The sequence below is a fragment of the Novosphingobium hassiacum genome (genome assembly GCF_014196055.1).
GTDB lineage: Bacteria > Pseudomonadota > Alphaproteobacteria > Sphingomonadales > Sphingomonadaceae > Novosphingobium > Novosphingobium hassiacum.
The window spans coordinates 225,349-282,769 of record NZ_JACICY010000006.1; the positions used below are offsets into that span (position 1 = coordinate 225,349).

Annotated in this window: 50 protein-coding genes and 1 tRNA gene (2 of these 51 running past the window's edge); 23 read left to right on the forward strand and 28 right to left on the reverse strand. The window is 63.7% G+C overall.

Features of this window, described 5'->3' with window-relative positions:
• Nucleotides 1–794 carry the 3' portion of a LysR substrate-binding domain-containing protein gene (locus GGQ88_RS13705; RefSeq protein ID WP_183613990.1) on the forward strand. Its footprint begins 88 nt before the window's first position, so the window shows 794 of its 882 coding nt (coding positions 89–882); its start codon lies off the left edge, out of view; it ends in the stop codon at nt 792–794.
• Here the strand turns inward: GGQ88_RS13705 and GGQ88_RS13710 are convergent.
• Together GGQ88_RS13710 and GGQ88_RS13715 are read right to left on the reverse strand one after the other, a co-directional pair.
• Entirely contained in the window at nt 791–1,222 is a 432-nt protein-coding gene (locus GGQ88_RS13710; protein ID WP_183613991.1) for a gamma-glutamylcyclotransferase family protein, read from the reverse strand. The two genes, GGQ88_RS13705 and GGQ88_RS13710, sit on opposite strands and share 4 nt — an antisense overlap.
• Nucleotides 1,222–2,001: an inositol monophosphatase family protein gene (locus GGQ88_RS13715; RefSeq protein WP_183613992.1), complete on the reverse strand. Its 780-nt coding sequence runs from the start codon at nt 1,999–2,001 to the stop codon at nt 1,222–1,224. Before GGQ88_RS13715 ends, GGQ88_RS13710 begins: the two co-directional genes overlap by 1 nt.
• Nucleotides 2,002–2,164: 163 nt before the next feature.
• Here GGQ88_RS13715 and GGQ88_RS13720 point away from each other — a divergent pair, with 163 nt between their 5' ends.
• Entirely contained in the window at nt 2,165–3,109 is a 945-nt protein-coding gene (locus GGQ88_RS13720; RefSeq protein WP_183613993.1) for a helix-turn-helix domain-containing protein, read from the forward strand.
• A gap of 40 nt (nt 3,110–3,149) precedes the next feature.
• Nucleotides 3,150–3,512, forward strand: coding sequence for a hypothetical protein (locus GGQ88_RS13725; protein ID WP_183613994.1), 363 nt, complete (start codon nt 3,150–3,152; stop codon nt 3,510–3,512).
• 145 nt (nt 3,513–3,657) lie between these two features.
• On the opposite strand, the gene GGQ88_RS13730 is transcribed toward GGQ88_RS13725, so the two are convergent.
• Nucleotides 3,658–4,593, reverse strand: coding sequence for a ribose-phosphate pyrophosphokinase (locus tag GGQ88_RS13730; RefSeq protein ID WP_183613995.1), 936 nt, complete (start codon nt 4,591–4,593; stop codon nt 3,658–3,660).
• 101 nt (nt 4,594–4,694) lie between these two features.
• Between GGQ88_RS13730 and GGQ88_RS13735 the strand changes: the two genes are divergently transcribed.
• The 3 genes from GGQ88_RS13735 (at nt 4,695) to gltX (ending at nt 8,245) form a co-directional block, all read left to right on the forward strand.
• A complete protein-coding gene (locus tag GGQ88_RS13735) occupies nt 4,695–6,365 on the forward strand; it encodes an NAD+ synthase (RefSeq protein WP_183613996.1) in 1,671 nt (556 codons plus the stop codon).
• Nucleotides 6,366–6,441: 76 nt separating this feature from the next.
• Nucleotides 6,442–6,876, forward strand: a complete 435-nt coding sequence (locus tag GGQ88_RS13740; protein WP_183613997.1) for a hypothetical protein — start codon at nt 6,442–6,444, stop codon at nt 6,874–6,876.
• 40 nt (nt 6,877–6,916) lie between these two features.
• The gene (gene gltX, locus GGQ88_RS13745) at nt 6,917–8,245 is read left to right on the forward strand and encodes a glutamate--tRNA ligase (protein WP_183613998.1); all 1,329 of its coding nucleotides are present in this window, start codon (nt 6,917–6,919) and stop codon (nt 8,243–8,245) included.
• Between the two features lie 105 nt (nt 8,246–8,350).
• Here gltX and glmS read toward each other — a convergent pair whose 3' ends face one another.
• The 5 genes from glmS to glmU form a co-directional block, all read right to left on the reverse strand.
• Entirely contained in the window at nt 8,351–10,174 is a 1,824-nt protein-coding gene (gene glmS / locus GGQ88_RS13750; protein WP_183613999.1) for a glutamine--fructose-6-phosphate transaminase (isomerizing), read from the reverse strand.
• Nucleotides 10,175–10,550: 376 nt separating this feature from the next.
• Nucleotides 10,551–10,841, reverse strand: coding sequence for a helix-turn-helix domain-containing protein (locus GGQ88_RS13755; protein WP_183614000.1), 291 nt, complete (start codon nt 10,839–10,841; stop codon nt 10,551–10,553).
• Nucleotides 10,838–11,179 (reverse strand): type II toxin-antitoxin system RelE/ParE family toxin, encoded by a 342-nt coding sequence (locus tag GGQ88_RS13760; protein WP_183614001.1) that lies wholly within the window; start codon nt 11,177–11,179, stop codon nt 10,838–10,840. Before GGQ88_RS13760 ends, GGQ88_RS13755 begins: the two co-directional genes overlap by 4 nt.
• A gap of 136 nt (nt 11,180–11,315) precedes the next feature.
• Entirely contained in the window at nt 11,316–12,095 is a 780-nt protein-coding gene (locus tag GGQ88_RS13765; RefSeq protein WP_183614002.1) for a type I restriction enzyme HsdR N-terminal domain-containing protein, read from the reverse strand.
• 119 nt (nt 12,096–12,214) lie between these two features.
• Nucleotides 12,215–13,564, reverse strand: a complete 1,350-nt coding sequence (gene glmU, locus GGQ88_RS13770) for a bifunctional UDP-N-acetylglucosamine diphosphorylase/glucosamine-1-phosphate N-acetyltransferase GlmU (RefSeq protein ID WP_183614003.1) — start codon at nt 13,562–13,564, stop codon at nt 12,215–12,217.
• Between the two features lie 61 nt (nt 13,565–13,625).
• Between glmU and GGQ88_RS13775 the strand changes: the two genes are divergently transcribed.
• Nucleotides 13,626–14,297 (forward strand): HAD-IA family hydrolase, encoded by a 672-nt coding sequence (locus tag GGQ88_RS13775; protein WP_183614004.1) that lies wholly within the window; start codon nt 13,626–13,628, stop codon nt 14,295–14,297.
• Nucleotides 14,298–14,440: 143 nt separating this feature from the next.
• On the opposite strand, the gene GGQ88_RS13780 is transcribed toward GGQ88_RS13775, so the two are convergent.
• The gene (locus GGQ88_RS13780; protein WP_183614005.1) at nt 14,441–15,469 is read right to left on the reverse strand and encodes a DNA topoisomerase IB; all 1,029 of its coding nucleotides are present in this window, start codon (nt 15,467–15,469) and stop codon (nt 14,441–14,443) included.
• Nucleotides 15,470–15,561: 92 nt separating this feature from the next.
• Here GGQ88_RS13780 and yghU point away from each other — a divergent pair, with 92 nt between their 5' ends.
• Nucleotides 15,562–16,431 carry a glutathione-dependent disulfide-bond oxidoreductase gene (gene yghU / locus GGQ88_RS13785; RefSeq protein ID WP_183614006.1) on the forward strand — a complete coding sequence of 290 codons (870 nt, stop codon included), beginning with the start codon at nt 15,562–15,564 and terminating at the stop codon, nt 16,429–16,431.
• 76 nt (nt 16,432–16,507) lie between these two features.
• Nucleotides 16,508–16,582 (forward strand) — tRNA-Gln (locus GGQ88_RS13790).
• 16 nt (nt 16,583–16,598) lie between these two features.
• On the opposite strand, the gene GGQ88_RS13795 is transcribed toward GGQ88_RS13790, so the two are convergent.
• Nucleotides 16,599–17,477, reverse strand: a complete 879-nt coding sequence (locus GGQ88_RS13795; protein ID WP_425490450.1) for an MBL fold metallo-hydrolase — start codon at nt 17,475–17,477, stop codon at nt 16,599–16,601.
• 110 nt (nt 17,478–17,587) lie between these two features.
• Entirely contained in the window at nt 17,588–19,999 is a 2,412-nt protein-coding gene (locus tag GGQ88_RS13800) for a TonB-dependent receptor (protein ID WP_183614008.1), read from the reverse strand.
• Nucleotides 20,000–20,627: 628 nt separating this feature from the next.
• On the opposite strand from GGQ88_RS13800, the gene GGQ88_RS13805 reads away from it, so the two are divergent.
• The 9 genes from GGQ88_RS13805 to GGQ88_RS13845 are packed head-to-tail and all read left to right on the forward strand — an operon-like array spanning nt 20,628 to nt 31,609.
• Nucleotides 20,628–21,710, forward strand: coding sequence for a putative urea ABC transporter substrate-binding protein (locus GGQ88_RS13805; RefSeq protein ID WP_183614009.1), 1,083 nt, complete (start codon nt 20,628–20,630; stop codon nt 21,708–21,710).
• Nucleotides 21,711–21,746: 36 nt separating this feature from the next.
• Nucleotides 21,747–22,562, forward strand: a complete 816-nt coding sequence (locus GGQ88_RS13810; RefSeq protein WP_183614010.1) for an ABC transporter permease — start codon at nt 21,747–21,749, stop codon at nt 22,560–22,562.
• Nucleotides 22,559–23,362 carry an ABC transporter ATP-binding protein gene (locus tag GGQ88_RS13815; RefSeq protein ID WP_183614011.1) on the forward strand — a complete coding sequence of 268 codons (804 nt, stop codon included), beginning with the start codon at nt 22,559–22,561 and terminating at the stop codon, nt 23,360–23,362. The genes GGQ88_RS13810 and GGQ88_RS13815 overlap by 4 nt, the downstream gene beginning before the upstream one ends.
• The gene (locus GGQ88_RS13820; protein WP_183614012.1) at nt 23,355–23,825 is read left to right on the forward strand and encodes a CopG family ribbon-helix-helix protein; all 471 of its coding nucleotides are present in this window, start codon (nt 23,355–23,357) and stop codon (nt 23,823–23,825) included. Before GGQ88_RS13815 ends, GGQ88_RS13820 begins: the two co-directional genes overlap by 8 nt.
• The gene (locus GGQ88_RS13825; RefSeq protein ID WP_183614013.1) at nt 23,822–24,646 is read left to right on the forward strand and encodes an urea amidolyase associated protein UAAP1; all 825 of its coding nucleotides are present in this window, start codon (nt 23,822–23,824) and stop codon (nt 24,644–24,646) included. Before GGQ88_RS13820 ends, GGQ88_RS13825 begins: the two co-directional genes overlap by 4 nt.
• A 14-nt stretch (nt 24,647–24,660) precedes the next feature.
• Nucleotides 24,661–25,296 (forward strand): urea amidolyase associated protein UAAP2, encoded by a 636-nt coding sequence (locus GGQ88_RS13830; protein WP_183614014.1) that lies wholly within the window; start codon nt 24,661–24,663, stop codon nt 25,294–25,296.
• Nucleotides 25,293–28,889 carry an urea carboxylase gene (gene uca / locus GGQ88_RS13835; RefSeq protein ID WP_183614015.1) on the forward strand — a complete coding sequence of 1,199 codons (3,597 nt, stop codon included), beginning with the start codon at nt 25,293–25,295 and terminating at the stop codon, nt 28,887–28,889. Before GGQ88_RS13830 ends, uca begins: the two co-directional genes overlap by 4 nt.
• Entirely contained in the window at nt 28,886–30,652 is a 1,767-nt protein-coding gene (gene atzF / locus GGQ88_RS13840; RefSeq protein WP_183614016.1) for an allophanate hydrolase, read from the forward strand. Before uca ends, atzF begins: the two co-directional genes overlap by 4 nt.
• Nucleotides 30,653–30,676: 24 nt before the next feature.
• The gene (locus GGQ88_RS13845; RefSeq protein ID WP_183614017.1) at nt 30,677–31,609 is read left to right on the forward strand and encodes a Vgb family protein; all 933 of its coding nucleotides are present in this window, start codon (nt 30,677–30,679) and stop codon (nt 31,607–31,609) included.
• A gap of 43 nt (nt 31,610–31,652) precedes the next feature.
• Here the strand turns inward: GGQ88_RS13845 and GGQ88_RS13850 are convergent, their stop codons facing one another.
• The 4 genes from GGQ88_RS13850 to GGQ88_RS13865 form a co-directional block, all read right to left on the reverse strand.
• On the reverse strand, nt 31,653–32,027 hold the full coding sequence (locus GGQ88_RS13850) for a UrcA family protein (protein ID WP_246385981.1): 375 nt from the start codon (nt 32,025–32,027) through the stop codon (nt 31,653–31,655).
• 71 nt (nt 32,028–32,098) lie between these two features.
• Nucleotides 32,099–32,461: a hypothetical protein gene (locus tag GGQ88_RS13855; protein WP_183614018.1), complete on the reverse strand. Its 363-nt coding sequence runs from the start codon at nt 32,459–32,461 to the stop codon at nt 32,099–32,101.
• On the reverse strand, nt 32,458–33,387 hold the full coding sequence (locus GGQ88_RS13860) for a sterol desaturase family protein (RefSeq protein ID WP_183614019.1): 930 nt from the start codon (nt 33,385–33,387) through the stop codon (nt 32,458–32,460). Before GGQ88_RS13860 ends, GGQ88_RS13855 begins: the two co-directional genes overlap by 4 nt.
• A gap of 99 nt (nt 33,388–33,486) precedes the next feature.
• Nucleotides 33,487–34,425 (reverse strand): LysR family transcriptional regulator, encoded by a 939-nt coding sequence (locus tag GGQ88_RS13865; protein ID WP_183614020.1) that lies wholly within the window; start codon nt 34,423–34,425, stop codon nt 33,487–33,489.
• Between the two features lie 73 nt (nt 34,426–34,498).
• Between GGQ88_RS13865 and GGQ88_RS13870 the strand changes: the two genes are divergently transcribed.
• The 3 genes from GGQ88_RS13870 (at nt 34,499) to GGQ88_RS13880 (ending at nt 37,434) form a co-directional block, all read left to right on the forward strand.
• The gene (locus GGQ88_RS13870; RefSeq protein WP_246385984.1) at nt 34,499–35,527 is read left to right on the forward strand and encodes an isopenicillin N synthase family dioxygenase; all 1,029 of its coding nucleotides are present in this window, start codon (nt 34,499–34,501) and stop codon (nt 35,525–35,527) included.
• A 191-nt stretch (nt 35,528–35,718) separates the two neighbouring features.
• On the forward strand, nt 35,719–36,744 hold the full coding sequence (locus tag GGQ88_RS13875) for a sterol desaturase family protein (RefSeq protein WP_183614021.1): 1,026 nt from the start codon (nt 35,719–35,721) through the stop codon (nt 36,742–36,744).
• Between the two features lie 54 nt (nt 36,745–36,798).
• Nucleotides 36,799–37,434 carry a hypothetical protein gene (locus GGQ88_RS13880; RefSeq protein WP_183614022.1) on the forward strand — a complete coding sequence of 212 codons (636 nt, stop codon included), beginning with the start codon at nt 36,799–36,801 and terminating at the stop codon, nt 37,432–37,434.
• Here GGQ88_RS13880 and GGQ88_RS13885 read toward each other — a convergent pair.
• From GGQ88_RS13885 to GGQ88_RS13940, 12 genes are all read right to left on the reverse strand, one after another.
• Nucleotides 37,424–37,738 (reverse strand): hypothetical protein, encoded by a 315-nt coding sequence (locus GGQ88_RS13885; protein ID WP_183614023.1) that lies wholly within the window; start codon nt 37,736–37,738, stop codon nt 37,424–37,426. The genes GGQ88_RS13880 and GGQ88_RS13885 overlap by 11 nt on opposite strands.
• Before the next feature lie 45 nt (nt 37,739–37,783).
• A complete protein-coding gene (locus GGQ88_RS13890; RefSeq protein WP_183614024.1) occupies nt 37,784–39,757 on the reverse strand; it encodes a putative bifunctional diguanylate cyclase/phosphodiesterase in 1,974 nt (657 codons plus the stop codon).
• 204 nt (nt 39,758–39,961) lie between these two features.
• Nucleotides 39,962–40,807, reverse strand: a complete 846-nt coding sequence (locus tag GGQ88_RS13895) for a TorF family putative porin (RefSeq protein WP_183614025.1) — start codon at nt 40,805–40,807, stop codon at nt 39,962–39,964.
• Between the two features lie 232 nt (nt 40,808–41,039).
• Nucleotides 41,040–42,584 (reverse strand): SulP family inorganic anion transporter, encoded by a 1,545-nt coding sequence (locus GGQ88_RS13900; protein WP_183614026.1) that lies wholly within the window; start codon nt 42,582–42,584, stop codon nt 41,040–41,042.
• Complete coding sequence (locus GGQ88_RS13905) at nt 42,581–43,276, reverse strand: carbonic anhydrase (protein ID WP_183614027.1); 696 nt, start codon at nt 43,274–43,276, stop codon at nt 42,581–42,583. Before GGQ88_RS13905 ends, GGQ88_RS13900 begins: the two co-directional genes overlap by 4 nt.
• 121 nt (nt 43,277–43,397) lie before the next feature.
• Complete coding sequence (locus GGQ88_RS13910) at nt 43,398–44,708, reverse strand: ATP-binding protein (RefSeq protein WP_183614028.1); 1,311 nt, start codon at nt 44,706–44,708, stop codon at nt 43,398–43,400.
• Nucleotides 44,705–45,427, reverse strand: coding sequence for a response regulator transcription factor (locus tag GGQ88_RS13915; RefSeq protein WP_183614029.1), 723 nt, complete (start codon nt 45,425–45,427; stop codon nt 44,705–44,707). Before GGQ88_RS13915 ends, GGQ88_RS13910 begins: the two co-directional genes overlap by 4 nt.
• 138 nt (nt 45,428–45,565) lie before the next feature.
• The gene (locus GGQ88_RS13920) at nt 45,566–45,847 is read right to left on the reverse strand and encodes a hypothetical protein (protein WP_183614030.1); all 282 of its coding nucleotides are present in this window, start codon (nt 45,845–45,847) and stop codon (nt 45,566–45,568) included.
• Between the two features lie 106 nt (nt 45,848–45,953).
• Nucleotides 45,954–46,289, reverse strand: coding sequence for a DOPA 4,5-dioxygenase family protein (locus GGQ88_RS13925; protein ID WP_183614031.1), 336 nt, complete (start codon nt 46,287–46,289; stop codon nt 45,954–45,956).
• Between the two features lie 30 nt (nt 46,290–46,319).
• A complete protein-coding gene (locus tag GGQ88_RS13930; protein ID WP_183614032.1) occupies nt 46,320–48,200 on the reverse strand; it encodes an AMP-binding protein in 1,881 nt (626 codons plus the stop codon).
• Nucleotides 48,201–48,260: 60 nt separating this feature from the next.
• Nucleotides 48,261–50,024, reverse strand: coding sequence for an MFS transporter (locus GGQ88_RS13935; RefSeq protein WP_183614033.1), 1,764 nt, complete (start codon nt 50,022–50,024; stop codon nt 48,261–48,263).
• A gap of 28 nt (nt 50,025–50,052) precedes the next feature.
• Nucleotides 50,053–51,468, reverse strand: coding sequence for a DcaP family trimeric outer membrane transporter (locus GGQ88_RS13940; protein WP_183614034.1), 1,416 nt, complete (start codon nt 51,466–51,468; stop codon nt 50,053–50,055).
• 169 nt (nt 51,469–51,637) lie between these two features.
• On the opposite strand from GGQ88_RS13940, the gene acs reads away from it, so the two are divergent.
• Together acs and GGQ88_RS13950 are read left to right on the forward strand one after the other, a co-directional pair.
• Nucleotides 51,638–53,587, forward strand: coding sequence for an acetate--CoA ligase (gene acs, locus GGQ88_RS13945; RefSeq protein ID WP_183614035.1), 1,950 nt, complete (start codon nt 51,638–51,640; stop codon nt 53,585–53,587).
• A 32-nt stretch (nt 53,588–53,619) separates the two neighbouring features.
• Nucleotides 53,620–54,243: a response regulator transcription factor gene (locus GGQ88_RS13950; protein WP_183614036.1), complete on the forward strand. Its 624-nt coding sequence runs from the start codon at nt 53,620–53,622 to the stop codon at nt 54,241–54,243.
• Here the strand turns inward: GGQ88_RS13950 and GGQ88_RS13955 are convergent.
• A protein-coding gene (locus tag GGQ88_RS13955; RefSeq protein WP_183614037.1) for a hybrid sensor histidine kinase/response regulator crosses the window boundary here: on the reverse strand, nt 54,220–57,421 show its 3' portion. 146 nt of this gene lie beyond the right edge of the window; the window shows 3,202 of its 3,348 coding nt (coding positions 147–3,348); the start codon falls outside the window, past its right edge — the gene reads right to left on this strand; its stop codon occupies nt 54,220–54,222. The two genes, GGQ88_RS13950 and GGQ88_RS13955, sit on opposite strands and share 24 nt — an antisense overlap.

Here is a 57,421-nt window from a genome sequence, read left to right on the forward strand (position 1 = left end):
TGGCACTGAGCCCGTCGGCGCTGTCGCGTCGGCTGGGCGCGCTCGAAGAGTTCGTGGGCAAGGCACTATTCGAGCGCAAGCACCAGGCGCTCAAGCTGACCGAGGAAGGCCAGCAGTTGTACGACGCAGTGGCACCGCTGATCGACGAGATGGCTGATCGCGTGGACCGGTTGATCGACACCGGCAAGGTCATGCGCCTGCGGCTGGGCGTGCTGCCGCTGTTCGGCAGCCAGCGCCTGTTCCCGCGGCTGGGCGAGTTGCGCAAGCTGCATCCGCAACTGCACATCGACATCGATTCAGGCCATGCCGCCGAGACCAAGCTTGGCGATACGATCGACGCGGCTATCGTGTTGTCGGAAGGGCCGGACGCGGCGTTGCATTCGGTGCGGCTCGACCACAATCGCGTCCATGCGATCACATCCACGGCCCTTGCGAGTGAGTTGGGCGAGCGGCCGGACATGGCCAAGCTGTCGAAGCAGACGTTTCTGATCCACAACGACCTGCCGATGAGCTTCGAGGCGTGGAAGAAGGCGCTGCATCTGGAAAAGCTGGAGCCTGCCGCGATCGATCACTTCGATTCAGGCCAGTTGATCCTCGAGGCCGCTGCGCAAGGGCTGGGCATCGCGATCATGCATGACGATCACTATCATCGCAGCCACGATCCGCGCTTGGCACGGCTGTTCGATATCGACGTCGACAGCCCCTATTCGTACTGGTTCGTGTGCCGCCCGCGCGCGCTGCAATCGCGCCCGGTGCGCCTGTTCCACGACTGGATGCTGAAGGCAGGGCTCTAGGAGCCGAACGCCTTCAGCCGGTGGCGGGTGACATAGGCGGCAAAGTCACCGCTTGGAATAATCCGCAGGCCAGTGTGAAGCGGCCGGTTGTAGCGATAGGCGTGGGCTCTCACCTGCCCCTTGCCGGCTATCCGCACGCGGAGGGAACGCCTGACGTACTCGGATCGCGACCTGCGGCGCGGATCGAATTCTTCGTAAGCATCGAGCAGCCGGGCAACGCGCTGTGGCAGGCGATAGACACGGCCCGCGACTTGCCCCCTTCCCGCACACAATACCGGATACCAGCCTTGTGGGGCGCGGACCGCGCGCAACTGTCCGCACACGAACGCGCGCCGTCCGCCTTCAAGCAGCGGCAGCAGCACGCGAGTCATCGCGTTATCGTGGTCCTGCGTGAGCGTGCCGTAGAAGAAGAACCAGCGGCCGCGCATCAGTGTCCGCAGGCAAGCGCCTCGACGACGTCATCGAGCCGCGCGGAATCACCTACCGCGATCACGTGGCCATCCGAGCCCGCGTGCAGCGGCTCGCCGTTCCAGTCGGCCATCGTGCCGCCCGCGCCTTCGACGATGGGCACGAGCGCGGCCCAATCGTGGATCTTGAGGCCGGCTTCGCACACGACGTCGAGCTGCCCGGTGGCGAGCATCGCGTAGTTGTAGCAATCGCCGCCCATGACCATGCGCTTGTGGTCGGTCTGCGCGGCAAGCCCCATGAAGTGCCCGCCATCGTGATCGTCGAAGTAATGTGGGCCGGTCGTCGCGAGCGTGGCTTCGGACAGTTCGCGGCAGGGGCGCGTGCGCACCGGTTTGCCGTTGAGCGTGGTCGCCATGCCAGCCGCGCCGATCCAGCGTTCGCCGGTAATCGGCTGATCGATCACGCCAAGGACGGGAAAGCCTTCGACCATGAGCGCGATCAGCGTGCCGAAAATCGGGCGCCCGGCAAGGAACCCGGCGGTCCCGTCGATCGGATCGAGTACCCAGCTACGACCGGACGAGCCCGAGACCGCGCCGAACTCCTCACCGATCACGGTATCGCGCGGAACTTCGGCGGTAAGGATCCGGCGCATGGCTTCTTCGGCGGCGCGGTCGGCCAGTGTAACCGGAGTGGCATCGCCCTTGCGCTCCGCTGCTACGGCGCGAAAATATGGCCGGATGACCGCGCCCGCAACGTCGGCGAGGCGGCGGGCGAGAGCGATGTCGTTATCGAGTTTCATGGGTCCGGCTGTGCCCTCAAGCGACCGAAGAGGTCAACCCGTTGCACCTGATATTGCGCTGCAGCGAATGTTTCTTGCAACATTTGCTATCGCGTGACGCTTGGCACAGTAGCTAAATATCCAACGCGCTAGGGTGGCTGCAAGAATACAGGGGCGCAAGGGCATGAGTCGGAACAACAAACCGGGGGTCGACCACACCATCGTCTCGCCCAACGGGGTGACTAAGGATGGTCAGCCGATTTCATACAGTCGCGCTCCGGCCTCCGATCTGGAGCCGTGGGTCGGACGTTTCTACGTCACGGTGGTCGATACGCCACCCGATCATCGGCTCGACTGCGGTTTGCTGAGCGATTTTGCCAGTATCCGCGTGCAGTTGCGTGGAAAGTGGGAGGCGACGACGGCGGACGGTGTTCGGATGTCGGATCGCGCGGCTATGCTGTTTGGCCCACATTCACGCCGCATGCCGATCAGCGTCACGGGCAGTTTCACGAGCGTCGGTGTGTTTCTCCGGCCCGGCGCATGCCACGCGCTGAAGCTTCCGGTCACGACCTCCTTGATCGACAGGTTGTCGACATTTACCGAACTCGGCCTGCCCGAAGTCCGGTGGCTGGGCCTGTTCGATCCCGAAGCTACGCCCGAAGAGTGGATCGCAGCCATGGAGGCCGAGATGCGCAAGCTAGCCTTCGACCGCTCCGTGCGCGAGCCTGAGGCGATTTCGGCACGGTTCGAGGCGGAGGCGTTTGCCGATCCCACAGTCAACATCGCGCAGCTGGCGCACGATCTGGGGGTCGAGCAGCGGCGGCTCGAGCGTATCGTCAGGCGTGATTTCGGGATGACGCCCAAGCAGGTCCTGCGGCGGGCGCGGGCGCTTGACATGGCGAGCCATCTGCGAGGGGTGGCCGATCAGGAGGAGGCCGAGGCGCTGGCCTTGCGCTATTACGACCAGAGCCACCTGATCCGCGAGTTCACCGCCATGTTCGGGATGAGCCCGCGCCAGTTCACGGAACGACCGCAACCGCTGATGACTCTGGGGCTGGAAACGCGGCAGAGCCGTCGCCTCGAGGTGATCCAGCGAATCGCGCCGGGTGGGATCAAGCCCTGGGAATGATCGCGGTTGCGCGTGGCCGAGCGGCTGCGTAACGCGGGGAATGGCAAGAGCTGACCGACTGGAACGTCTCGACAAACGCCGCTCCGAACTGGAGGCGGACTATCTGGAGGCCTTGATCGAGGCACTGCAGGTGACCGCGAGCGGCAAGTGGGGGCTGTTCGATCACACCGCCGACAAGATCATGCGCGCCGCGACCCAGCCGGTGCTGGACAACCTGACCGAGCTTGCCGACCTCATCGCCGAGGCGCGCGAGACGCTGTTCATGGAGCCGTTCAGGCTGCACGACGAATTTCTGGCCGCGCGCGGCAAGCCGCCTGCGCAGGCAGTGGGCGAACCCAAGCAGGCGCGGGCGTGGCTTGAGCGGTTGAGGCTTGAGGCGAAAGCGCCGCCTGCCGAGAATTAGAATTTGATCACTTGCCCCTCCCCCTTGAGGGGGAGGCTGGGTGGGGGTGTACCACACAGGCGTAAACGCTCGGCTTTGCCTCGCTTCCCCTCCCCTAGCCCCTCCCCGTCGGGGAGGGGGATTTTTGGTGAGTTGCGAGCTTCAGTTAATCGAACAGGCTGGAGACCGAGCTTTCGTCAGCGATGCGGCGGACGGCCTCGCCGATCAACGGCGCGATGGTCAGGACGCGGATGCGATCGCAGGTGGCGGTCGCTTCGGTCGGCATGATCGTGTCGGTGATCACCAGTTCCTTGAGCGCGGAATTGGCAACACGCGCAACGGCTCCGCCCGAGAGCACACCGTGGGTAATATAGGCAGATACGCCAGCCGCGCCCGCATCGAGCAGCGCCTGGGCCGCGTTGCACAGGGTGCCGCCCGAATCGATGATATCGTCGATCAGGATGCACATGCGACCCTTGACCTCGCCGATGATGTTCATGACTTCGGACTGGCCGGGGCGATCGCGGCGCTTGTCGACGATGGCCAGCGGAGCGTTATTGAGACGCTTGGCCAGTGCACGGGCGCGCACCACGCCGCCGACGTCGGGCGAAACCACCATCAGTTCCTGCGAACCGTAGCGCGTCTGGATGTCTGCCGCCATCACCGGGGCTGCGAACAGGTTGTCGGTCGGGATATCGAAGAAGCCCTGGATCTGGCCCGCGTGAAGATCGACAGCAAGCACGCGATCCGCGCCTGCCGTAGTGATCAGGTTAGACACCAGCTTGGCCGAAATCGGCGTGCGCGGACCGGGTTTGCGATCCTGGCGGGCATAGCCGAAGTACGGAACGACCGCGGTGATACGTTTGGCCGAAGCGCGGCGCAGCGCGTCGATGCAGATCAGCAGTTCGAGCAGGTTATCGTTAGCCGGGTAGCTGGTCGACTGGACGACGAACACGTCTTCGCCGCGCACGTTCTCATGGATTTCCACGAAAACTTCCTCATCGGCAAAGCGGCGCACGCTCGCATCGGTCAGCGGCACTTCGAGATAAGCCGAAATGGCGCGCGCGAGCGGCAGGTTTGAGTTGCCGGCCATGATCTTCATGCGTGCGATTCCCTCGGTAACGATCCCCGCGTGCGCATTAGCCCAAGATGACAGGTTTGCAACTCTTGCAGGCCGCATGGGTTGCGCCCTAGTGAGGAGGAATGACGGATACCATCAGGATCACCCTCGCCCAGCTCAACCAGTCGGTGGGCGACCTTGCAGCCAACGCGAGTGCGATGCTCGCCGTACGGGAACAAGCGCGCGATACCGACCTGATCGTCTATCCCGAACTGCAACTGATCGGCTATCCGCCCGAAGACCTGATCATGAAACCGGCGTTGATCGAGCGGGCGGCGGCGGAACTGCAGAAACTGGCCGAAGCAACGGCGGACGGGGGTCCGGCGATGCTGGTAGGATCGGTGTTCGTTCGCGATGGCGCGCTGCATAACGGGGTGGCACTGCTCGAAGGCGGGCGGATAGCGGCGACGCGGTTCAAGGTCGAACTGCCCAATTACGGCACCTTCGACGAAAAACGCTATTTCATGCCCGGCCCGCTGCCCGAGCCCGTGCTGTTCAGGGGGGTCATGCTCGGCCTGCCGATCTGCGAGGACATCTGGCAGCCAGACGTGTGCCGCCACCTGGCCGAACTGGGCGCGGAGATATTCATCTGTGTCAACGGCAGCCCTTACGAGATCGACAAGGACGTGCTGCGGATCGATGGCGTGGCCAAGCGCCGCGCGATCGATACCGGGATTCCGCTGGTCTATCTCAATCGCGTCGGCGGACAGGACGAGATCGTGTTCGACGGGGCGAGCTTCGTCGTCGGGCCAGAAGGCGCGCTGTGGGTGCAGATGCCCGACTGGGAAGAATCGATCGTCACGACGGTATGGACGCGCGCGCAGTTCGGGTCGGGCCATCGCTGGCGGTGCGAGCCGGGCGAGGTCAACGAACTGGCCGATCACCCGGAGGACATCTACTGCGCAATGGTTCTCGCCCTGCGCGATTACGTGAACAAGAACCGGTTTCCGGGCGTGGTGCTCGGCCTTTCGGGCGGCATCGATTCGGCGATCTGCGCAGCGATCGCGGTCGATGCGCTGGGGGCAGAGCGGGTGTGGTGCGTGATGTTGCCGAGCATCTACACCAGTCAGGAAAGCCTCGACGATGCGGCGGGATGCGCCGGGATGCTCGGCGTGCGGCTCGATACCTTGCCGATCAATCCGGCAGTGCTGGGCTTTGCGGAGATGCTCGCGCCCGCTTTCGTGGGCAAGCAGCCGGATCTGACCGAAGAGAACATCCAATCGCGCATTCGCGGGGTTACGCTGATGGCGCTGTCGAACAAGTTCGGCCCGATGCTGGTGACGACCGGCAACAAAAGCGAGATGAGCGTCGGCTACGCTACGATCTATGGCGACATGAACGGCGGCTACAACCCGCTGAAGGACGCCTACAAGACTACCGTCTTCGCGGTTTCGGAATGGCGCAACAAGCATCGCCCGCGCATCGGGCTGGGGCCGGACGGGCCGGTGATGCCGCAGACGATCATCACCAAGCCGCCGAGCGCCGAACTGCGGCCCGATCAGAAGGATTCGGATTCGCTGCCGCCTTACGACGTGCTGGATGCGATCCTGCTCGGGCTGGTCGAACATGAAAAGAGCGTCGATCAGATCGTTGCCGAAGGGTTCGACCGGGCAACCGTGGTGCGGGTCGAGCGACTGCTGCACATCGCCGAATACAAGCGGCGGCAGGCGCCTCCGGGGGTCAAGCTGGGCGCGCGCAATTACGGGCGCGATCGGCGCTATCCGATGACGCACGGGTTCCGCACCGGGTCGTAGATTATTGCGAACGATTCGCATTGACCTGCCGATGGCACTGACCTAACTTGCGAATCGTTCGCAGGAAAGGAAGCATATGTCGACAGGGCAGTCCTCCACCCGTTTCGCAGGTGCCGTCGAAAAGCTCGGGCGGCCGCACGATGTGCGCGGGCTGACGCTGTCCGGGTTGCACATGGTGCTGGCGATGCGCCTGTGCGCGATGTTCGATCAGGCCGGGCGCGATCCGGTGCCCGACTTGGCGCAGCGCTACCGCAGCATCGAGGCGGCGTGCGCGGTGCATGGGCTGGTGCAGACGATCAAGCAGGTCTGGCCCGAGCCGTTCATGGTCAACCGGCCCTGCTGTCTGGCGATGACGCCCGACGAGGTGACGCTGGCGGCGCTTGTGCGCAATGCGCTGGGTGCCGATCGCGGGTCATTTGGGCAAGTCATCGACGGGTTCGTCCGCGTTGAGCGTCATGGCGCACTGTATGACGCCACCGTCCACGCCGCCGCGCTGCTGCCGTCCGCCTGAGGCCTTTCCCTAATCGCTCGCGCGCGATAGGGCGGCGCACATGACCACGGTAACCCGCTTCGCCCCCTCACCCACCGGCAAGCTGCATGTCGGCAACGTCCGCACGGCGCTGCACAACTGGCTGCTGGCCAAGAAAACCGGCGGCAGGTTCCTGCTGCGGATCGATGATACCGATGCCGAGCGCAGCCGCGAGGAGCACGTTGACGCTATCCGCGCTGATCTCGCGTGGCTGGGCCTGCATCCCGATGGCGAGGAGCGGCAGTCTGCGCGCTTTGCGATCTATGAGGCCGAGTTTGCGAAGCTGGTTGCGGCGGGGCGGCTGTACCGGTGCTATGAAACCTCGCAGGAACTGGACCTCAAGCGCAAGGTCCTGCTCGGGCGCGGGCTCCCGCCGATCTATGACCGGTCGGGTCTGAATCTGACCGAGGCCGACCATGCCGCAAAGGCCGCAGCGGGCGAAGCGCCGCACTGGCGGTTCCTGCTCGACCACGACCAGCCGATCACATGGGACGATGGCATTCGCGGACCGCAGAACTTCGATGCGCGGCAAATGTCCGACCCGGTGGTGCGGCGGGCGGATGGATCGTGGCTCTACATGCTGCCGTCCGCCATCGACGATATCGCGATGGGCGTGACCGACGTGCTGCGCGGCGAAGATCACGTTTCGAACACCGCGACGCAGATCCAGATGTTCACCGCGCTCGGCGCACAGCCGCCGCGCTTTGCGCACGAGGCACTGCTGACCGGGAGCGAGGGCAAACTGTCCAAGAGACTGGGCGCGCTGGGTATGGCCGATTTTCGCGACCAGGGCATCGAGCCCGAGGCGATCGTGGCGCTACTGGCCCGGCTGGGCACGTCCGATCCGGTCGATCCTTCGCTCGATGCCGATGCGCTGGCGGCCAGCTTCGACTTGTCCCGCTTTGGCCGTGCGCCGGCGCGGTTCGACGAGGCGGACCTGCACCGCGTGAACGCGGCGATCGTGCACAGGCTGCCGTTTGCCCGCGTGGCGCATCACTTGCCCGCAGGCATGGGCGAGGCCGCGTGGGAGGCGATCCGGCCCAATACCGCGCATATCGACGAGGCGAAGGACTGGTGGCAGGTCGTCACCGGGCCAGTGACTGCGCCGGACTTCGATGCCGAGACACGCGAATTCCTCGCCCAAGCCGCCGATGTTGCTGCCTTGCTCGACTGGAACGCCGATCCGTGGCGCGCGCTGACCGGCGCGCTCAAGGACAGCACCGGGCGCAAGGGTAAGGCACTGTTCCTGCCGCTGCGTCAGGCGCTTACCGGGCAGGACCACGGACCGGAAATGGCTGCGTTGTTGCCCTTGATCGCGCAGGACGAGGCCGTCCGCCGCCTGCGCGGGTAGCCTTCCTGCTCCTCCCCCTTGACGGGGAGGCTGGGTGGGGGTGTTCGCCGTCTGTCGAGCCCCCACCCCCGGCCCCTCCCCGCCGGGGAGGGGGGAAGTGTAGCGTTATTCCACCGTAACCGACTTCGCCAGATTGCGTGGCTGGTCGACATCCGTGCCCTTGGCCACGGCAACGTGATAGGCCAGCAACTGCACCGGCACGGCATAGACCAGCGGCGCGATCAGCGGGTGGACCTTGGGCATTTCGATGGTGGCGAGGCACCCCTCGCCCGCTTCGGCGATGCCTTCGGCGTCCGAGATCAGCACGACCTTGCCGCCGCGCGCGCGGACTTCCTGCATGTTGCTGACGGTCTTTTCGAACAGCGGGCCTGACGGGGCGAGCACGATGACCGGCACCAATTCGTCAATCAGGGCGATCGGGCCGTGCTTCATCTCGCCCGAGGCATAGCCTTCGGCGTGGATGTAGCTGATTTCCTTGAGCTTCAGCGCGCCTTCCAGCGCCAGCGGATAGTCCGCTCCGCGCCCGAGATAGAGCACATCGCGCGCAGGCGCGATCAGATGGGCCATCGCGGCGATTTCCTCGTCGTGCGCCAGCGCGGCGTTGAGCGCGGCGGGCACTTCGACCAGATGCTCGACGATCGCGGCTTCCTCGGCACGGTTCATCCGCCCGCGCTTGACCGCCAGGTGCGCGGCAAGCGCGGCCAATACGGCAAGCTGGCAGGTGAATGCCTTGGTCGAGGCGACGCCGATTTCAGGGCCGGCGTGAGTCGGCAGCAGCAGGTCCGCCTCGCGCGCCATGGTGCTGGTCGGCACGTTGACGACGACCGCGATGGTCTGCCCCGCCGCCTTGCAGTGGCGCAGCGCGGCCAGCGTATCGGCCGTCTCGCCGCTTTGCGATATGAACAGCGACAGCCCGCCCTCTTCCAGAACCGGATCGCGGTAGCGGAATTCGGACGCGACATCGATGTCCACCGGCAGGCGCGCGAACTGTTCGAACCAGTACTTGGCGACCATCGCGGCGTAAAAGCTGGTGCCGCAGGCAACGATGGTGACGCGGTTGATGCTGGCAAGGTCGAAGTCGATCTGCGGCAGCGCGACGGTCTGTTCGACGCGGCGCAAATACGAACGCAGGGTCTGCGCGACGACGACCGGCTGCTCGAAGATCTCCTTCTGCATGAAGTGGCGGTAGTTGCCCTTCTCGATCGCGGCTGCAGTCGCGCCCGAGGCGACGATGGGGCGCGTCACCTCGTTGTTATCCGTATCGAAGATCTGCGCGCCTTCACGGGTGATCACCACCCAGTCGCCCTCTTCGAGATAAGTGATGCGCTGGGTCAGCGGGGCGAGCGCCAAGGCGTCCGAGCCAAGGTAGGTCTCCCCTTCCCCATAACCGACGACCAGCGGCGAGCCGAGGCGTGCGCCGATCAGCATGTCGTCATGCGCGCGGAACGCGATGGCGAGCGCGAATGCACCGCGCAACTGCGGCAGCACGGCTTTGACCGCGTCCTGCGGGGATAGGCCGGCCTCGACCTGTTCCGACACGAGGTGTGCGACGACTTCGGTGTCGGTCTCGCTCTCGAACTTGCGGCCACGCGCGGTCAGCGCCTCGCGCAGCGGCTTGAAGTTTTCGATGATGCCGTTGTGGACCAGCGCAACCTGTTCGGTCGCGTGCGGATGCGCGTTGCTGGTGGTCGGCGCGCCGTGGGTAGCCCAGCGGGTGTGCGCGATGCCGATCAGCCCTTGCGCGGGATTGCGCGCCAGTTCGATGACCAGATTGCCCAGCTTGCCCTCCGCGCGGCGGCGGATAAGCTGCCCGCCCTCGACCGTACACACGCCCGCGCTGTCATAGCCGCGATATTCCATGCGCCGCAGGCCATCGACCAGCCGGTCCGCCACCTGTTCCTTGCCGACAATTCCGATAATTCCGCACATGGGTGTCGTGTGATCCTGCTGAGACTCGAGGGTCCGCTATGGCACGAAGATGTTGGGATTGTCTTGCCATTTGGGGGTGAGACGAGGTTTGTCCAGTCGCTGGAGCCGTTTGGTTGCGAACCACCTTTGTCACTTTGCGCATGCCTTCGCCATTCCCAAAACGAGCTTCGTCATCCCCGCGAAGGCGGGGATCCAGCGCGCCGCCGCACTGGCTTCCCGCCTGTGCGGGAATGACGGATAGAGGAGTAGTTCGCGCCCCCCCTTCACGTCGTCCCGGGCTTGACCCGGGATGAGGCTTACTGCCCCTCCCCACGTCAGCCACCGAACATAGAGAAGAAAAGCCTCACCCCGGATCAAGTCCGGGGCGACGAGAATTTCAGCGCAGGAGTTCGCTCACCAGCGACGGCTTCTTCGCGATCATCGCCAGCAGCACTTGCGCGGGACCCGTTGGTCGGCGGCGACCGTGTTCCCAATTGAGCAGCGTGCCCTTGGCCACGCCGATACTGCGTGCGAACGCGCCCTGCGACAGGCCGGTGCTGGCCCGGATCGCGGCGACATCGACGGTGGGCACCTCGACATGATGGACGAGAGCTCCGGTCTTGCCGCCGCGCGCGAAAGCCAGCGCTTCGTTCAGGCCATCCATCACGCTGTTGTACACGTCACTCATGATCCGGCTCCGTATGTTGCGAGCAGTTCCTTGCTCAACGCGACCGCTGCCGCCTGTTCGGTTCTGCTAAGGTTTGCTTTCTCGTTCTTGGCGAATACCGTCAGCAGGAACAGCGGCATCGTATCGCCTCCGAACACGTAGAGCGTGCGATAGCCGCCGCTCTTGCCGCCGCCCTCGCGCGCAATGCGAACCTTACGCAGGCCGCCGCCCAACGAGATCCCCGACTCAGGGTTTGCCGCCAGAAAGCTGACGATCTCGCCCCGCTCCTCATCCGACATGATCGCTCTGGCGCGCTTGATGAACGATGCCAGTTCGACAACTGTAAGGAGGCGCTCCATCTGACTCATCTATGCGTCAATGACGCATATGTCAATGACATGTAGCCACAAGAGTCGATTCAGCGCTTGGGTGCCTTATCAATCGGAATTTCAGCATCCTTTTCTGGCTGGCGTGATGCCGTGCCATGTCCTAGCCTCAATCGGTGGCGTCGGCCAAGGCGGCCACCTTAGCCGCGCGCTTGGCGATCGCCACATTGGCCTTCTTCACCATCGCCTTTGCCGCCTTCGGGGCTTCGCCGTCGATGGCGTCGCGCTTAATCACGTCGTTAGTTAGGAACACCCGCAATTCGTCATCCGACGTCTTGAGTCCGTCAAACAACCTGCGCAGCTCTTTACGCAGCGCCCCAACGACCGCGTCACTCTGCAAGAGCTCGGCGATGACAAACCGATTCAGAATTTGTGCCTGCTTATGATACGCCTGCAGCGCGTCGGTTGAAATGCTCTCCCGACACAGCATTCCCAACTTCGACAGATCCTCCAGCGACCGTGACGAAATCGCGCCCATGTCGAAACAATAGACTTCGTCCCAATCGATCGGTTGTCCAAACCTGATACGGTACACCTTCCAAATGATCGCATTGGTCAGGATAATCCACTCGATTCCGTGGTGTGCGCCATAGTTCACCGCTTGGCGAAGATGATTGTCGTTGAGTGTCGTGCCCGCCGACTTCACTTCGGCCAGATAATGCACTTTGCCCTCAACCTTGATCGCCAAGTCGCAAAATGTGCCACGGATTTGCTGCTCACTCGTCAGCTCGGCATACTTGTCGTAGCCGAAGATATCCGTGAGCATGTCTTTGATCACGGTCACCGTATCAGCTTCCGAGATGTCCCGCTCAGCCAGCTTACGAACAATGGGCTGATAGCGTTTCAAGCCCGCGACCAGCCTATCTTGTGTCTTTTTTGCAAGCTTCATCTGTTGCCCCTGTCACCAAATCTTTGATCGGAAAGGTATTATCCGAATTCACCCAGCGTCGGTGCGCTCAGTCAACCTCTGCGACCTCGACCGGGGCCGCATAGTCAACTTCCAGCCCCTCACCCCTTCTTCTTCTTCATCGCATCATGAAACCGGTCCGCCCAGCCCGGCTTCATCAGTTGCTCTGCCCGCACCATACGCAACTCACCATCACCCACATCGCGTGACACTGCGCTGCCTGCCGCAACAATCGCGTCCGCGCCGATCTTGACCGGCGCGATCAGTGCTGAGTTCGAGCCGATGAAGGCGCGTTCGCCGATTATGGTCTTGTGCTTGAAGTAGCCGTCGTAGTTGCAGGTGATCGTGCCTGCGCCGATGTTGGCGCCCGCGCCGACGTCTGCGTCGCCGAGGTAGGTCAGGTGGTTGGCCTTGGCGCCCTTGTGCAAGGTGCTGTTCTTGATCTCGACGAAATTGCCGACCTTGGCCTTTTCTTCCAGCACCGCGCCGGGGCGCAGGCGGGCGTAGGGGCCGATCTGGACTCCGCTGGCGAGCGTTGCGCCTTCGAGGTGGCTGAAGGCGTGGATCGTGACGTTGTCGGCCACGGTGACGCCGGGGCCGAACACGACGTTGGGCTCCACCGTGACGTCGCGGCCCAGTTGCGTGTCCCAGGCGAACCATACGGTTTCGGGCGCGATCAGGGTGGCGCCGTCGGCCATCGCGGTCTGTCGGCGGCGATGCTGCCAGCGGGCCTCGGCCTGGGCGAGTTCGGCGCGGGAGTTGATGCCGGCGACTTCGTCCGCATCGTCGGTGACGACGACCGCGCAAGTACGTCCGTCGGCGATGGCGATGTTGACCACGTCGGGCAGGTAGTATTCGCCCGCCGCGTTATCGTTGCCGACGCGGGCGAGCAGGCCGAACAGGTCGGCGCTGCGCACCGCCATCAGCCCTGAATTACAGACGGTGCAGGCGCGTTCGTCGGCGGTCGCGTCCTTGTGTTCGACCATCTTCACGATGCGGTCGCCGTCAGCGATCACACGGCCATATTGCAGCGTATCGGCAGGCGCGAAGCCGAGGACGACGGCGGTGGGATTGTCGGCTTCATGGAGGCGGTCGAGCATCGCCTGCATCGTCGCGGCGCGCACGAAGGGGACGTCGCCGTAGAGGATCAGCACGTCGCCATCGAAGCCTGCCAGCGCGGCTTCGGCCTGCTGGACAGCGTGGGCGGTGCCGTGCTGCGGGTCCTGCACGGCGATGGTGGCGCTGGCTCCCAGAGCCTTTTCGAGCTGGTCGCGGCCATGGCCTGCGACGACGACCTGCCGCGCGGGCGCGAGGGTCTGTGCGCTGGCGAGGAGGTGCATCAGCATGGGGCGCCCTGCGATGGGGTGGAGGACCTTGTGCAGGTCGCTCTTCATGCGGGTGCCTTTTCCGGCGGCGAGGACGATGGTGGCAACAGGTGTCGTTTGGGTCATGCGCGCATCATTGCCAGACAATTCTTGCGCTTTCCAGAACGGGAGGCCACTTGCGCACCGGATGGCAAAATTTCCTTTCGACGTGGTCGGGTTCGACCTCGATGGCACGCTGCTCGATACGAGCCACGACATCGGCATGGCGCTCAACCATGCGCTGGCGATTGCGGGGCGTCCTGCGGTGCCCCTGGACGAGGTATCGCGGCTGATCGGCGGCGGATCGGCGCAGTTATTGCGCGCGGCGCTGACCGAATCGGGCGGGGTCGACGAGGCCGCGTTCGACGGCCTGCAGGCGCAATTGCTGGCGTTCTATGCGGAGAACATCGCGGATCACACCCGGCTGTTTCCGGGCGGGCTGGCGATGCTGGACGCCTTTGCGGCGCGGGGCGTGACGCTGGCGGTGGCGACCAACAAGCTGGAGGCGCTGGCGGTGCAGGTGCTGGACGCGCTGGGGCTGACCGAGCGGTTCGCCTGCGTAATCGGCGGGGATACCCTGGGGCCGGCGACGGCAAAGCCCAAGCCCGATATGCTTCATGCAATGGTCGAGCGGTGCGGCGGCGGACGTGCGGTGTTCGTGGGCGATACGACGTTCGATATGGGAGCAGCGCGGGCGGCTGGGTTGCCGGTTGTCGCGGTGCGCTTCGGGTTCTGCGATCTGCCGCCCGATGAGCTTGGGGCGGATGTGGTGATCGGGCACTTCGATGAGTTGGTGGGGGCTTTGGAGGGGTTGGACTAACAACCCCCGGTCGTGTTGGCTGGATGGTTTTAGGATTTTCGCGCAGAGAACGCAAAGAGCGCAAAGATGTCGCGCAACCTCTCTGCGGCCTCTGCGATCTCTGCGCGGATTTTGATTTTGCTGTCGCGCCGCGCTTGGCGTGCTCACGCCACAGCCAGCAACTCCGCCGCAGCCGGGCCTTCCTCGAGCAAAGCTATCAACCCGCGTTCGTGGCGTGAGAGCCAGCGGGTGGCGCGCGGCAGGCACAGCGTTTCGCGCCACTCATCCTGCCGATCGACCAGCGCCATCACGGCGGGATGGACGTAGCTTTTGCGCGCGATGGCGGGCGTGTTACCGAGGTGTTCGGAGACCTCGTTCAGCAGCGCCTTGAGCGGGACCTTCTCCTTGGCCTCAGCCAGCGTCTCGAATGCCAGCGCACTCGCGCGCCAAGTGCGGAAATGCTTCGCGGTGAAATCGTCACCCATCGTCTCGCGCAGCCATTCGTTGACTTCCGCCGAGCCGACTGGGCAGGCACTGCCATCGTCGTTCAGATACTGGAACAAGTTCTGTCCCGGCAGGTCACCCATCTTCTTGACGAAGCGGGCAAGGCCGCGGTCGGTGACGCGCATCTCGCGCTCCTTGCCCGATTTGGCGCGGAAGCGGAGGCGCAGGACGTGGCCCTTTACCTCGGCGTGGCGCATGCGCAGTGTGGTCGCGCCGAAGCTCTTGTTGGCGCGGACGTAAGCCTCGTTGCCGATGCGGATCGCGCCGCTGTCGAGCAGGCGGACGATCCCGGCGATGCAGCGTTCGCGGGTCAGCTGCGGGCTGTCGAGGTCTTCCTCGACGCGCTTGCGCACCAGCGGGAGCAGGCGGCCGAACGCGGCACAACGGTCGAACTTCTCGCCTTCGCGCGCGGTGCGGAAGCCGGGGTGATAGCGGTACTGCTTGCGGCCCTTGGCGTCGATCCCGGTGGCGAGGATGTGACCGTTGGCGGCGGGGCAGAACCATGCGTGTTCGTAGGCGGGCGGCAGGGCAATGGCGTTGAGCCGGTCGATCTCGTCGCGATCCTTGATGCGCGCGCCGGTGGCGTCGAAGTAGGCCCAACCCTTCCCCGACCGCTTTCGCGTAACGCCGGGCAGGCTGTCATCGACGAATACCAGACCGGGGTTGTGCGAAGGGGTATTGCTTTCCATGTTGAGGCAAACGGGCGAGGACCGCTTGCGGTTCCGGCTGCAACGCTTCATGATCGTATGTAACACTAACGATTTTCGAGAAGGAAGACGCGATGGCTGAAGACTACGTTCCCCCCAAGGTGTGGACCTGGGACAAGGCCAATGGCGGCGCTTTCGCCAGCGTCAACCGCCCGGTCGCAGGGCCGACGAGCGAGAAGGAACTGCCGATCGGCGCGCATCCGTTTCAGGTCTATTCGCTGGGTACGCCCAACGGCCAGAAGGCCACGATCATGCTCGAAGAGCTGCTCCAGCTTGGCTTTGCCGAGGCCGAATACGATGCATGGCTGATCAAGATTTTCGAAGGCGACCAGTTTTCGAGCGGGTTCGTCGACATCAATCCCAACTCCAAAATCCCCGCGATGGTCGACCGGTCAGGCCCCGAGCCGTTCCGCGTGTTCGAATCGGGCGCGATCCTGATGCATCTGGCCGAGAAGTTCGGCGTGCTACTGCCGACATCGGGCGCGGCGCGGGCCGAATGCCTTTCGTGGCTGTTCTGGCAGATCGGCAGTGCGCCATTCATCGGCGGCGGGTTCGGTCACTTCTACCACTACGCGCCGATGAAGATTGAATATGCGATCGACCGCTACGCCATGGAAACCAAGCGCCTGTTCGACGTGGCCAACCGGCAACTGGCCAAGACGCGGTTCCTGGCGGGCGATGACTACACCATCGCCGACCTTGCGACCTACACCTGGTTCGGCAACCTCTATCGCGGCGAGGCCTATGGCGAGGCGGCAACGTTCCTGTCGATGCACGAATACGAACACGTCGGCCGCTGGGTCGGCGAGATCAACGCGCGCCCCGGCGTGTTGCGCGGGCGATTGGTGAACAACTCGGCCAAGGGCATCCCCGAGCGCCATTCCGCTGCCGATTTTGATGCGCTCCCGCCAGAATCGCTGGAACAGATCATCCAGAACAAGTGATCGACAAGGGGGACAGGCAAAGTGCTTTTGTCCCCCTTTTCATTCACGTCCCCCGCGCTATAAGCGCGCCTCCTGCTGGGGCGTCGCCAAGTGGTAAGGCAGCGGCTTTTGATGCCGCCATTCGCAGGTTCGAATCCTGCCGCCCCAGCCAGTTCACCACATTCTGATCACTCAGTTCGCGCTGGCACCGGTACGATGATGAAGTGATCGTGGACCTGTGGCTGATCGGGCGTGTCGAGCTTCGCCTTCAGGCCTTCGCGCAGTTCGGCGATCTGGCTTGCCGGCAGTTCCAGCCGGTGTTCATCGGGATGGGTCGGGGCTTCGTGGCCGTAGTCCTTGCCCGGAGCGCGGGTCATTTCGATGTGCGCGCCGAGCGCGGCGCGGATCGGGTGCGTGGCGGCGAAGGCGGTGAGGCGGGCGACGCTGGCGCGGTTGTCGTCCATGAAATTGACCGGGACGTAGAGCCTGCCGGGATAGAGCGTGTCGCCCGAGAGCAGGATCTTCAATCGCGGATCGTAGACCATGATCGCAGCGGCCTGATGGCCGGGTGTGGGGATGATGCCGAGCTTGCGACCGCCGAGGTCGAAAGCGGCGATCTGGTCGGGCCATTTGGCGATGCCGAACGCGCCAGCGACATCGGCGGGCTTGTGTCCGACGACGGTGGTGTCGGGGCGATCCTTGAATGCGCTGTCACCCGCCACGTGATCGCCGTGGCTGTGGCTGTGCGCGACGAGCAGCGGGATCGAGGTGCGTTTGTGATCGGCCAGCCACTCAGAGATCAGCCTGTCGACCGTAGGCCTGACCCGGCCGCCTTCAGCCCCTGTGTCGATCAGCAGGGCCTTGTCGCGCCCGAAGAGCAGATAGAGGAACGGCGCTTCGAAGTTGGTCCGGACCGATTGCCGGATGACGAAGGTGTCGGCGTCGAGCGCCTGCACTTGTGTGGCGGGTTCATCGCCGTTGGTGCCGTCGATCCAGCGTTCGGCGAACAGTGTCGGGGCACCGGCAGTCTTGGCGGTGGCCATACTGCCCGAGCAGCCTGCGATCATCAGGGCTGCGGCGATCCGGATAGGCCAAGCCATGCGCGTTCCCCTTAGGCAGTGCACCGAAACGGCGGCGGGGCGCCATCCCCCCGGAATGGCACCCCGTGCTTTGCGGATCAGTACTTGAACCGCGCTTCGAGACCGAATGTGCGTGGATTGATGACCGTGCGCCTGTAGTAGCGCAGGACCACGCCATCGTTGAGGCCAACGCGAGAGCGGTCGTTGGAGACCGAGGCGATCGCATATTTGTCGAAGATGTTGTTGGCGAACAACCCGATGCTGTAAGTGTCGCCTTCGTAAGTCAGCGATGCGCGATGCAGCGTGTAACCCGGCAGCTTGTCACCGAAGGCACGCTCCCAGCCGAGGCGCGTCACCACATCGCCTCGATAGGTTGCGGTCCAGTCCGCGACGAGGTTGCCGTCCCTGAACGGCATGGTGTAGCTCGCTCCGAGGCTTCCACTGTGCTTGGTCGAACCCGGCAGGCGGTCGCCCGACAGCGCATTGAGCTGGATCGGGCTGCTGGGATAGCTCCCGGCCGGGCTGTTGACCGCGATGATCCCCGGAACGTCCTGGGTCAGCTTGGCATCGGTGTAGGAATAGGTGCCCCGGATCGACAATCCGTCCACCGGACGCAGTTGGAACGAACCTTCGACGCCTTGCGACTTGCCCGTGCCACCGTTGACCGTGATCCCGACGATCCCGTTGATGGTCGCAGACGCCAGCTGGATGCCGTCCCAGTCGATCTTGAACGCGTTGAGGTTCAAGGTCAGCTTGCGCTCGAACAACTGCGCGCGAACGCCGACTTCGATGTTCTTGGTCGTGTCCGGCCCATAGGCGACTTCGTTCGGCAAGGCGCAGACGTTCTGGAACGGCGGCGGCTTGAGTGGCAGGACGCAAGGCGCGACGTTGTTGGGTCCGCCGATGCGATACCCTTTGCTGTACGTCGCATAGATCATGAGGTCGGGCGTGAAGTTGTAAGATGTGTTGAACTTCCAGACCCAGCCGGTCTTCTTCGAGGTTCCGCCTGCTGACGGGAGATCATAGGGGCTGATCGGATCACCCAGCAACGGGACCACCGCGCGGCCTGCCCGTTCGACTTCGTAACCGAAATAGCGCGCGCCTGCAGTTACCTGCCACTCTGGCACGATCCGGAACGTGCCTTCGCCGAAGACCGCCTTCTCGGTCACCTTGGACCGCACGAAAGACGCATACTCGACCTCATCCGGATTGGTCGCGAGATCGACGAACGGGTGTCCCGGCAGGATCTCGCGGTAATCCTGCTGCAGTTTCTGCTGGTTGTAGAACCCGCCGAGCACCCAGTTGAACGGGCCGCCGTGGCGCGACACGAAGCGGACTTCTTGGTTGAACTGCTTGCGGGTGTTCTGGCTCTCGTTGTAGCTCGAGAAAGCCGGGAACAGCTCGTAATCGTAGTCGAGGTCGAGCAGCAGGTCGGTATTGTCCGATTGTGCGTTGTTCCGGACATTGGTGTAGGCGGTCGTCGCCACAAGATCCGCTATATCGAAAAGATTGGCGTTGATTTCCATGCTGACCAGGTGCGCGCGGCGCTTGACCGGCTCGGCATAGCGGGCGGCGCTTTGATACTTGCCCGTGCCCAGCACACCGTTGCTGTTGTACTGACCGCCATCGGTCTTGGTCTGCTGGTAGCCGTACGTGAAAATCGCTTTGAGATCGTCGCTCGCCTGGATCAGCAGCTGATTGCGCGTGGTGAAGGTCTTTTCGAAGTTCAAATCCTTGCGCGTGGTCAGGTTCGCTGCGTAGCCCGCCTCGGTCACGCCGCCGGGGCCGTCGGGCTGTGGCAGTGAGACGCCGGGGTTCTGAAGAATGCGCGTATAGTCGATGAAGCCCGGATCGTAATAATAGCCGGTCGCCGATCGGAAGGCGACGTGATCCTTGATGATCGGAATATTGATCATGGCGTCAGCTTGATAGCCAAACTTGCTGCCATGTTCCTTGCCGTAGAAGCGCCCGTGTACTTCGGCTTCGAAGGTATCGGTATTGGGGCGGTTGGGAATGTTGCGGATCGCGCCTGCCAGCGTGCCGAGGCCATAGAGCGTGCCCTGTGGGCCGAGCAGCGTTTCAACGCGTGCGATGTCGAGCAGCTTGAAGTCGTAGTAGAGCGGAACCTCGCCCAGATAGACGCCCAGGGCGTTATCGTATGTGTTGCCGGATGCGCTGGCGTCCGAAGCGTTGAGGCCGCGCAGTACGATTGTTCCGGTAGCACCCGGGCCTGTGTCAGCGATCGTAATGCCTGGGGTAAAATCGGCGATATCGCGAATGTCGTCGATACGCTGGCGCGAGAGCTGCTCGGCGCCGACAGCGCTGATGTTGATCGGCACGTCCTGGAGCGAGGTTGCCCGGCGTGTAGCGGTGACCACGATCTCGCCCGCATTGCCGCTCTGATCGGCCTGCGGTTCAGCCGACGGCGTGGCGCCCTGCGCGAATGCCGTGGTGGTCGTGGCGCCCATCAGGATGGTCGCGCCTAGCAATGCGTTCCGAAACAGTTTCATAGTCACCTGATCCCTCGCGGTTCAGCCGATCTTCAGTGACATCTTTCCCATTGGCGCTCTGGACACACCGGCACCTTGTCGGCCGCAGTACGGCCGATTGTTGTCTATAAATTCCTTGGCATTCACCGACGTCTGCGACGCACGAAGCGTCTGGCCGCCGCATGAAGCTTCCGACCTTGAAATCTCATTCCAGTCGGCGATCGCCGACGGTCCGCCCTTCTGCCCGCCGCTTCAATCTGAGCGGCTGGGCTATACGGTATGGATATTACCTAATGCGTCAAGCGTAATAATTGTGCAGCTGCGCACTTTACGTACATGCCATGCTGCGATGCACAAATACGCAGTTTGGACGCGGCTGTGCTGTGACGGGTCCGAGCAACACAAAAGCCCGCAGCAACGCACCGGCAGGCAGCGGCGCAACACCGCACTCGTTCGGTTGCGCTGCGTCGTCCCAGCCATATCCGCCTGCGTATGTTGACGCATGGCTAGATCGCCGAGGCTGTCGCCATGACTACGGCGGTCATTGGCGTCTGCTGCTGTGGTATTACCTTTTCTTCGTTGGGTAATATTTTTCGATGGACAAGTGGCTTGCGGCTGGTGATGCTGCGTTTGCGAAAGGGGTCGAATCATGATCAAGCTTGTTGGCAGGGTTGGCACTAGCCTTTTGATCGCCGGATCGCTGGCGCTGGCATCGTGTTCCAAGGCTCCAGATCCGGCGACCACGCCGCGCACCGAGTTCAGCATCGGCTGGTCGATCTATGCCGGATGGATGCCTTGGCCCTATGCCCAGCAGGCTGGCATCGTGAAGAAATGGGCCGACAAGTACGGCATCAAGATCAACGTCGTGCAGGTCAACGACTACGTTGAATCGATCAACCAGTACACGGCCGGCAAGTTCGATGGCGTGACGGTGACCAACATGGACGCGCTGACGATCCCGGCCGCTGGCGGCAAGGACACCAGCGCGATCATCGTCGGCGATTATTCCAACGGCAACGATGGCATCCTGCTCAAGGGCGCGGACAATCTTGCCGCGATCAAGGGGCGTCAGGTCTATCTCGTCGAGCTTTCGGTGTCGCATTACCTGCTGGCGCGCGGGCTTGAAACGGCGGGATTGAAGCCGACCGACGTCAAGACGGTCAACACCTCCGACGCCGATATTGTCGGGGCCTTCTCCAGCCCCGATGCCAGCGCGGCAGTCGCCTGGAACCCGCAGCTTTCGGTGATGAAGGGCCAGGCGGGCGCGAAGGAAGTATTCAACTCCTCGCAGATCCCCGGCGAGATCCTCGACCTGATGGTCGTCGATACCGCCACCCTCAAGGCCAACCCGAACCTGGGAAAGGCGCTGGCGGGCATCTGGTACGAGACCGTGGCGCTGATGCAGCGGCAGGACGCGCAGGGCAAGGAAGCGCGCGCGGCGATGGCCAAGCTGGCCGGCACCAGCCCCGAGGAATTCGACAAGCAGCTTTCGACGACATTCCTTTATGCCGAGCCCAAGGCTGCGGTCGCGGCGGCAGCCTCGCCTGCCCTGATCAAAACGATGACGCTGGTGCGCGACTTCAGTTTCTCGAAGGGGCTGTTCAAGGGCGCGGCGTCGGCTGACGCAGTGGGCATGGCCTTCCCCGGCGGCAAGACGCTCGGCAATCCGCAAGCCGTGACGTTCCGCTTCGACGACAGCTTCATGACGCTTGCCGCTGACGGCAAGCTCTGATCGCGTGGTCCCGGCTCAGCCCAAGGATTTGACGATATGCGTTGGGTAAACCGACACGTCGGTCGCAGGGACAGCGTCCTGCTGGGCGCGCTGCCGATCCTGCTGCTGGTGCTGCTCTATGTGTTCATGGCAGCAGAGCGCCACGCCGCCAATCCAATGGACAAGATCCTGCCGCTGCCCAGCGGCATGGCCAAGGGCATGGCGGCGCTGCTGTTCCAGCCGGACCAGCTGACCGGGCAACTGGTGTTCTGGGCCGACACGCTGGCGAGCCTTCAGCGACTGGGCCTGGGGCTTGGTATCGCGACGGCTTCGGCGCTGCTGATCGGGCTGGTGCTGGGCGTACTGCCTCCGGTGCGCGCGATGTTCGGGCCGCTGGTAACCGCGATAGCGGTGATCCCGCCGATCGCGCTGCTGCCGATCCTGTTCATCGCGCTGGGGCTTGGCGAGACCGCGAAAGTCGCGCTGATCGTGATCGGCATCGCGCCGGTCATGGTGCGTGACCTCGCCGCGCACATCGCCGACCTGCCGCGAGAGCAGATCGTCAAGGCGCAGACGCTGGGCGCGAACTCTTGGCAGATCATGATCCGCGTCGCGCTGCCACAAGCGATGCCGCGTCTGATCCATGCGGTGCGGCTGTCGCTCGGCCCCGCATGGGTGTTCCTGATCTCGGCTGAGGCGATCGCGTCGGACGTGGGCCTAGGCTACCGCATCTTCCTCGTGCGGCGCTATCTGTCGATGGACGTGATCATACCCTACGTCGCGTGGATCGCGCTTCTGGCGATCCTGATGGACGTCGCGCTGGTCCAGATCAGCCGCCGCGCCTTCCCCTGGGCACATGGAGCCGGACATTGAGCGCGCTCCTCAGCCTGCAGAACATCTGGGTCGAATACGGCGACAAGGTCGTGCTCGAGAAGGTCAACCTCGATATCGAGGCAGGATCTTTCGTGTCGATCGTGGGGCCATCGGGCGCGGGCAAGAGCAGCCTGCTGCGCGTGGTGCTGGGGCAGGAAGTGCCGACGCGCGGAACCTTGCTGCTCGACGGGACGCCGTTGACGCCCGAATGTGGTCCGGACCGCGGGGTGGTGTTCCAGCGCTATTCGGTGTTTCCGCACCTCTCGGCGCTCAAGAATGTCGTGTTCGGCCTCGAATGTGCGCAGGCGCCGTTCTCGGCGCGGCTGTTCGGAACTGCGCGACAAGCCGCACGCGACGAGGCCATCGAGATGCTCAAGGCGGTGGGTCTGGGAGACAGTCTGAACCTCTATCCCGCGCAGCTTTCAGGCGGAATGCAGCAGCGCTTGGCCATTGCGCAAGCGCTGATCAAGCGCCCGCGCATCCTGCTGCTGGACGAGCCGTTCGGCGCGCTGGATCCGGGTATCCGCGCCGACATGCACGCGCTGATCACCAAGCTGTGGCGCGATTATTCACTGACGATCATCATGGTCACGCACGACATTCGCGAGGCATTCACGCTGGGCACGCGCGTGCTCGCGCTCGACAAGCGTCGCCATGATCCGCACGCGCCGCACCGCTATGGCGCGACCGCAGTTTACGACCTGCCCGTGCGTCGCCGCATCAAGACCACGACCGACGAGGAATTGCTCGCCGAAGCGGCCAGCCTGCAGGAAAATGAGGAAAGGATGGCACATGAGTAGCGATGCTCCGGGCCTTGCAAGGCTGAGCATGAGCCTGCCGTCGGCGCTGTTCCGCCAGCTCGACAACATGGTCGAGGAACGAGGGCTTCCGTCGCGCTCGCAATTGATCGCCGAATTGATCCGTCAGGCACTGGCCGAGCACGAGGCTTTTACGCGCCCCGAGGAGATGCTCGCGGGCACGATCACCATTGTCTACCGGGGTGATCGTGGACGCGTGCGGCACCAGCTGGCGCAAACGCAGGCCGACTACCTCAAGGAGGTCATCTCCTCGCAGCATGTATTCCTCGAGGACGACCAGTCGCTGGAGGTGTTGCTGGTCCAAGGGCCTGCCGCGCTGCTCAAGGAGCTGTGCGACGCGCTGCGCAAGGTGCGCGGCGTCCACCAGCTCCAGCTCGTCACGACCACTGCTCTCCTGCCGCCGCTCTATGAGCAGGAAGGCGAAAGCGCGAAGGAAACCGCATGACCGAAGTCCTCGCCAATCCATCCGCTGCCCGTGATCATGCCCGCGCCATGGCCGGTACCGTGGCTGAAGCGATGCCGGTGCTGCCGCCGGTCGCGGACGACCTGCCTGACGGCGTATCGGGCGACGACCTGCTGTGGGAAGAGACGGTCGCGGCAGGCGGCTATGCCACGCGGCGGCTGGCGCGCGGGTCACGGCTGCGGCTGATCGACGTGAAGGGCGACGCTTGTGCATCGCTGCTGGTGTTCAACGCCGAGATGCCGACGGAGCGGCTCAATGTGGCTGACACGGTCAAGATCCAGTGGAACGCCTATCTGGGCGCAGGCAAGCTGCTGCTGTCCGACATGGGCCGAGCAATGATGAGCTTTGTCGAGGACACGGCGGAAACGCACGACACGTTCTGTGGCACATCGAATGCTGCAACCAATGCTGCGAAATACGGCAGCGGAATGAACAGCGGCCCCTGCCCCAACGGGCGCGACCGCTTCCTGCTGGGTTCAGCAAAACATGGCCTCACGCGCCGCGATGTCCATCCATGCGTAACGCTGTTCAAGGGCACGAAGATCGAGCCGGATGGTGCGATCGTGCCGCAAGTCGGGCCGTTTGCCCCGGGCCGGACAGTGGTGCTGCGTGCCGAGATGGACGTGATCGTGGTGATCGCGAACTGCCCACACGTACTTGACCCACGCGATAGCTATACGGTGACACCGCTGCGTGTAACTGCGTGGCGCGGGCCAGTCACCCCGCCCGACGATCCCATCCGCAATGCGACGCCCGAGGGCCTGCGCGCCTTCGAGAACGTCGAAGATTATTTCCGCCGCTGAACAGGAACAGATCCATGAGCGTCGACCCTAACCTCTCCGGCCTGTCCGGTGCCGTCCTTCACGACGTGATCGTGCCCGCACGCGCGCCGTGGCTTCATCATGTTGCCGCAGGACAAACGCTGCGCATTGTCGATCTGGAGGGCAACCAGGCGGTCGATTTCCTGCTCTATTCTGCCGAGGACGATTCCGAGCGCTACAGCGCGCAGGATACTGTGGCGGCACAGGGCAATCTGTTCCTGCGCACCGGCACCGTGCTGCGGTCCAATGAAGGACGCCCGATGATGACCATCGCGGCGAGCGCAGTCGATTATCACGACACCATCGGCGGGGCCTGTTCGTGCGAGTCCAACACCTTGCGCTACGGCCACCACACCAAGGCCGAACACGCCTGTGTCGAAAACTTCCTTGAAGCCAACCTGTGGGAAGGGCGCGGCAAGCGCGACATCGTGTCGAACATCAATTTCTTCATGAACGTGCCGGTCGAGGAGGACGGATCACTCGGCATCGTCGACGGCATTTCCGCGCCGGGCCTCACGGTAGATCTGCGCGCCGAGATGGACGTGATCGTGGTCGTTTCGAACTGCCCGCAGATCAACAATCCGTGCAACGGTTTCAACCCGACACCCGTGCGCATGATCGTGACAGCATGAGCTTCGATACGGTCCTGATTGCCAATCGCGGGGCTATCGCCACGCGCATCATCCGCACACTGCGGAAGATGGGCCTGCGGTCGGTCGCGGTCTATTCGGAAGCAGACGAGGGGTCGCTGCACGTTTCGGAAGCGGACGACGCCGTGTGCATCGGCCCGGCGCGCGCGACCGACAGCTATCTCAATGTGCCTGCGATCCTCGAGGCAGCGCGCGCGACCGGCGCGGGCGCGATCCATCCCGGCTATGGCTTCCTTGCCGAGAACGTCGATTTCGCCGAGGCTTGCGCCGCTGCGGGGATCGTATTCATCGGCCCGACGCCCGACAATATCCGCACTTTCGGGTTGAAGCACAGCGCACGCGCACTCGCGGCGGCGCACGATGTCCCACTCGCTCCGGGCACCGAACTTCTAACCGATGCGGACGATGCCGCGCGAGCCACACACCAAATCGGTTTCCCAATCATCCTCAAGGCAACTGCAGGCGGCGGCGGCATCGGCATGCGCGTCTGCGAGAACGAGGCCGACGTGCGCGAGGGCTTTGCCACCGTTGCGCGGCAGGGACTTGGCAGCTTCGGCGATGCGGGCGTGTTCCTTGAACGCTATATCCGGCGGGCACGGCACATCGAAGTGCAGATCTTCGGCGATGGCGAAGGCCGGATCATGGCGCTGGCAGAACGCGATTGCTCGCTGCAACGTCGCAACCAGAAAGTGGTCGAGGAAGCCCCTGCCCCCCTGCTCCCAGAAGCGGTTCGCCGGGATCTGATCGCAGCGTCGATCCGGCTCGGACAAGCGGCGAATTACCGGTCGGCGGGAACGGTCGAGTTCCTCTACGACGCCGAGCGCGAGGAGTTCTTCTTCCTCGAAATGAACACGCGCCTGCAGGTCGAACATGGCGTGACCGAAGAGATCATGGGGATCGATCTGGTCGAGTGGATGATACGCGGCGGCGCGGGAGATTTCGCCTTCCTTGATGCAGAAGCTCCCACGCCTGTCGGCCACTCGGTGCAGGTCCGGCTCTATGCCGAAGACCCGGCGCTCGACTACCGCCCGACATCGGGCACGCTGACCGCCGTCGAGTTTCCTTCCGACATCCGCGCCGAGACATGGGTCATGGCCGGGACGACAGTCAGCACCTGGTACGATCCGATGCTGGCCAAGCTGATCGTGCATGCGCCCACCCGCGAGCAGGCCGTCGCCGCAATGCAGCAGGCGCTGGGCGAAACGCGCATCGACGGGATCGAGACCAACTTGCGTTGGCTGCGCGACGTGGTGCGTTCCGAGGCCTTTGTCAGCGGCGAGGTTTCAACCCGCGTGCTAGACGGTATCGATTACCAGCCGCAAAGCATCCGCGTGATCAGCGGCGGCACCGCGACCACCGTGCAGGACTGGCCGGGTCGGCAGAAGCTGTGGGCCGTTGGGGTTCCGCCGTCGGGGCCGATGGACGACCAGTCGTTCCGCATCGGCAACCGCCTGCTCGGCAATCCCGAAGGCACCGAGGGCCTTGAGGTCACCTTCACCGGACCGACGCTGCTGTTTGCGGCCGCTGCGCGGATCTGCCTGACAGGTGCCGATTTCGGCGCGATGCTAGACGGCAGTCCGGTTCCGCTGGGCGTCGCGATTGACATCGGCGCAGGCCAGACGCTGGCCATGGGCCGTGCATCGCACGGCGGTTTGCGCGGGTACATTCTCTTCGCGGGCGGGCTCGACATGGCGCCCTACCTCGGCAGCCGCAGCACATTCGAGCTTGGCCAGTTCGGGGGCCACGCCGCGCGGCGGTTGCTGGCTGGCGACACGCTGCATCTTGCCGGAGGCGCAGTGGACGCTGCCCTGCCCGCAGCAACGCTGCCCGCGTTGGCGAACGAGTGGACGTTGCGCGTGCTCTATGGACCACACGGCGCTCCCGATTTCTTCACCGACGAGGATATCGCCACGATCGTCTCGGCCGAGTGGCAGGTGCACTACAATTCCAACCGCACCGGCGTCCGTCTGGTCGGGCCGAAGCCGCACTGGGCACGCAAGGACGGCGGAGAGGCGGGGCTGCATCCGTCCAACATCCATGATAATCCTTACGCCATCGGCGCGGTCGACTTTACCGGAGACATGCCAATCATCCTCGGCCCGGACGGCCCCTCGCTAGGCGGGTTCGTCTGTCCGTTCGTGGTGATCGCGGCGGATCGCTGGAAGATCGGGCAACTGGCTCCCGGCGACAAGCTGCGCTTCGTGCCCATCAATATCGCAGACGCTGCAGCGGCTGACGAGCAGCAACGCGCGTTGATCGGCGCAGGCGTGGCCGGTGAGGCGGGACCGGCACAGCCGATCGCGGTGCTTTCACCGATCCTTGCGGAAATTCCCGAGCGGCACCGCTGTCCGCGCACGCTGTACCGTCAGCAGGGCGACCGCAACATCCTGATCGAATACGGGCCGATCGTGCTCGATATCGAGTTGCGCATCCGCGTGCACGCGCTGATGACCGAGCTTGAGCGCATGGCGCTGTCGGGCGTCATCGACATCGTGCCGGGCATCCGTTCGCTGCAACTCCATTTCGATGGCAAGTTGCTGGATCAGGCTGCAGCGCTCGCCGCGCTGATCGCGGCAGAAGAGCGGCTGGGCGATCTGGAGGATTTCACGATCCCTTCGCGGATCGTCCACCTGCCGCTGAGCTGGCGCGATCCTGCGACGATCGAGACGATCGAGAAGTACATGGGCGCGGTGCGCGACGATGCGCCGTGGTGCCCGGACAACATCGAGTTCATCCGGCGCATCAATGGCTTGCCTGATGTCGCGGCGGTCGAGAACCTGATTTTCGAGGCCAATTACCTCGTGATGGGTCTGGGCGATGTCTACTTGGGCGCACCGGTCGCGACGCCGGTCGATCCGCGCCACCGGCTAGTGACGACCAAGTACAATCCGGCGCGCACATGGACGCCGCCGAACGTCGTCGGCATCGGCGGCGCATATATGTGCATCTACGGGATGGAGGGTCCGGGCGGATACCAGTTGTTCGGCCGCACGATCCAGGTGTGGAACACGCACCGCCAGACCGACGCCTTTATCGAGGGTAAACCGTGGCTGCTGCGCTTCTTCGATCAGATCCGGTTCTACCCGGTCAGCGCCGACGAACTGACCGAGTGGCGGCGCGATTTCCCCAGCGGGCGGCGCTCGATCCGCATCGAGGAATCCGAATTCCGGCTCGCCGATTATCGCGCGTTCCTTGCGGACAACGCCGATGGGATCAGCGCGTTCGAGGAGCGGCGCAAGGCTGCGTTCGATGAAGAGCGTGCCGAATGGGAGCGCCGTGGCGAATTCGCCCGCGTCACCGATCTTGCCGAGGCGGACGTGGCCGAAGCCGGCGCGATCGACCTGCCCGACGGAGCCGACCTGGTCGAAGCACCGTTTGGCGGAAGCGTTTGGAAGCTGCTCGTGGGCGTCGGCGACGAGGTTGAGGCGGGCGAGACGATCGCGATCATCGAGGCGATGAAGATGGAATGCCGGGTCGAAAGCCCCAGCGCGGGTACGGTTGCCGCGCTCTACACCGCCGAGCGGCAATCGCTGCAGCCGGGCTCGCCGATGCTTGCGCTGACGAGGGCGGCATGACCTCGCTGAATCGCCAGAGCGCCAGCGCGATCGCCGCCGCCGTCAATGCCGGGCAGACCAGCGCAGTTGCCGTTGCGAAGGACACGCTTGCGCGGCTGGCAGTCTATGATGCGGTCCAGCCGCAGGTGTGGATCAGCCGGGCCGAGCCGGCCACCCTGCTGGCTGCTGCCGCCGCAATCGATGCACGCGTGGCGGCTGGCGAAGTGCTGCCGCTTGCGGGCGTGCCGTTTGCGGTGAAGGACAATATCGACGTTGCGGGCTTTGAAACGACCGCCGCCTGCCCGGCGTTTGCCTACCGACCCGATGCGTCGTCGACGACTGTCGAGCGATTGCTGGCGGCGGGAGCGCTGTGCGTCGGCAAGACCAACCTCGATCAGTTCGCCACGGGGCTGAACGGTACGCGCAGTCCCTATGGGGCGCCACGCAACGCGCATAATCTCGCTTATGTCAGTGGCGGTTCGAGTTCGGGGTCGTCGGTTGCGGTCGCCGCTGGGCTGGTCGCCTTCGCGCTCGGCACCGATACCGCAGGCTCGGGCCGTGTGCCTGCCGCGTTTCAGCACCTGATCGGTTTCAAGCCGAGCAAAGGGCGTTGGAGCAACCGCGGCCTCTTGCCCGCCTGCCGCACGCTCGACTGCATCAGCGTGTTTACCGACGACACCGCCGATGCGCGGTTGATCGACGGTGTCGTGGCGGGATTTGACCCTGCGGACGCATATTCCAAGCCGCTCGCCGACGCGCCAATCGTGCGCAAGACCATTGGCGTACCGCGCCGCGATCAGCGCGTATTCTTCGGCGATGCCGAGGCTGAGTATCTGTATGACCGCGCGCTCGAAAAGCTGGCCGGGTTGGCAGATATTGTCGAGATCGACTACGCACCGCTGCAGGAAGCCGCACAGCTTCTCTATAGCGGTCCGTGGGTGGCTGAGCGGACCGCCGCGCTGGGTAGCCTTCTGACCGACGGTCCCGACGCGATCGACCCGACCGTGCGCGAGGTCGTTTTGCCCGGGCTGGAGATCGGCGCAGTCGATCTGTTCAACGGCATCTATCGGCTCGCGGAGCTGAAGCGACACGCCGACCAGTTGTGGGAGAGCATCGACCTGATGGCCTTCCCGACCACGGGCGCGACCTACCGGGTGGCCGAACTGCAGGCCGCGCCGATTGCGCTGAACTCTGCGCTCGGCTTCTACACGAACTTTGTGAACCTGCTCGACATGGCGGCGGTGGCGATCCCCGCAGGCACGCGCGCCAACGCGACCGGCTTTGGCATTACGCTGATCGGGCCTGCCGACAGCGACATGGCGCTGCTCGATGCTGCCGACGCCTATCTTGCAGTCGCCGACCTTCCTTCTCCACCCCCGCTCGATCTGGAGGGCAAAATGCAGACCGTGAAACTCGCCGTTGTCGGCGCTCACCTCAAGGACATGCCACTCCACTGGCAGCTGACATCGCGCAACGCGACGTTCGTGGGCGCGTTCGAGACCGCGCCCAACTACCGGCTCTATGCGATGGCCGACAGCGTGCCGCCCAAGCCGGCGCTGGTGCACAGCGCGGACGGCGCGGCGATTGCGCTCGAAGTTTACGAGATGGGCGTGGCGGAATTCGGCAGCTTCGTCGTGGAAGTGCCCGCCCCGCTCGCCATCGGCACGGTGACGCTGGCCGACGGAAGCAGCGTCAAGGGCTTCGTCGCAGAGCCACGCGCGTTGACCGGAGCAGAAGACATCACCAGCCTTGGCGGATGGCGCGCTTATGTCGCGCGTGGCTGAGACATCCCAACGAAAGGGCTTACCATGCAGAAGCTTCGGATACTTGTCTCGGCTGTGGCTGTGGGCATGAGCACGATTTCGCCCGTCGCAATGGCGCAAGGCGAGCAGGTCATCGACGTGCCCGGCTTTGCCGATTTCCTAGCGGTCGATGGCAGCAGTGTCTGGGCGACGAACGCCGGGCGGGTCGAACGCTGGTCGCGCAAGGGCAAGCTTGCAGGTGTCGAGATGGCCAATCCTTGCGGCGCGATGGCGATCACCAAACATGACCTGTGGGTCGCCGACTGCAAGGACCTGACACTGGTCCGGATCGACACGCGCAAAGCGGTTAAGGTTGCGACGATCGCGACCGGCATCGCCAATCCCAAGGGCGAGCTCAACGTGGTGGCCGGTGCTGGGTCCATCTGGGTCGCAAGCGATCAGCAGGGCGTGGTTTCCCGCGTCGATCCCGCAACGAACAAGGTGATCGCCTCGATCACGGTCAGTCCCGGAACGCACTACCTCGCCTTCGGCATGGGGGCCTTGTGGGCCGCGAGCAGCGAGAGCCGGACGATACAGGAGATCGACCCTGCAACCAACGCCGTCGTCAAGACCACCGCGCTGGGCAAGGACCCCGGCTTCCTGGCAGCGGGCGCAGGTGCGGTGTGGATTCAGGAGCAGGGCGACGGCACCGTCGTTCGGATCGATCCCGCGACCGGCGACGTCGCGGGACGAGTCAAGGTCGGCGAAGTGCTCAAGTGGGGGGATATCGATACCGGCGCAGGGCTGGTATGGCTGCGCACGACCGAGGATCAGACCTTCGTGGCGATAGACCCAAAGACGATGACGGTCGCCGCGCGCGTCGGCAAAGCCGAGGGCAGCGGCGCCTTGCGCTACACCAAGGCTGGCCTGTGGACATCGGCGCACGACGTGCACACGCTGACGTTCTGGCCCAACCCGACCAAGATCGTGAAGAAATGACCGATCCCGCGGCCCATGATCCGGGCCGCGGAATTGGTATCGATTACTTGGCGAAGCGCGCCGAAGTGCCGTTCGCAGCCATGCGCGTTTCAATCTGAGCCCGAATATCGGCCACGACCGACGTGCGGCATTCGCGCGCCTTGGCTTCCAGCGCGAGGTGGACCGACGCAACGTTATCGCCGCAAACCGCGCGCGCAGCCTGGTCCATGCGGATCGCGAGGCGCTGCTGGCCGTCGGCGGTAGAAAGGTTGAGGTCGCTCAGGTTCAGGACAGCCTGATCCTTGGCAAAGGGATTGCCGGTGGTTGCGGCCGAAGCCGAAGTCGCCAGAGCGACAGTGGCGAGCGCCACGAGTACGAATTTCATGATCATCTCCTGTACGTCGAACGAGCGCCACTCTCCGGCGGCTGCGGATGACATAGTACCAGAAGATGAAACTTTCAATCGAACCTTGCAAATTGTTGTTTTATTACTGTGGCGTTAGGCCAGTATTACTTCACGCGAACGACGAGCATGGCGAGCTTCTCGGCATGGCCGAGCAGGCCGATCGGAAGATCAGCTTCGGTGTCGCTCGCGGCAACGGAGACCGTGACCGTGCGCGCGTAAGGCTCGGACCATTCACGCACCGTCTGAACCGGAACGACAGCGCGCCATTTGCGCGTGCCCCGGACCTGCACCGCGTGCCCGTTGATGCTGACGGGCGCGGCCGCGTCCGCACGGCGACCGGTGACGACGAGGCAATTGCCCGCATCGCAGTGAACCAGCCGCGTGGACGGCGTGGGTGCCGCCAGCGCCGGGGCGCAGAGGCCTGCTGCGAGCAAGGCGGCAAGCGTGATGGCGGAGTTCCGGATCATGCTGCTGCTGCCCCGCTCTGGTTGTTGGGCGCGGTATCCGGATCAGCTTGAGCGGCAGATTTGCGCGCCTTGACCTTGTCGATGATCGGCTGGAACGGGAACAGCGTCTGCTCCCAGATCGACAGACGGCGGCGTTCGTCCTGTCCGACGAGAATGCCTTCCCCCTCGCGATACGTGCCGAAAATACGGTCGAGCAGAATCAGCGAATTGCCGTAGTTGCTGCGCGTCGCATCGTAGTCGGTCGAGTGGTGCAGGCTGTGATGGCGGATCGTGGTGAAGAAGTAAGAGTACCAGATCGGCGGATCGGCGCGGACGTTGGCATGGGCGAACGTCGATATCACGCCTGTAGTATTGAACGCGGCAAACATCGCGGTCTTGTCGAAATCGAACAGCGCCAGCACGCTCAGCGTGATCAGGAACAATTCGATAGGATTTCCGACCGCGCCTTTGGCAGCATTGAGCTGGGTCAGGTGATGATGCGGCGCATGTGTCAGCCAGAACGGCGTCCAATTGTGCATCAACCGATGCATCCAGTACTGGCCGAATTCGATCAGGAACACGACAAGCATGACCTGTAGGAGCCACGGCAGTTGCGTGACCCACGGTGTCGTGATGCCGAGCGATCCCTTGACCTTGCTCAACGGACCGTCGGCGAAGTTCTCGGTAAACCAGGCGATCACCGTCGCGCTGAGCACAACGTAATACAGGTCGGTGAAAAACTCGCGCTTGTTCATCCGCCAGCCCGCGTGGCGCTCGTTGATCAGTTCGAGGAGCAGGACGACAACGACGATCCCCGCTGAGGTCACCGTCAGCGTCCACGGATTCTTGAGCAGCACAGCGGGGCCGAACGACCAGAACAGTAGCACGACCGCGATCATCGCGGGCGGGATGTGGTTGAACACCCTGTTCTTGAGGCTAGCTTCCATGACGCGACTCCTTTGAGCGCGTCTATCCTGCGTTGCGATGCGTCATACGGGGAGGTGGGAATTTTCGATGAAAGACATAGATTGGGGCTATGCCCTTCTCTATGCCCGCTGCTTGGCGCGTACCCGGCGCAGCACTTCGTCCCAGAACAACTGCGTGGCGGTATCGCGGGCCGGCTCGGTCCGTGCGAGGAGGAAGATGTCGTACGACGGCTCGAAGTCCGCGTGGAGGAGCGGCCATAATCGCCCCTTGGCAACGTCGGCTTCGGCCGCGAGCACGGGCAGGAAGCCGATGCCAACGCCGTGGACGATCAACCTGCGCACCTCATTGATATCTTCCGCCATGCCGCTGACTTTGGTGCCCAGCCGGTAGCGGCGGCGCAGGTGGGTGATCAATTCGATCTCGTCTTCACCAGTCAGCACGAAGGCCTCGTCCTTCAACTCACCGACACGGCTGACGCGGTGACCGAAGTGGGGATTGCTGCGCGAGCAATAGAGCTGCTGACACTCGACCAGCAGCGGCTCGTACATCAGACTGCCGCGAACGCTGCTGTCATAGCCGACGCCGATCTCCACCTCGCCCTGCTCCAGCGCGTCGAGCACTTGCCGCCAAGGTGAAACGCGGATCTCGATGTGAATGCCCGGATTGCGGCGATGGAAGCTGGCGATAGCCTCGTCGAATTCGGGCGAGACCAGCCCCGAGATGATCTGGATGCGGACGATGCCCTCGACCCGCTTCGTCGCCTGCGCGATCTGGTGCGGCATCATCCGCGCTGATTCGAGCATGTCTTCGCACAGCGCCATCATCGCCTTGCCAGCAACGGTCATCTCGACGCCGGTTGACGTGCGGTGGAGCAAGGTCGCGCCGACGTGATCCTCAAGCCGCTTGAGCGCGGCGCTGATGCTGGGTTGCTGGCGATTGAGTTGGCGCGCGGCCGCACCGATGCCGCCCGCGCGCACGATGTCGATGAACGTGCGCATCAGGTTCCAGTCGACCCGTCCGGCAAACTTCTTGTCGATCAGGGGAGGCCGCTCGCTCATGCTCATCCTTGGGTTACAGACATGGGCCATAGATCAGATCGATGATAAACATCGAAATGCTGCATCTGGCATTATGACCCCGGTTTACTACGACGACAAGATGATCACGCTCCCCGTCCTTCCGCTGGTGGATATTTCGCGCCTGACGAGCAGCCTACTCGAAGATCGTCTCGCCGTGGCGCGCGAACTCGACCAAGCCTGTGCCGAAGTCGGATTCCTCTACATCAAGGGCGATCAGTTCGACCCGGCCCTGTTCGACCGGCTGGTCGCGCGGGCGAAGGCCTACTTCGCGTGCGATGATGCAACCAAGATGGCCAGCTATATCGGGCTGTCGAAAAACCACAGCGGTTATGTGCCAGCGGGCGAAGAGCAGTTCGTGGGCGGGACCGACGACCTCAAAGAAGCCTACGACGTCAATCTCGATTATACCGCAACTGACGGGCGCAGGCCGTTGCTGGGGCCAAACCTGTGGCCAGACATGCCCGGGTTTCGCGAGGACGCGCTTGCCTATTATGACCACGTATCCGGGATCGGGCGACAGTTGTTTGCGTGCTTCGCGCTGGCGCTTGGGCTGCCGGACGATCACTTCGAGGCAGTACGCAAACATCCGCCGAGCCAGCTCCGCATGATCCACTACCCCTTGGATGAGCACGCCGAGGACCGGCCCGGCATGGGCGCGCACACCGATTACGAATGCTTCACGCTGCTGTTCGCGACGGCTCCGGGCCTGCAGATCGTGAACAAGCAGGGGCAATGGATCGATGTGCCGCTGATCGAGGGCACCATGATCATGAACATCGGTGACATGATGGAGATCATGTCCAACGGCCGTTACATCGCGACGCGGCACCGGGTGAAGATGGTCCGCGAGGAGCGCTATTCGTTCCCGCTGTTTCAGGCCTGCGACTACGATCATGTCGTGGCACCAATCATCGGCGGCGAGTCGTCTTCGAAATATGGCGCCTTGAAGTCGGGTGATCATCTCTTCGCGCAGACGGCACAGACTTTCGGCTATCTTAAGCGCAGGCTCGCCAGCGGCGAGGTCGCACTGAAAGACCCGGTCCCGCTAGATTCCTTCGGACTGCAAGTAGCTGATCTCTAGCGCAAAGGTCAGCAGCCATTTCCCGACAGGGTCAACCCACATAGATTCGATCTATGACCTGTATACAATATTGCCATCTGGCGTGATGGGCTTCGAATCGCGATTTTGTGTGCAATGCGGAAATGGTTTGATACGCTGGGCGTAGATAACTGGGCCGCACCTCACGAAGCAGTCATTGCGAGGCCAGGTGTATGGATGGAATCCGCGTAGGAAACCGGATAATCGGAACGCAGGCGCCGGTCACGATCGGGTGGGAGAACATCCCGCGCGTTGAGGGCGGGCCGGTCAAGCAATTCGTATTCACCCACTTCCAGCCGGCAGTGCTCTTCGCACTGATCGCGTTCTGGTACTACGCCCCCAATTCCATCGCCAAGGCTTCGACCGCGATCGGCATCGGCATCGCCTTCAAGGTGCTGCTGCTGGCACTCGAATGGGTCAACCCGCGCTACAGGAGCTGGCAGCTCACCTGGAAAGAACTGGTCACCGACCTGTTCTACGTTGGCCTCGGCTATACGATCCTGCGCATGGTCGACAACTACATCGGTGACGGTGTCATCATCGAGGCGATCCAGAACAGCTTCGATTGGGACAAGCTGTCGTGGTTTACCGGGCTGCCACTGCTGGTCCAGGCCTTTGCGATCTCGTTCATGTTCGATTTCGGACAGTACTGGATGCATCGCGGGATGCACAACTGGTATCCGTTGTGGCTGCCACATTCGGTGCACCACTACATCACCCAGTTGAACATCAACAAGGGCGCGGTCGGTAACCCGGTCGAGCTGTTCCTGATCGGCCTCGGTATCGGCGGGTTCTTCGACTTCCTGCCGCGCGCGGCGCTGCTGGCAGGCGCACTGGGCATGGCGATCGGGACGTATCAGCACATCAACGTGCGCTTCAACACCCCCCGCTGGTGGCGCTTCCTGTTCAACACGACAGAACATCACAGCCTCCATCATTCGCAGGACTTCGAGGCGACCCGCAGCAACTACGCCGGATCGTACATCTTCATCGACCGCATCTTTGGCACCTGCATCGATGGCGAGGCCGAACTGCTGGGCATGGAGGGCGGTCGCCGGATGTCGATCCGCGAACAGATGACCTTCCCGTTCACCGAGGGCTGGAAGACGATCCAGGAGAAGCGCGCCAAGCGGCGTCAAGGCACCGCGCCCTATGACGACGAAGGCTATGAGCAGACCGACGCCATCCCGGCCGAGTGAGCAGATGACGCTGATCTGCACTCGTATCGAACACCTTTCACAAGTGGACCTGTCGTGAACCTGCGCTTCATCGAGTGGATCTGGCACATCAAGGGCAGCCTCGCGCTGGCTCCCGGACAAACGGCACAGGATGCCTTCGATAGCCTCGACCCGCTATTCCGCCAGCGCGGCACCACCAGCGAGCGCAGTGGCACCACGCTGACCTTCACCAAGAAGGATCAGGACGCACAGGACAAGATGTCGATCTTCGACGACGGCATCCTGCGTATCGAAGATGGCGCGACAGGCCCGGTGCTGCGTTATTACCTTGCCAGCCGCGCCCTGCTGTTCTGCTTTCTGGCCCCGCTCCTGTTCATCGGCTTTGGCCAGTTGACCGTCGCCCTTGGCAAGCTCGAGACGCCCGCCAAAGAAGAGGCGGCGAAAAAGCCCGAGAAGGAAGAAGCGGTGCAGCCGCAGAATCCGATCGACAAGTTCCTCGGCGCTCCGGCTCCGGAAAAGCCGAAGAAGGATCCTGCCGACAAGGCCAAGAAGGACGACAAGAAGCATTCGCCGACCGCCGCTTATGTCTTTGCCGCGATCTTTGCCGCGCTCTACGTCATTGGTCGTGTGCTCGAGGACCGGTTGATCAGGTCGGTGTTCCGCAAGGCCGTGCGCGGGTCGGAGGAACTTCCTGAACTCGTCACGGCCTGACCGCGCCCCTCTTTTGCCAGCGCGTCGCAAACCAGGCGGCAATGGGTGTTGCGACGATGGGGCCGATCCAGTCCGCCCACTGATCGGGCTTTGGCCAGACGCGCAAGTCGAAGATGCCCCACAATGGCAGGTTTGCGCGCAGGCCGTGGCCAAACTGTTCGATCCAGCGATATTCCGCCTGCGCCACTTCGCGCCCGATGAAGTATCCGCAGGCAAGTGCGGCACCGGCCCACCAGTTGCGCGTCATAACGCCGATGATGGCCTGGATTGCGAGCGCGACGAGCGCGTGTTCAAAAAGCTGCATCGGCAACAAGTGGTCCCGCCCGCCGCGCGAGGCAAGCGTGACCGCTCAACCCGCGAGGCGGTGATCGCGCTGCCCCGGCTCGGTCGCGAATTGTTCGCGACACAGCGCGATCAGGTCGGCGATCGGCATCGGCCGTCCGAACAGGTAGCCCTGCAGTTCATGGCACCCCGCCGCGCGCAACAGTTCGGCCTGCGTTTCGGTTTCCACGCCCTCGGCAATGACGCGCATGTCGAGGCCGCAAGCGAGCGAAATCGCCCCGGTCACGAGCATCGTCGCCTTGCTGCCCGGGCTGAGCCCGACGAGCAGCGACTTGTCGATCTTGATGTGGCTGAAGCCGTAAGATCGCAGGTAGTGGATAGAGGTGAAGCCGGTGCCGAAATCGTCGAGCGCTACCGACATTCCAGTGGCCTTGAACGCCTCGACCGCGCGGATCGCGCGTTCGGGATGGGCCAGTAGATAGCCCTCTGTAATCTCGAATTGCAGGCGGGCGGGCGGAAACCGCGTCTGATCGAGCACATGCGCCACCTGCCGCTCGAACGCCGGGTCACGGAATTGAGCCGGCGAGACATTCACGCTGAGCTTTATATCGATCAGCGGTGCCAGATCGCGGCAAGCACGTTCGAGCACGAACAGTCCGAGAGGATGTATCTGCCCGGTGGCCTCGGCAATCTCGATGAACTGATCGGGCATCAGCGCGCCTTCGGGGCGGCCGGGCCACCGGATCAAGGCTTCGACCGAGACCATCCTGCCCGTGTCGGCATCGACCACCGGCTGATAGAACACCTCGAATTCGGAACGATTGAGTCCCTTGCCGATCTGAGCTTCGATCGCAAGGCGGCGCAGGCGGCCCTGGTCGAAGTCGGCATCGTAAACCGCGATCTCGCCCTTGCCCTGTGTCTTGACGTGGTACATCGCGGTGTCGGCGCGGCGCAGCAGCTCGTGAGGCTGGGTTGCATCGTCGATGTTTGCAGCGACGCCGATGCTGGCACCAACCTGCAGCACGTGGCGGTCGATCAGCACGGGCAGGCATATTTCTTCCATCGCGGCCCGTGCAAGAGCAATGGCCTTGGCGGTGGCAGCTTCGGCTTCGACGATGATCGCGAATTCATCCCCACCGACCCGTGCGAGGGAAGCATAGGGCGGAAAGAAATTGCCCAGCCGTGCGCTGAGGCTGCGTATCAGGACGTCGCCTGCCTGATGGCCATGTTCATCGTTGATCACCTTGAATCCGTCGAGATCGATGAAGATCACCGCGAGCGTGTCAGGCTCACGGCGCCGCAGCGTCTGCAGCCGGTCGAGCCGGACCAGCAACTCGCGCCGGTTGGGCAGTCCGCTCAAGGGGTCGGTAAATGCGATCCGGCGATTTTCTTCGCTCAGCTTTTCTGTTTCGGCCTGTCTCTTGCGCAGTGCCCCCTGCGAACGAACGAGTTCGGCGAAGGCCAAATTGAAGCGATGCGTGACCACGGCCATGCCCATTCCTGCGCCGCACAGCACGACCGCTTCCACCAGCATCTGACCATTGTCGACCCACGAAAAATACGCCGCAAATGATACGGTACTGACCAAGGCGACACGCATTGCCGCCGCACGCAGGGTCATCAGGCAGAACACCGTGCTTACTTGTGTCAGGGCAAGGAAGAAGGTCAGATGGCCTTTGGCATAGGCATCACCGTCTTCGAACAGCCACATGCACCACATTTCGAAAGCCAGCGTCAGGACGACGGCCAGGTTGCAGGTCCGGTGCAACAGTCTGGCCAGTTCAGCATCGTTACGTAGCACTCGGCCGTCCTGTCGCCACCACCAGACCGCTCGCGAGGTGGCGACGGCGCAGATGAACACTGGCGTGATCACCGTCTTGAACGGCTTATCAGCCGCGAAGAACTCGACCGCGATCGCCAGGGCATTGCAAACGAGGATAGCGTAAAGCAGCGGCATCTGCTGCACGAACGACACGAATTGCGCGCGCACCAGCTCGATATCGCTGGTGTCCAGCCGCAGTAATTCCGTTAGGCGGCGCATACAGTGGTCTGTCCATCCGCGTCATTGATGACCTGACCTGCCATGGTCCGCCACCCATGAAGATGCCTCCCGAGCGACCATGCGTATGTTCCACTAACGAAGGGTAAATTTCCTTTCGAAATCAATGCATGATCCAGAATCGAAAAAGGCCCCCTCCCCCGTGAGGGAGAGAGGGCCAATCATCATGCAGCGGTCAATGCCGGATCAGAACGCAACCGTGGCCGAAACCACGACGCGCGAACCCGCGATCGACGAGCCATCCTTGGTCGACGAGAAGTTGGGTTGCAGGTAAGCCGATTCAGCCGTGCTGATGTCGGTGTCGACATAAGCGACGCCCAGCGTGACCGGGCCGAGGACGTAGTCGGCGCCGACCAGCCAATCGACATATTCGCCGGTTGGCGACACTGCGGTTCCTTGAGGACCCAAGCCGTCATTGCCGCTCTTGCTGTAGCCGACGTGGCCCTTGAGCGTCAGCGCGGTGTCGGGGATGCCGGCAGCGACATCAGTCCAGATATAGAGATTGTCGGCCTTGGCACCGGGGTTGTCATAGACACCGGTAACCGCCGAAGCGCCCGAGTTGTACCACTTACCCAGTGATTCCTGCTTCGGCGCGTAAGCCACGCCAACGAGGACGCTAGCAGGGCCTGCGGTGCCCGAAACCTTGACGTAAGGCTCTGCGAAGTCGGTTGTGTCGAGGCCACCCGGATACATGTACCAGGTCAGGCCGACGTCGAGCGTGACGTCGCCGACCGGAACCTTGTAGCCGCCGTAGATGTCGAGTTCCATGTTCGCGCCAAGGAAGGTTCCCCAGCCTGCGAGGTTGGATGCCCAAGTGCCGACATAGAGGCCACTCTCGTGCGATACGGTGGCACCGGCCTGGACCGTCATTTCCTTGTCGGTCATCGAAACGCCGCGGAAGCGGTATTCGGATGCGAGCGCGGCAGTGCCGGTTACGGTGATCGGGCCGGATTCTTCTTCCTGCGCAAACGCGGGGGTCGCTGCAGCGGTGATGGCAATAGCAGCCATAGCTGCGGCCAGACGGGTCTTCATACGGAACGCTCCCTGATTAGGATTATCACGTTCCACCTGCGTCCGACCCGCAGCGCCTCTCATGGGGCGGTGTCGAACCGGAGCCTGTTGTCTAGCCGCTATCCGTGTCCACAGTTTTGCCGGTCGGTGACGAAGTGTTTCTCATGCTGCATTGCAAAAGACGCCGGGCAGATCCGAAAGAGGGGGGAGGGATCTGCCCGGCGATGTCCGGAGCCATATGATTCCGGAACGATCAGGCCGCTTGCGCTAGCGTCCTGATGATGGGCGCGGGGCCGGTTACGCGAACCTCGTCACCGCGCAAACGACGGCGGATGAGCCATTCGTTCAGCATTTCCGCCGTTGTGTGATCGATCACGTGGACCTTTGCGAGATCGACGTGGACCGGCCGGCTCGGCGGTAGTTCCTCCAGTGCAGTCGTCAGCTTGGTGAGGCCGACGAAAGTAGCAGCGCCCTCGAGTTCGAGATGAAGCGTATCCCCTGCAGGCTTCTGGCCCACCCGGAAGCGCAAGTTTCGCACATGCGGAAGAAGCTCCAGGGCCGAAAGAGCGAGGCCGACAAGCACGCCGGTCAGCAGATCGGTCAGGACGACAAGCAGGAATGTCGTCGTCCAGATGATTGCCGGCATATAGCCGTGGACCCGGAACAGATGACTGACATGCTTGAGGCTGACCAGCTTCCAGCCGGTCACGACCAGCACGCCGCCCAATGCCGCCATCGGAACTTCACGAAGCAGCCATGGCAGCAGCGCGACGAAGCCGAGGATCCAGGCACCATGAAGCACCGCCGACAGCCGTGTCATCGCGCCCGCCTGAACGTTGGCCGACGAGCGCACGATCACGCCGGTCATGGGTAGGGCGTTGAACACACCGCACAGCAAGTTGCCGATGCCTTGGGCGCGAAGCTCCTTGTTGTAATCGGTGCGCACGCCATCGTGCATCCGGTCGACCGCTGCTGCCGAGAGCAGTGTTTCGGCGCTGGCGATGAAGGCAATGGCGATGGCTGCGAAGATCAACGTGGGATTGCCGAGAGCCGAGAAGGCACCGCCTTCAACTGGCACGAATGCCGCAGCGATCGAATCCGGCACCGCGATCCGCGCGACATCCCAGCCTGCGAGCGCTGCGAGGATGGTCGCCGCCAGCACGCCAAGAAGCGCACCCGGGAGCAGGCCAAGCCGCGCGGGCTTGACCTTTTCCCACACCAGCATCGTACCGATGGTCAGCAGACCCAGCACAAGCGCCAATTCGGTCGAACGCAGATCGAACGGCGTGAGGCCGAGTATGCGCGCGGGCATCATCGCCAGATTGTCGACCCCGCTCGAGGCCGGCTTGGCATCGAACAGGATGTGGAACTGGCCAATGACGATCAGCGCGCCAATCCCGGCAAGCATGCCGTGGACCACGGCAGGCGAGATCGCACGGAACATGCCGCCGAGCTTGGCTACGCCTGCCACAAATTGGATGGCACCGGCCAATACGAGAACCGGACCGAGCGCGGACAGGCCGTTGTCGCGGACAAATTCGAAGACGATGACCGCAAGGCCTGCGGCAGGGCCACTGACCTGAAGCGGAGAGCCAGCCAGCAGGCCGACGACGATGCCACCGATGATACCGGTGACGAGGCCTTTTTCAGGCGGAACGCCCGACGCGATCGCGATGCCCATGCACAGCGGCATGGCCACAAGGAACACCACGATCGAGGCGGTGAAATCACGCGCGAAAAAGCGGAAGGGCCCTCGCCCTTCCGCCTGATCGCTTGCCGCTGTTGCTGCGGTCGTCATTCTGCAGCCTCGGCATAGTATGGTTCAGCAGCGACGCGCGTGGCTGCAGGAAGTGCGACCGGAAGCGCACGATCTTCGCGCATCGGCACGAACTGGCCGGTGTCGCCATCCAGGCCGAGCACGACGCCGGCCGAAATATCGACGAACCAGCCGTGCAGCGCCATATCGCCGCGCGCGATTGCCGCTGCAACCGAGGGATGCGTGCGCAAGTGCGCCAACTGCGCGATGATGTTCTGCAGCGACACGGCGCGGACGCGTTCGTCACCGTGCATGTGCGGCGAACAGCTCGAGATGACGTGCTCTGCCGCGGCGCCGTGCTTGAGCCAGGCGACGACGTTGGGCATGCCCTTGGGCTCTTCGGGTGCGGCCAGTGCCTTCATCGCGCCGCAGTCCGAATGGCCGCAGACGATGATGTCACGCACGCCAAGCGCGACGACGGCATATTCGACGGTCGACGATACGCCGCCGTTCATCGTCGCATACGACGGGACCATGTTGCCGGCATTGCGGCAGACGAACAGTTCGCCCGGCTCTGCCTGCATGATCTGTTCGGGCACGATGCGCGAGTCGGCGCAGGAGATCATTAGCGCCTTGGGCGACTGGCCCTCGCTTGAAAGTTTGCCGAACAGCTCGCGGCTGTCGGGGAATACTGTCTTCTCGAAGCTGAAGACGCGGCCGAGGAGTTCGTTCACAGTTGCCACCCTTTTCCGTTGAGGATCGGTTGACCGCGGCGGTTTTACCGCGATTGCGAACGAGATAGGGCGTGGCTTTTGCCTCAATAGCACGGCTTTGTAATGAAATATGTCTTGATTTTCAGCCGATCGCGCAGGGGATACGGACCAGCACGCACAGCCCTCCGTCCTTGTTGTTTCGCAACTGCAATGTGCCGCCCTCCAAGGTCACGGCACGGTGCACGATCGGAAGGCCAAGGCCCATGCCAGGCGTGTCGCGGCTGCGCGCAGTGTCGAGCCGGACGAACGGCTGGAGGACATCGTCGAGCCGGTCTTCGGGGATACCCGGTCCGTCATCGTCGAACGCGATCTGCGCTGTATCGCCATCACGGCTGACAGTGACGCGCACGCTGCCAGCGTAATGAAGGGCATTCTCGAGCAGGTTTGACAAGGCGCGGCGCAGGGAAACGGGGCGCGCGATGATCTCGAGGCTTTCGAGGCCGTGAAACGTCGCGTCGCGCCCCTCGTCAGCGGCGGTATCGACCAGCGTCTGGGTCATCACCGCGACATCGAGCCGGTCCGCCTTCAGCTGCGACCCGCCGGTCTCGACGAAGGCTTGCAGAGACTCCAGCATGTGCCGCATCTCGCTTAGATCGCCGGTCATGTCCCCCATGGTTTCGCTATCGAGTCCGGTGTTCTCGAGCCGCAGTTGCATCCGCGCGATGGGCGTACGCAGATCGTGTCCGATCGCCAGCATCGACTGGGTGCGATCGGTCATCGATTGGTGGATGCGCTGCTGCATCGCATTGAACGCGCGGATCAGTTCGCGCACCTCTTCGGTACCCTGTTCGGCAACCGCGACCGGCGGCCCTGCCCCGACCTTGCGTGTAGCACGGACGAGCGTGCCGAGCGGTGCCAGTGTCGCGCGAAACAGCACCCAGGCGAGCACCACCAGCACCAGCGTCGGCAGCAATAACGTAGCTATGCGGCCGGCATTCAGCGTCCAGGCGTTGCTGGCATAGGTCTCGAACTGCAGCACGCTGCGGTCGCTCAACTGGACAGACCCGACGATGTTGCCGGAAGCGCCCATCGACTTGAGGTGGAGTTGCAGGTCGGCGCGGTCGAGTTCGGTCGCAACGTCGAGGATCTGCTCGCGCATCCCGGCAAGCGCGACCGAGCCCGATGCACGCCGCCCCTTGGCACGCCATTCAAAAGCAAAGCGTGGCGTGCTGAGGTCGCGGGCAACGCGCGCGCGGTCAACAGACGTCGTGCGTTCGATTGCGCGGCTGGCGATGACGAGATGTTCCGCGACGCGTGCGGCGTCGTCCTCGCGCAGGGCAAAGCGGCTTGCGCGGTCGAACAGCAGGGTATTCGCGGCGAAGTCTACGCCGGCGACAAGTAGCAGGATCGCCAGCAGCCGCTCGGGCAGACCAAACCGGCGAAACAGCGTCAAGCCCGATTGACCTCGGCCCGGAACATGTAGCCGACCCCGCGCACGGTCACGATCGGTGCATTGCCGCCCGCTGCGGACAGCTTGCGACGCAGGCGGCTGACGAGGACATCGACGCTGCGGTCGGAGCTGTCACCCAGCCGGGTGCGCGACAGCTCGATAAGGCGTTCACGCCCGAGCACGCGCTGGGGCTGGCCCATGAACGTCGCCAGCAGATCGAATTCGGCGCCGGTCAGATCGACCATCGCGCCACTGGGCGAGTGCAGTTCGCGCCGGGCCATCGACACGGTCCAGCCTTCGAAGTGGATGTCACCGCTGCGTTGGCCGCTGTCGCCTGCACTATCGCTGCCGTTACTGTTGCCCCGGCGCAGCACAGCACCGATCCGGGCCACCAGTTCGCGCGTGCTGAAGGGCTTTGCGACGTAATCGTCCGCGCCGAGTTCAAGGCCGAGGACACGGTCCTCCTCGCTGCCACGCGCCGACACGAAGATAATCGGCACATCGCTCTGACGGCGCAGACGGCGGAACAGTTCGATACCGCTGGTCCCGGGCAACATGATGTCGAGCACGACGAGGTCCGCAGGCTCGCCTTCCAGTGCGACCCACATCTCGGCGCCGGTAGCAGCGGTGCGCACGGTATAACCGTTCTCACGCAGCGCGCGGGCGGTCAGAGTGCGTAGTGGACCATCGTCTTCCACCAGTACGATCGAAGGTGATTGCATGTGTTCCATGTCTTTTTGCAACAGTCCGATCCAGCTCGCTACCTTTAGATAGGCCTTGCGTGCCGGACTGCCAAGGTTCGATCAGCCGTATGCCCTCCGTCGTACTGCAGACAGACGCCGGAGGGCTACAAGCATGGGTCAGGCTTCGTTGGCCTTGCGGGCAGCTTCGGCGCGCTGCTCGGCAGCTTCGCGTGCCTTATCGTGCGAGCAGCCGATGCTCTTGGTCGGATCGGGATGGCACACGATGCGCGAGGCAACCTTGTGCTTGGGCGCAGCCTTGGCGGCATCGGGGTGCGGCAAGGAGGCACCGGCACGGCCTGCTGCACCCGAAGGGTTTGCAAGGCTCCATGGCGCTGCGGCGATGGGGCTGGCGGGCGCCGCATGAAGAGCGGATGCAGCGATGAGAGTTGCGATAAGCATGGCGGTCGGCTCCGGTCTGGTTGATCAGTTCCCGGTAACTGGCCGCCGCACTTTGCGCGTCATGGGCGCGTGCATGACAAAACGTTGCTATATGTCAGAAAGGTGGTCAGTTCGGACCGAATTGCGAGAGATCGAGCGCTTCGCTCGTCCCTAGCCACATTACATGCGCGGTGTGGTCGGCCAGATCGTTGCCAGTATTGCCATGGCAAAACACGGTGAAGTGACCGCGATGGGTCATCATCCATTCGAGCGCCTCGCCGATGCGGGATGCAGGGATCGTCATCTGGCAGGAGCCGCGCGGATGCGGACCGACCGGCTTGGCGTGGACCCGGCCCATTGCGACGCCGAGCGCATCTTTCATCGCAGTACACAGCATGCCGGTTTCATCGGCCTCGTGCGGATCGAAATAGACATGCGCGTGATACGTAGCAAAGCCGGTCATGCCTCTTCCTGCCCCGCGCTCAGCGCGCAATCAAGCCTCGCGCACGCCGACCAATGCCTGGAGCGCCGCCGGAACCGCCGGATCGTCGATCGTGGGCGGCGTGACCCATTGCTCGCCATTGACGATCTTGCGCAGCAGGTTGCGCAGGATCTTGCCCGAGCGGGTCTTGGGCAGGCCCGTGGCGATATAGGCGGTCTTGAGCGCGGCGACTGCGCCCAGCTCTGCGCGCACCGCGGCGATCACGCGCTTTTCGAATGCGGCATCAGCGTCGAAGCCAGTGCGGGGAACGACGAAGGCGATGGGCACCATGCCCTTGATAGCATCGTCCGCACCGATCACCGCGCATTCGGCGACGCCTTCGATACCGGCGACGATCTGCTCCATCTGCCCGGTCGACAGGCGATGCCCGGCGACGTTGATGATGTCGTCGGTGCGGCCCATGATGTGGACGAAGCCCTCGTCGTCGATAAACCCGGCGTCACCGGTTTCATACCAGCCCTCGAACGTGGCAAAGTTCTTCGCATAGCCTGCGTGGTTGTTCCACAGCGTCCGGAACGCACCGGGGGCCAGCGGTTCGCGGATCACCACCGCGCCGCTGTGGCCCGGTTCGACCGGCTGGCCGCTTTCATCGAGCACCGCAAAGGCAAAGCCCGGCACCGGAAACCCGGCACTGCCGCGCTTGCGGCGCAAGTCACCCAGCGCGAAACACGAGGCTATGGCTGGCCAGCCCAGTTCGGTCTGCCACCAGTGGTCGATCACCGGCAGGCCGGACTTTTCCTCGAGCCAACCGATCGTGGCGGGGTCTGCGCGTTCTCCGGCAAGGAAAACAGCCTCGCACTTTCCCGTGCCGATCTCGGCGAGGAACGTGGCGTCGGGGTCCTCCTTGCGGATTGCGCGGATGGCGGTGGGCGCGGTGAAGAAGGTCTTCACGCCGTGGCGCGCGATCGTGCGCCAGAACGTACCCGCGTCGGGCGTGCCGACGGGCTTGCCTTCGAACAGCACCGTCGTCGCGCCGACCAGCAGCGGGGCGTAAACGATATAGCTGTGCCCCACGACCCAGCCGACATCGGACGCGGCCCAGAATGTAGCGCCCTCGCCGATGCCGTAGATGTTCTTCATCGACCATGCGAGCGCGACGGCATGGCCACCATTCTCGCGCACAACGCCCTTCGGGGTGCCAGTCGTTCCGGAGGTGTAGAGGATGTACAGCGGGTCGGAGGACGCGACGGGCACAGGCGCGGGGACCGGATCGCCAGCGGTGGCGGCGCGCAGGGTTTCCCAGTCGAGTTCCTTGGGTCCGTCAATGGCCGCGCGCAAGGTATCGCGCTGGCACACGACGACGCGTTCGATCTGATGATGCGCAAGTTGCAGCGCCTCGTCGACCATCGGCTTGTAGGCGATGGTGCGCGCGCCTTCGATACCGCATGAGGCGGTGAGCAGCACCTTGGGCGTGGCATCGTCGATGCGCTTGGCGAGTTCGAGTGGGGCAAAGCCACCGAACACGACCGAATGGATCGCGCCAAGCCGCGCGCAGGCGAGCATGGCGAAGACCGTTTCGGGGATCATCGGCATGTAGATGATCACGCGGTCGCCCTGCCCCACGCCGAGCGCGGCGAGCATGGCGGCGACGCGGCCGGTTTGTTCGAGCAACTGTGTATAGGAATATGTGCGGATCGTGCCGGTTGCCGGGCTGTCGTAGATCAGCGCAGGCGCCTCGCCGCGGCCCGCTGCGACATGACGGTCGAGGCAATTGTCGCAGGTGTTGAGCGTGCCGCCGGGGAACCAGCCGGTGTCTGGAGCATAAGCGCGAGCAGGTGGCGAAACCCAGTCGATGGCTTGCGCCGCCTTGGCCCAGAATTGCTCAGGATCTTGGACACTTTCGCGGAATGCCAGGTCGTAGGCTTCGCTCATGACTTGTACCTGTATTGGAGCTGTCGGGGCGGGTACTGGACCCGCCCCTCGAACGGACCGTTATTCGTCGATGCTGCGCTTGTAGGTCTCCGGCAGGAAGAACAGGCCGAAGATGCACGTCGCAGCGGCTACCACCACGGGATACCAGAAACCGTGGTAGATATCCCCGTTGGCCGCGACCATGGCGAAACCGATCGCCGGGAGCAGGCCGCCGAGCCAGCCATTACCGATATGGTAGGGCAGGCTCATCGAGGTGTAGCGGATGCGGCTGGGGAACAGTTCGACCAGCATTGCGGCAATCGGACCATAAACCATGGTCACCAGCAGCACGAGGTAGAACAGGATCGCCACGACGAGGGGCTTGTTGATCTCGTCGGGGTTGGCCTTGGCCGGATAGCCGACCTTGGACAGCTCGCCGGTGACCGCGTCCTTGGCCGCAACCGCAGGCTTGCCAGCTTCGGCAGGCTTGGCGGCAACGGCCGGTGCGCCCACGACTTGCGCGGTGAAGGCAGCGATCGCAGCCTTCTTGTCATCGCCCGTCACCTTGGCAGGATCAGGCGCGGTGAACGTCTTGTCGCCGATCTGGATGGCGGCGATCGTGCCGGCAGGGGCCGCGACGTTTTCATAGTTCACGGCCGCCTTGGCGAGCGCATTTTTGACGATGTCACAGCTGGTAGTGTCGAACTTGTTGCCGCCCACAGGATCGAACTGCGACGAGCATTCATCAGGGTTAGCCATGACCTTGACCGGAGCGGTGGCCTGGGCATGGACCAGCGCGGGGTTGGCGGCTTCGGCGAGCATGTGGAACGTGGGGAACATCGTGAGGGCAGCAAGCGCGCAGCCGGTCAGGATGATCTTCTTGCGGCCGATCTTGTCCGACAGCCAGCCGAAGAACAGGAAGAACGGCGTGGCAAGCGCCAGCGCGATGATGATCAGCATGTTCGATGTCAGACCATCGACCTTGAGCATCTTTTCGAGGAAGTACATCGCGTAAAGTTGGCCGGTGTACCAGACCACGGCCTGGCCCGCGATGGCGCCGAAAAAGGCGATCAGCACGATCTTGAGGTTCTTCCACTCGCCGAAAGCTTCGGTCAGCGGACGCTTGGAAGACGTGCCTTCGTCCTTCATCTTCTGGAACACAGGCGATTCATGCAGCTTGAGGCGCAGCCACAGGCCAACCATCAGGAACAGGCCCGAAAGCAGGTAAGGAACTCTCCAGCCCCAGTCCTTGAAAGCATCTTCGCCCACGCCGGTAACCGGCGAGCGCACGAGGATCACGATCAGCAGCGCCATGGCGAGGCCCGCCGTGGCCGTGATCTGGATCCAGCTCGTATAAAGCCCCCGCTTCCCTTCGGGCGCATGCTCGGCGACGTAGGTCGCCGCACCGCCGTATTCGCCGCCCAAGGCGAGGCCCTGAAACATGCGCAGGATCACCAGCATGATCGGGGCGGCAACGCCGACCGTTTCATAAGTGGGCAGGCAGCCGACGAGGAAGGTCGAAGTGCCCATGACCAGCAGCGTGACGATGAAGGTATAGCGACGCCCGACCATGTCGCCGATACGGCCGAACACCAGCGCGCCGAATGGCCGGACGATGAAGCCCGCGGCAAATATCAGCAGTGCCATGATGAACGATGTGGTCGGGTTCAATCCGGTCAGGAACTTGGCCGCGATGATCGCGGTGAGCAGTCCATAAAGGTAGAAATCGTACCACTCGAACACCGTGCCGAGCGACGATGCGGTAATGATCAGCTTTTCGCTGTGAGTGGCTTGGTGGTGCTTGGGCAACGCGGATATGTCATCCGCAATCTCTAGATGTGGCATTGACCTCTCCCCCTCTCTGGTGGGTTTATTAGAAACCGTATTTTGCTGCAAATTCGACGCGGTCGAGCGAACCGCTCGCGCCGTTGACCAGTGTGCGTTCACCGTGCCGAACCTCGATGCCGAGGTCGACGTTCTTGACCGGCGTCCAGAACAGATTGCCCGCAACGCTCCACGCCTCGCGGTTGTAGCCGCCGACCATCGCGGCAGTGAGCGCATCGGCATAGGAAACGTGCTGCCAGCTGCCCATCAGGTTGGCGCGAACGCCCGGTGCGATGGCCACGCGGCCCGCAAGCATCGCGGCGGCTACGGTCACGTTCTCGAGCTTGCCCGTGCCGGGTACGAAAACCGCGTCAGGCGCGAAGTTGACGCCGATGTAGCGGCTCGCGCCCTGTCCGTAAGTTGCCATGAAACGGACGTCGCTGATCTTCGCGTCGTCGAGAAACAGCTTGCCACCTGCGCTGACGCCCCAGCCAAAGCGGCTGTCGGCAACACCGTTGGTTTCGACCCGCAATTCGCGCGCAAGGCCCGCCAGCGACAGTTCGCCCGCCTTGCCGCTCCACGCGAGACGCGCGGCGAAATCGGGAATGCGATCGTCGCCATTTTCGATCAGCGCAGGCGCACCGGCTGTGGCCGTCGCGCTTTCGGGGTTCTCGGCCGAGACGTGCAGGGTCATCCCCTCGCCCACTTTCGCCGAATAGCGCACGAGAGGCTGGCGGACGAAGACCGTGCCTTCGGTGGTGCCGACGTAGTCGGTGCTTTCGGGCAGCGCTCCGGTGTACTGGAACGTCGACCAGTCCTGACCAAAGGTCCATTTGTCGAGCTGCACATATGCGCGGCGCAGCGCGAGGTTGTAGCCGTTGGTGGTGCGCTGCGTGCCTTGCGTGCCGGGTGAGGTTTCAAAGTCGGTCTCGACGTAGCCTTTCAGGCTGTGGCCGGCGACGGTCGTATCGAGGTTGAGCCAGAAGCGCGACTGGCGCGCGCTGAAATCCTGTTCGCGCGCAGAATGCAATCCGCCGACCGGGATCTGCTGGGGCAGCCAGAAATCGCGGGCAAACGCGTTGTTGGCAACTTCCCCGTCGCTGAACCGGCTGTTGGTGGCGACCAGCTTGATCCACCCGCCGAGCTTGACCGTGGTGCTGCCGACCTTGAAGCCATCGGGCTGCGGCTTGCTTTCCAGCGCGGCGACCTTCGCGGTGGCCGCATCCGCAGTCGCCTGCGCCGCTTGGGCCACCTGCATCACTTGCGCGGTATCAACCGGCGATCGTGCCGCCTTGGCCTGCGCCAGATCGGCCTTGAGTGCGATCATCTCGGTTTCGAGACGTAAAAGCCGCGCCTCGAGCTCGGCTTCGTGTTGGGTCGGTGCGGCAGCGTGTGCCGCGCCCGGTAGCGTCAGAGCGGTGGCTGCGAGCAGGAGCGCGTGCGACCGCCAGTTCGTGTGAAGCATTTTCCCTCTCCCGGTGCCGACATTTCGCGACATCCTGCTGGACCATCGCTTGACCGGGGGGTGGCAACCAGAGAGAGGATGGTCTTATATCTACGACCAAAGTCTTGAACCACCAGCGGACCGGAGTGCGGTATGCAGTTGGGAAGAGCAGAATTGAGAGGAGCCTGAGATGGGCGAAGCAGTATATCCGGTCCCGTCCGAGTGGGCGCAGAACGCGTTGGTGGATGCTGCGGGTTACGACGAGATGTACCGCCAGTCGGTCGAGAACCCGGAAGCGTTCTGGGCCGAGCACGGCCAGCGGCTCGACTGGATCAAGCCCTTCACCAAGGTCAAGAACACCTCGTTCGATGAGGCCGACTTCGGCATCCGCTGGTTCGAGGACGGCACGCTCAACCTGTCAGCCAATTGCCTGGACCGCCATCTGGCGACGCGCGGCGACGCGATCGCGATCCTGTGGGAGCCTGACGGTCTGGGTGAGCCGCACCGCGAGATCACCTACCGCCAGCTCCACGAAGACGTCTGCCGCTTCGCCAACCTGCTCAAGGCCAAGGGCGTGCGCAAGGGTGAGCGGGTCACGATCTACCTGCCGATGGTGCCCGAAGCTGCAGTGGCGATGCTCGCCTGCGCGCGGATCGGCGCGATCCATTCGATCGTCTTCGCAGGGTTCAGCCCCGACGCGCTGGCCGGCCGCATCACCGATTGCGACAGCCGCATCGTGCTGACCTCGGACGAGGGCCTGCGCGGCGGACGCAAGGTGCCACTGAAAGCCAACGTCGATGAGGCACTCAAGCAGTGCCCTGGCGTCGATACCGTGATCATGCTGCGCCGGACGGGCGCGGATGTCGGCTTTGTCGAGGGTCGCGACGTCGACTGGGCGAGCGCCGCTGCGCAGCAGTCGGCCGACTGCGCGCCTGAGGAAATCGGCGCGGAAGACCCGCTGTTCATCCTCTACACCTCGGGCTCGACCGGCAAGCCCAAGGGTGTGCTGCACACCACCGGCGGCTACGCGGTATGGGCCTCGATGACGCATCAGTACGTGTTCGATTATCGTCCCGGCCAGATCTACTGGTGCGCCGCCGACATCGGCTGGGTGACCGGACACTCCTATGTCGTCTACGGCCCGCTGATGAACGGCGCGACGACGGTGATGTTCGAAGGCGTACCCAACTTCCCCGACGCGAGCCGGTTCTGGCAGGTCGTCGACAAGTTCAAGGTCGAGATCTTCTACGGCGCCCCCACGGCATTGCGCGCGCTGATGCGCGAAGGCGATGACTGGGTAAAGAAAACCAGCCGTGCCTCGCTGCGCCTGCTCGGCTCGGTCGGCGAACCGATCAATCCCGAGGCGTGGGAATGGTATCACAAGGTCGTGGGCGACAGCCGCTGCCCGATCGTGGATACCTGGTGGCAGACTGAAACCGGCGGCGCGATGATCACGCCGCTGCCCGGCGCCACGCCGCTCAAGCCGGGTTCCGCCTCACGCCCGTTCTTCGGGGTAAAGCCCGCGCTGCTCGACAACGATGGCGCGCTGCTCGAAGGCGCAACCGATGGCTGCCTGGTCATCACCGACAGCTGGCCCGGCCAGATGCGCAGCGTCTGGGGCGACCACGAGCGCTTCTTCCAGACCTATTTCAGCACGTTCAAGGGCATGTACTTCACCGGCGACGGTTGCCGCCGCGACGAGGACGGATACTACTGGATCACCGGCCGCATCGACGACGTGATCAACGTCTCGGGCCACCGCATGGGCACTGCCGAGATCGAGTCCGCGCTCGTCGCCCACGCCAAGGTGGCCGAAGCGGCCGTCGTCGGCATGCCGCACGACATCAAGGGGCAAGGCATCTACGCCTTCGTCACCTGCAATGTCGAAGTCGAGCCCGACGAGGCCCTGCGCCGCGAACTGGTCGCCTGGGTCCGCCACGAAATCGGCCCGATCGCCACGCCCGACGTGATCCAGTTCGCGCCGGGCCTGCCCAAGACCCGCTCGGGCAAGATCATGCGCCGCATCCTGCGCAAGATCGGCGAAAACGATGTTTCCAACCTCGGCGACACCTCCACGCTTGCCGATCCCTCAGTTGTCGATAACCTGCTCGCCAATAGGCCGCTTCTGGCGAAGGCGTAACGTCGGCATGGAATAGCGGCCCCGGAGGGGCATTGGGCGACACGATACTCATTGCGGACGATCATCCGCTATTCCGACAGGCGCTGGCGCTGGCGGTGTCCAACGTCGCGCCTCAGGCCCGGGTGATCGAAGCCGGTACGCTGGCCGCTGCAGCGAAGGCGGCGGCTGAAGCCGACGGGCTGTGCCTGATCACGCTCGACCTCAAGATGCCCGGCGCGATCGGCTATTCGGGCATTGCCCTGCTCCACGCCGAAAAGCCCGACGTGCCGATCCTGGTGGTGTCGAGCGCTGAAGGCGCGATGGTCGCCGAAGAGGCGCGCGCGTTCGGCGCAGTCGGGTTCCTGCGCAAGGACGCAGACCTATTGCGGATCGAGGACGCGATCCGCGACGCGCTGCGCGGGATCGACAGGCCATCGGCCTCAACCGAGCCCGTGGACCAAGTGCGCCGCACGGTGGCGGGGCTGACCCCGACCCAGCTCAAAGTCTTGCTGTCCGTGCTCGAAGGTAAGCTCAACAAGCAGATCGCCTACGACCTCGGCATGAGCGAGGCGACGGTGAAAGCGCACATGACGGCGATCATGCGTAAGCTCGATGTGCAGAACCGCACCCAGGCGGCACTCGTTGCACGCTCGCTAGGGCTCGACATGGCGAGCTGAAACCGCATGCAGGAACGCCTCGATTGCGGCGGGATCGGTCGGTTTCACAAACAGCGGGATATTGAGGAGCTTGAGCCGCTTGCGCAGCGCCGCGCCACTTTCGGCAGTAACCAGCGCCACCGCAAGGCCCGGGTTTCGAACGCGGGCCTGCTCGATCAGGGCCAGACCGTCCTCACCGTCGAGGTGGTAATCGGCTAGCAGAACGTCGGTGTCCCCAACCCGCGCCAGTGCTGCGACGGCGGTGGCGACGCCGACCGCGTGGTGGCCGATGCCCGTCAGCAGAGCCACCGTCGCCTCGACGATGTCGGGTTCGTTGTCGACGACCAGCACGCGTAGCGATCTTGCCCGGCTCGCGCCTGACGCTGGCAGTGCGCTTTGGGCAGGCCGCTGAACCGGCGGGCTGGAAGCGACGGCCGGCAACCAGACACTGAACCGGCTGCCTCGCCTGGGCTGTGAGGCAACCTCGATACGCGCGCCGATCAACGTCGCAATTCTGTCCACGATGGCAAGGCCCAGCCCCAACCCTTCTGCATCGACCTCACCAAGCCGCGTGAACTCGCTGAATATCTCGCGCTGCTTGTGTTCGGGTATGCCAACGCCGCTATCGATAACATCGATCCGCAGGAAACCGCCGCGCCGCCGCACGCCGATTACCATGCCACCAACCACGGTATAGCGCAGTGCATTGGAAGCAAGGTTCTGCAGCACCGAGCGCAGCAGGCCAGCGTCGGTTTCGACCGCGCCCGTACACGGCCCGATGCGCAGGGTCAGCCCCTTCTCGCTCGCCAATGGCCGCATGTTTTCCGCGATGTCGGACAGCAAAGGCGCCAGTTCGACGGTCTCGCGGCTCAGCTGCACCCCGCCAGCGTCAAGCCGGGAAATGTCCAGCAAAGCCCGCAGCAGTTCCTCCGCCGCAACGATCGAGCGATCGACGCGCCCTGCCAACGCCTTGGCCGGCCCTTCAAGGTTGCGATCAAGCGCGGAGGCAAACAGACGCGCGGCATGTAGCGGCTGTAACAAGTCGTGGCTGGCGGCGGCGAGGAAGCGGGTCTTTTCGCGCGTCGAGTCGGCCAGCTTGCGGTTCGCTTCGCTGAGATCGCGGGTGCGTTCGAATACGCGCTGCTCGAGTTCGTCCAACGTGCGACGCAATTCGTCACGCATCGCCGCCTCGTCGGAAATGTCGGTGAATGACGTGAGATAGCCGCCGCCCGGCATCGGACCGCCAACCGATTTTATGACCCGGCCATCGTGCTGCACGCGTTCGGAGACATAAGGGCGCAGCGCGCGCAGGTGGCGCAGGCGCTTTTCGACCTCGTCTTCGATGGGACCGGCAAAACTGCCACGCGCGACGTTATAACGGATCAGCTCGCTGATCGGAGTGCCGACCCGAACCAGTTCCTGAGGATAGCCGAAAAGCTCTACGTACCGCGTGTTCCAGGCGACAAGATTCAACTGCGCGTCGATAACGCTGACGCCCGACTGCAGGTTCTCGAAGGTCGCGGCGAGCAATTGACGCGAAAAGCTGAGCGATTGCCCTCCCTCGTCGAGCAACCGCGTGACTTCCTCAAAGCTCATCCGCCCATCAGCCAGCGCCGATGCGACCAGTGCGCGGGCAGAGGACGAGCCCACGACGCTCGCGATCAGCTCACGGGCAAGCCGCGCGTCGGCCCGGGTCACGGGCTCACCATGGCGCTCCACCGGAAACGCCGACGACGTGCGGTCATCACCGATGAAGCGCGCGGCAAGCGTGGCCAACTCGCCGAGATTGCCGACCGGGCGCTCCCCCAGCACGAGCCGGGGCATGCGCGGCGCGGGACGTTTGCGCGCCGTTGCCAGCGCCAGCACGACGAGATTGGCCGACAAGCTCCAGACAACGCCGTGGACGAGCGGAGAGCCATGGCCGATCCCGAGCAGGCGCAGCGGATCGAGCAGCGTGCCTTCCAGCGCGGCAACCCACGATGCGGGCAGGATCTGGGGCACGGCAAGCGTATAGAGCCACAAGCCTAGCCCGGTCAGCAGGCTCGCGCGCGCGGCCGTGGGGTCGCGTCCCGGTGCCGCTACCGCCAGCAGGAGATGCGGCACGAACTGGACCATTGCCGCAAATGCGACGAGCCCGATCGAGGCAAGCGACCGCGTGGGATCGACCAGCAGCGCCCACAGCAACGCGAGGCCCACCACCCCAATGATCGTGAGCCGCCGGACCAGCAACATCCGCCGCCCGAGGTCACCTGCTTGGGCTTCGGGCTCGCTGCGCAACACCGCAGGAAAGATCAGGTCATTGGAGACCATCGTTGCCAGCGCTATCGAATCGACGATCACCATCGCCGCACCCGAACTGAGCCCGCCCAACAAGGCTGCAATTCCGATCGCGTTGACGCCCTCGGTCGCCGGCAACAGCAGCACGAAACTGTCGGGCGGCGCGCCGGCAGGCAATGCGACAAGGCCGCCCAGCGCGATCGGAACGATCAATGCCGCCATCGTGAGAAGGTAGATCGCAAGCCCCTTGCGCGCGCGCGGCAGATCGTCGGTCGCCTGCGCCTCGGCAAAGCCCATGTAGAACTGGCGCGGCAGCACGATGATCGCAAAGGCCGAGATCAGCGCAATGACAGCGGTCTCGAGCGAGAGGTGCGACGGCAGGAACCTGTCGGTCAATACGGTGGTCGCACGCGAAAGGTCGGCACTCGACGCCTGCCACAAGACATGCACGGCAAAGCCGCCGACGAGCGCCAACGCGACCAGCTTGATCAATGATTCAAGCGCAATCGAGAAAACCAGCCCCTCGCTCCGCCCCGCGATTTCATAACGCCGGGCGCCGAACAGCATCGCAAACAATGACAGCAGCGCTGCCGCCCCAATCATTACCGGGACGACTACAGGTTCACCCGACAATGCTTCGATCGCCAGGCCCATCGAGCGCAACTGGAGCGCGACATAGGGGACGGTGCCGCACAGGGCGATGACCGTCACGATGCGGGCCACACCGGGATCGTGGCCGAATCGTGCGGCGATGAAGTCCGAGATCGTCGACGCCTGCTCTCGCTGCACAGCTTGCGACAGGCGCGACAAAAAGCGCGGCGCGACGATCAGCAACAAGACGGGCGCGATATAGATCGGTAGGTAATTCCAGCCTTCACGGACCGCCGTCCCGACGGCGCCGTAGAATGTCCAGCTCGAGCAG

Coding starts and splice junctions, on each gene's coding strand:
- GGQ88_RS13850 (WP_246385981.1), bottom strand. CDS start 32,027: ATGTCATCCGCAGCCGCCGGAGAGTGGCGCTCGTTCGACGTACAGGAG.
- gltX (WP_183613998.1), top strand. CDS start 6,917: ATGACCACGGTAACCCGCTTCGCCCCCTCACCCACCGGCAAGCTGCAT.
- acs (WP_183614035.1), top strand. CDS start 51,638: ATGGGCGAAGCAGTATATCCGGTCCCGTCCGAGTGGGCGCAGAACGCG.
- glmU (WP_183614003.1), bottom strand. CDS start 13,564: ATGACCCAAACGACACCTGTTGCCACCATCGTCCTCGCCGCCGGAAAA.
- GGQ88_RS13865 (WP_183614020.1), bottom strand. CDS start 34,425: ATGAGCGAGCGGCCTCCCCTGATCGACAAGAAGTTTGCCGGACGGGTC.
- GGQ88_RS13895 (WP_183614025.1), bottom strand. CDS start 40,807: ATGAAGACCCGTCTGGCCGCAGCTATGGCTGCTATTGCCATCACCGCT.
- GGQ88_RS13870 (WP_246385984.1), top strand. CDS start 34,499: ATGACCCCGGTTTACTACGACGACAAGATGATCACGCTCCCCGTCCTT.
- GGQ88_RS13715 (WP_183613992.1), bottom strand. CDS start 2,001: ATGAAACTCGATAACGACATCGCTCTCGCCCGCCGCCTCGCCGACGTT.
- GGQ88_RS13920 (WP_183614030.1), bottom strand. CDS start 45,847: ATGCTTATCGCAACTCTCATCGCTGCATCCGCTCTTCATGCGGCGCCC.
- GGQ88_RS13765 (WP_183614002.1), bottom strand. CDS start 12,095: ATGAAGCTTGCAAAAAAGACACAAGATAGGCTGGTCGCGGGCTTGAAA.
- GGQ88_RS13930 (WP_183614032.1), bottom strand. CDS start 48,200: ATGAGCGAAGCCTACGACCTGGCATTCCGCGAAAGTGTCCAAGATCCT.
- GGQ88_RS13800 (WP_183614008.1), bottom strand. CDS start 19,999: ATGAAACTGTTTCGGAACGCATTGCTAGGCGCGACCATCCTGATGGGC.
- GGQ88_RS13725 (WP_183613994.1), top strand. CDS start 3,150: ATGGCAAGAGCTGACCGACTGGAACGTCTCGACAAACGCCGCTCCGAA.
- GGQ88_RS13720 (WP_183613993.1), top strand. CDS start 2,165: ATGAGTCGGAACAACAAACCGGGGGTCGACCACACCATCGTCTCGCCC.
- GGQ88_RS13875 (WP_183614021.1), top strand. CDS start 35,719: ATGGATGGAATCCGCGTAGGAAACCGGATAATCGGAACGCAGGCGCCG.
- GGQ88_RS13730 (WP_183613995.1), bottom strand. CDS start 4,593: ATGAAGATCATGGCCGGCAACTCAAACCTGCCGCTCGCGCGCGCCATT.
- GGQ88_RS13805 (WP_183614009.1), top strand. CDS start 20,628: ATGATCAAGCTTGTTGGCAGGGTTGGCACTAGCCTTTTGATCGCCGGA.
- GGQ88_RS13855 (WP_183614018.1), bottom strand. CDS start 32,461: ATGATCCGGAACTCCGCCATCACGCTTGCCGCCTTGCTCGCAGCAGGC.
- uca (WP_183614015.1), top strand. CDS start 25,293: ATGAGCTTCGATACGGTCCTGATTGCCAATCGCGGGGCTATCGCCACG.
- GGQ88_RS13780 (WP_183614005.1), bottom strand. CDS start 15,469: ATGGAAAGCAATACCCCTTCGCACAACCCCGGTCTGGTATTCGTCGAT.
- GGQ88_RS13890 (WP_183614024.1), bottom strand. CDS start 39,757: ATGCGCCGCCTAACGGAATTACTGCGGCTGGACACCAGCGATATCGAG.
- GGQ88_RS13825 (WP_183614013.1), top strand. CDS start 23,822: ATGACCGAAGTCCTCGCCAATCCATCCGCTGCCCGTGATCATGCCCGC.
- GGQ88_RS13845 (WP_183614017.1), top strand. CDS start 30,677: ATGCAGAAGCTTCGGATACTTGTCTCGGCTGTGGCTGTGGGCATGAGC.
- GGQ88_RS13795 (WP_425490450.1), bottom strand. CDS start 17,477: ATGATCGCAGGCTGCTCGGGCAGTATGGCCACCGCCAAGACTGCCGGT.
- GGQ88_RS13735 (WP_183613996.1), top strand. CDS start 4,695: ATGACGGATACCATCAGGATCACCCTCGCCCAGCTCAACCAGTCGGTG.
- yghU (WP_183614006.1), top strand. CDS start 15,562: ATGGCTGAAGACTACGTTCCCCCCAAGGTGTGGACCTGGGACAAGGCC.
- GGQ88_RS13710 (WP_183613991.1), bottom strand. CDS start 1,222: ATGCGCGGCCGCTGGTTCTTCTTCTACGGCACGCTCACGCAGGACCAC.
- GGQ88_RS13925 (WP_183614031.1), bottom strand. CDS start 46,289: ATGACCGGCTTTGCTACGTATCACGCGCATGTCTATTTCGATCCGCAC.
- GGQ88_RS13900 (WP_183614026.1), bottom strand. CDS start 42,584: ATGACGACCGCAGCAACAGCGGCAAGCGATCAGGCGGAAGGGCGAGGG.
- GGQ88_RS13935 (WP_183614033.1), bottom strand. CDS start 50,024: ATGCCACATCTAGAGATTGCGGATGACATATCCGCGTTGCCCAAGCAC.
- atzF (WP_183614016.1), top strand. CDS start 28,886: ATGACCTCGCTGAATCGCCAGAGCGCCAGCGCGATCGCCGCCGCCGTC.
- glmS (WP_183613999.1), bottom strand. CDS start 10,174: ATGTGCGGAATTATCGGAATTGTCGGCAAGGAACAGGTGGCGGACCGG.
- GGQ88_RS13775 (WP_183614004.1), top strand. CDS start 13,626: ATGGCAAAATTTCCTTTCGACGTGGTCGGGTTCGACCTCGATGGCACG.
- GGQ88_RS13810 (WP_183614010.1), top strand. CDS start 21,747: ATGCGTTGGGTAAACCGACACGTCGGTCGCAGGGACAGCGTCCTGCTG.
- GGQ88_RS13830 (WP_183614014.1), top strand. CDS start 24,661: ATGAGCGTCGACCCTAACCTCTCCGGCCTGTCCGGTGCCGTCCTTCAC.
- GGQ88_RS13740 (WP_183613997.1), top strand. CDS start 6,442: ATGTCGACAGGGCAGTCCTCCACCCGTTTCGCAGGTGCCGTCGAAAAG.
- GGQ88_RS13755 (WP_183614000.1), bottom strand. CDS start 10,841: ATGAGTGACGTGTACAACAGCGTGATGGATGGCCTGAACGAAGCGCTG.
- GGQ88_RS13915 (WP_183614029.1), bottom strand. CDS start 45,427: ATGCAATCACCTTCGATCGTACTGGTGGAAGACGATGGTCCACTACGC.
- GGQ88_RS13820 (WP_183614012.1), top strand. CDS start 23,355: ATGAGTAGCGATGCTCCGGGCCTTGCAAGGCTGAGCATGAGCCTGCCG.
- GGQ88_RS13940 (WP_183614034.1), bottom strand. CDS start 51,468: ATGCTTCACACGAACTGGCGGTCGCACGCGCTCCTGCTCGCAGCCACC.
- GGQ88_RS13860 (WP_183614019.1), bottom strand. CDS start 33,387: ATGGAAGCTAGCCTCAAGAACAGGGTGTTCAACCACATCCCGCCCGCG.
- GGQ88_RS13885 (WP_183614023.1), bottom strand. CDS start 37,738: ATGCAGCTTTTTGAACACGCGCTCGTCGCGCTCGCAATCCAGGCCATC.
- GGQ88_RS13760 (WP_183614001.1), bottom strand. CDS start 11,179: ATGGAGCGCCTCCTTACAGTTGTCGAACTGGCATCGTTCATCAAGCGC.